Raw genomic sequence first — 42,051 nt, 5'->3', positions numbered from 1 at the left:
GATCAATCAGTAAAAATCCACACAAGTTGTTCTTCATAATCTCTTAATGATCTTTCTAACATCTCATCAATGCTAGAAGCTGGACTTCGATAAACTTAACAAACTCAACGCTTCGCGTTTCGTTCGTTTCCGTCCATCTCGTCGGTATGGTGCTCATTATAGGGCAATTTCTTACACGTGCAAGTGCTTTTCACTCACAAAGAATACGAGTGTTTTATTTTTATGCACCATTATGGTTCAAAAAACACACTTTATTCACATAAATACATGATATTTATTACAAATATCATGTAAAATATTTTTTCCTATTTTGTGTGCTTAGTTTTTCACAGGTGCTGCTTTAATCACCACACTCTGTATAACCACTGGGTTTACAGGGACATTCTGGTGCATTCCATAGTTCGTAGTTGGAACTTTTACGATTTTATCGACGATATCCATACCTTTAGTGACCTTACCAAAAACAGCATATCCCGCATTCATTGCACTTTTATTGAGGAAGTCATTGTCTGCAACATTAATAAAGAACTGACTACTTGCTGAATCAGGATGATTCATCCGTGCCATTGCCAATGTGCCACGCTTATTGCTCAAGCCATTACTTGATTCATTCTTAATCGCCGCTTTTGTTGGCTTCTCCTGCATCTTGACATCCATGCCCCCACCCTGAACCATAAATCCAGGTATCACGCGATGAAAGATCGTACCGTTATAAAATTTTTCTTTTGCATAGCTTTCAAAGTTTTTAGCTGAGATAGGTGCCTTGTCATTAAATAGCTCAATTTCAATATTGCCCTGAGAGGTTTTCATTTCGACAATAGTATTGGCAGCAAAACTGCTTAAGCTCACACAGCCAAGTGCTGCGGTAAATAAAATCTGTTTTAACATTTGCTAACTCTTCTGGTTGATCTCGTACTTGTTATTGACTGTATATTAGTCTTTGATGATTAAAAAGTAATTATTCTGCCATTATTAAAACGAGAACAATGATGACGCAAATAATACCGTCGGACACTGCATTGACACATTTACCGCCTTGGCAACTACGTGGCGATGCTTTTATTTTGAATTATTGGATCTCTCCGAGTTTTATCCAACAAGCGCAGATGTTCCGTTTAGCGACATCAGCTTTGGGTCGTGTGGTTCAGGTGTTATTGGTCCGATACCATAATTCGCCTGTGGGTCCTTATGACGAATTGCTGATTTTAGATCACCCTTTATGGAGTAAGAAAAGGTTAAGTTCGATACCTAAGATTTATGTTTCGACAGATATCTCTGTCATTCATGGCCAAAAACTCTGGGGTATTCCTAAAGAGTTGGCAAAGTTTGAATGGCAACAACATGACAATGAAGTGGTCTGTACTATAGAAGTTGAACAACAAAAGATGCAGATCCGTTTAAAAAAATCACGTTTACAGCGTTCTTTCTATATTAATAGTCATCATATCCCAGCAGCGATGTTGCAAATCAGACAAGCGTGGGAAGGTAAGCGTTATCAATTTTCACCGAAGTTTCGTGGACGGCTCTCTAAACTGAAACAGGTAGAATGGCACAATACGCAGGAGATTTTTCCAAATTTTGCCGAAGCACGATTATTGCAAAGCTTTTATGTCCCCGAATTTAGCCTCGTATTTCCTGCTGCAAAAATTCAAGATAAATAACCCAATAAATAAAAACCCAGTGTTTCACGTGAAACACTGGGTTTACTTTATATAAAGGAATGATTAGCTACGTTTATCCCAAAATTTACGGAACTTCGTACTGATCTCGATCACGTATTTTTTAGCTCGGTGCGAAACCGGGGTTAAGTTAATAAAGCCATGGGTTTGATCGGTATATTCTTGATAAAACACTTTTACCCCTTGCTGACGGAGTTTATGCGAATAAATTTCACCTTCGTCATGTAAAACGTCATGCCCTGCCGTCACGATATACGCGGGTGCGATACCTGCCAATTTTCCATAGGTTGGTGAAATTAATGGATCATCTAAGGCCACTGCATGTTGTTCCGCATATAAAGCCGTTACGACATCAATATCTTTTTCAGTCAGAACTAGACCATCTTTATAAGCATAGAAAGATGGGTGGCGACTCTTGAAATCCACTACTGGGTAAATTAATAGTTGAGCTTGCGGGGCAAAAACTTTTTGAGCACTGCGCTGTGCAACCGCAGTAGCAATATTGCCGCCTGCACTATCCCCTGCCACCGCAATTCGATTTTTTAGAATTTTAAACTGACGACTATTTTGATAAGTCCAAGCCAAGGCATCTTCACAACTTTGCATTAATTGAGCTGGGCTGGCCTCTGGCGTGAGTGGATAATCAATACTTAAAACTTGTGCTTTGGCATGCACGGCCAATAAACGACAAACTTCATCATGCGTGTCTAGACCACCCACCACAAAACCACCACCGTGATAGAACACGATCATCGGTAATTTTTTATTTGGAGCAGGATGATAATGACGCGCAAACAGCGTAGCACTTTGTAAAGGTAGACGTATATCTTGCACTTGTTTCACAAAGGTCGGCTTGGTCTTGATCGACTCCATCTGTAAATCAAATAATTTACGAGACTTCACATAGTCTTCGGTCACAAAGCCTGACTTACCTTGCTTGAGTTGAGCCGCCATCATGCATTTCACCAGCGGATCTAATTCTGGAAAAATAAACGGATAATCGAGACGTTTTGCGAGGCTTTCTTTGGCAAAGTTAGGAAGACGATCAAGTAACCGAGCAGCCGTACCTTGGCCTTTATCTTTCATATTTTTAAGTGATTCATTCAATGCAAACATGCTCTATCCTTCGAATTATGCTCTTCATACTTTCTACATGATCTAGGTCAAATGTGACCATATTCACATATAAGTCTCAACATCGACATACATAGTACAGACCTAGTTAAGCTAATCTTCTTTTATAGAGTTGTCATTGACAATTTACCCAAGTTTTATGGGTTGATTATGCTAACCCATTCTCGATAAAGGATACTCACCATGGCTAAAAAGATCATCCTTCTGTCTTTTGCGACTGCTTTTTTGGCTGTAGGCTGCGTAGCATTCCCTGAAGATGGTTACTACGATGGACGTTATGATCAACGTTATGACCGCCGTTATGATCATAATGATCGACGCTATGACAATCGTTATGATCGCCGTTACGACAGTCGTTATGAACAAGACCGCCGTACATGGGAACGTCAGCAACAACAACGTAATCGTTTAGAGCTCGAACGTAGAAAGCAGCAACTTGACCAGCGTAACTGGGAACAAAATCGTAAAAATCAACAAGAGTGGGATCGTCGTAAAAACGAACTCGAACGTCAACGTCTAGAACAACAGCGTAAATACTCTGAAGCTGAACGTCGTAAACGTGCTGAACAAGATCGTCAAAAAGTCAGCAAAGAGCGTCAGCGCTTAGAAGAACAGCGCCGTAAAGCCAGTCAAGATCGTAGAAAACAAATTGAGCAAGAGCGCAAAAAAATTTTCAAGATTTAAGAAAGGCATCAGATCAACAACGTAAAGCGGCTGAAGAACGTCGTCGCGCGTGGGAAAATCGCCGTTAATTGTTGTTTTTGCAGATCGGTTAAAAGTAAAAAGCTCATCTACATGATGGGCTTTTTTTTCGTTCACTAAAAATAGAATAGGTAAAAAAAGCAATAGAAAAAAATAGACAGAAGAGGCATCCTATCTTCTGTCTATTCTTGACTGCCTGTTGTTACAGGTCAGAGAGCATTAAACAATCTTATTGCTGAACTGTAGGTTGTGGTGCAGGCGCAGATTGAACTTCAGTACCTTGAGCTGATGGATCTGCTTGAACCACAGCACCCGATTGCTCTGTTGTTACAGATGCTTCAGTTGCAGACGTTACTTGTGCGGTTTCCGGAGATTCTACAGTTTCTTGAGAAGTACAACCCACCGCAGCTAAACCAAAACCTAAAACTGCGACAGCGAATAAACCAATTTTTTTCATCTTCATTATTTCCTTCATTGAATCATTAAAAGCAAAGCTCAACTTTGCCCGAGTCATAATGGAAAAAAATTCTGTGAAGTTCCCACCTTCTGAGTTGTACTTTGTACGAGGCACGGTACAGCTTATGAAATGTTTTATTAATTAGGCGGTTTTCTTTCATTTTAAGGCTTTACATCATTTTTTTAACTCAAGTGCTTTGTTTTTTATTAATAAAATAAATATACATGGTTTTAAATAAAGCGTGATCTCAGCTTTTGAATACAACAAAGTCCAACAAAACTTGCAACTCAGTTACTTAAGTGGCTGTTTTTATAAATTTCATGCAAAAAAAAAGCCTGCTTATGAGAGAAGCAGGCCATGAAAAACACATTTGAAATAAATTAAGAAACTACAGCGATAGAATCTGAAACAAAGAATACTGTGCTGATCATTTTTTGTGAAATATTTAATAAAACTGATACTAAGAGTTTTTATGTATAAATATTAACCACTATTTTTTGAGGAAAAAAAAAATGCTGATTCTTGGGAAATCAGCATGGAAAAGTGTTTCTAAAATCTAGAGGTAGTCACCATATCCCTCTCTCCAGTGGATATGGTCACTTCCGATAGATAAATTATGAAAATTTTCAGGCACAAAGAGAAACCGTTAAAATTTATGATGAAAATCTGTAAATCCGATCAAAAAATGATTATACATTCAAATCAATAATTTATATTTTCATAGAATTTAATTTTGCAGTCGATATTTTGCTGAAAAACCATTTATTTGAATAAAAAACTGCATTTAATCGCTGACTTCGCTTGAATTTTTATCCCCTGCCCCGATTTCTTTTATTAATCATGAATTCAAAACGCATGGCAGTTACGCATCGATGTCGTTTGAACGCACAGCTATAAGGACTGAACATGTTTAAGAACCCATTTAAACGGAGTAAATCAATGGCGACTGAGCAAAACCAAGACGCTCAAGATCTTCAACAAGAGCAAGCAGAACAGCAAACTCAAGCTGAAAACGAGCAAGCTGAAGTTTCAGTTGAAGATTTACAAGCACAAATCACCAATTTAGAAGAAAGCTTAAAACTTGAAAAAGCACGTACTGCAAATGCCGTATATGAAGCGCAAAAAAGTGTAGAACGCATTCAACGCGAATCTGAAAAGCATAAAGATACTGTGCTGGAAAAATTTGCAAAACAATTGCTTGAGTCAGTTGATAACCTTGAACGCGCGATTGCTGCGGCAGGTGATGAAAAATCAGGTTTATCTGAAGGTGTAGAACTTACACTGAAATCATTGCTCAGCACTTTAGAGAAATTTGGTGTGGTTGCTGTGGATACTGCAAATGGTTTCAATGCAGATCTTCACCAAGCTGTGGGCATCGATCCAAATGCCAAATCGAATGAAATCGGAACAGTATTGCAAAAAGGCTATAGTTTAAACGGTCGCCTATTACGCCCTGCTATGGTTATGGTTGGTGCATAAAGACAAATTTTCTGAGACGAATTAAAAATTTTAACCAATATTACTTGAAAATTTTTGATTGGCTCTCATATCGGATAACAAGCGAAAACATCGTAAAAGAATTTTAGAGGAAACATCCAAATGGCGAAAATCATTGGTATTGACTTAGGTACTACAAACTCTTGCGTAGCAGTACTTGAAGGCGACAAAGTAAAAGTAATCGACAACGCTGAAGGCGCTCGTACAACCCCATCTATTATTGCGTATAAAGATGGCGAGATCCTTGTCGGTCAATCTGCTAAGCGTCAAGCAGTGACTAACCCTAAAAACACATTATTTGCAATCAAACGTTTGATCGGTCGTAAGTACCAAGACCAAGCTGTGCAAAAAGATATCGGCCTTGTACCTTACAAAATCATCAAAGCTGACAATGGCGATGCTTGGGTTGATGTAAACGACAAGAAACTTGCACCACAACAAATCTCTGCTGAAATCTTGAAAAAGATGAAAAAAACAGCTGAAGACTACCTTGGTGAAACAGTAACTGAAGCGGTAATTACTGTTCCTGCGTACTTTAACGATGCTCAACGTCAAGCGACTAAAGATGCAGGTAAAATTGCTGGTTTAGATGTTAAACGTATCATCAACGAACCAACAGCTGCTGCACTTGCGTTCGGTATGGACAAAAAAGAAGGCGACCGTAAAGTTGCGGTTTACGACTTAGGTGGTGGTACTTTCGACGTATCAATCATTGAAATCGCTGACCTTGATGGCGACCAACAAATCGAAGTATTGTCTACAAACGGTGATACATTCCTTGGTGGTGAAGACTTCGATAATGCATTAATTGAATACTTGGTTGAAGAGTTCAAGAAAGAACAAAGCGTAAACTTGAAACAAGATCCGCTTGCACTTCAACGTTTAAAAGAAGCTGCTGAAAAAGCAAAAATCGAGCTTTCTTCTTCGAATGCAACAGAAATCAACCTTCCATACATCACAGCAGATGCGACTGGTCCTAAACACTTAGTGATCAACGTGACTCGCTCTAAACTTGAAGGTTTAGTTGCTGAATTGGTTGCTCGTACGATTGAGCCATGTAAGATTGCACTTAAAGATGCAGGTCTTTCAACCTCTGACATCTCTGATGTAATCTTGGTGGGTGGTCAGTCTCGTATGCCACTTGTACAACAAAAAGTACAAGAGTTCTTCGGCCGTGAGCCACGTAAAGACGTGAACCCAGATGAAGCTGTAGCGATGGGTGCTGCGATTCAAGGTGCAGTACTTTCAGGTGATAAAACTGACGTACTTCTTCTTGACGTAACTCCGCTTACACTTGGTATTGAAACAATGGGTGGCGTGTTAACAGCGATCATTGAGAAAAACACGACGATTCCTGCGAAGAAATCTCAAGTGTTCTCAACTGCTGCAGACAACCAACCAGCTGTAGACATTTCAGTTTACCAAGGTGAACGTAAAATGGCTCAACAAAACAAATTGTTGGGTAACTTCCAATTGGGCGATATTCCACCTGCTCCACGTGGTGTACCACAAATTGAAGTATCATTTGACATCAACGCTGATGGTATCTTGAAAGTATCTGCAAAAGATAAGAGCACAGGTAAAGAGCAATCAATTCAAATTAAAGCTAACTCTGGTTTGAGCGATGCTGAAATTGAAGCGATGATCAAAGATGCTGAAGCGAATGCTGAAGAAGATCGTAAATTTGAAGAATTAGCGAAAGCACGTAACGAAGCTGATGCACTTGTTTCTTCTGCTCAAAAAGCAGTAAAAGATCTTGGTGAACAGGTAACTGCTGATGAGAAATCTGCAATCGATGCTGCTGTAGCTGAGCTCGAAGCAGCGACTAAAGAAAACGATGTAGATGCAATCAAAGCGAAAACTGAAGCACTTCAAAACATCATTATGCCGATCACTCAACGTGCTTATGAAGCTGCACAAGGTCAAGGCGGTGCTGAAGGTTTTGATCCTAACGCTTTCCAAGGCGCTGAAGGTCAAGCTCAAAAAGCAGATGACGGCGTTGTAGATGCTGAGTTCACTGAAGTGAAAGATGACAAAAAATAATTTGTCGCTTTAACTGAGTCTTTCAAAGCTCAAAAAGACCGCGCGAAAGCGCGGTTTTTTTTGTGGATGATTTTATCTGCATCAGGCAATATTCAAATAACACGCTAAAGTTCAAACAGCGACATTCTTCTCGACTGCCAATCTGTCTATACTTAGATTTGCATAGCGCTAAATTTCAGTTAAATTAATGCAAAATAATCAAGTTTTGCGACGCTATGCGTTTGATTTTAATTATTGTTGTCATCGTTTTGAGTACTTGGTGGATCTATCAAACCAAGCAGCATCCTCAACTGAAATTTAATTCAATTTCAGATCGACTTTTACACCCTCTCGATACCCGACTGCGTTATCGGGTTGCTGATGTCGATCCGCGTTTTGGATTAAGCCAGCAACAAGTCATTCAACTTAGCCAAGAAGCCGCAGAGATATGGCATAAAGGGACACTCAAACCGTTATTTATCTATGACCCAAATGCACAACTGGCGATCCATCTAATTTATGATGATCGCCAAGAGCAATACAATGCCTATAAGCAAGTCCAAAAGACCTTAGCCGCAGATAAAGCCCGTAATGATTTATATGCCGAGAACTTAGCAAATTCGAGAAAAGGTCTGGAGATGAATGAGCAACAGCTCCGATCAAAACAAGCCATGATCCGTGCGGAAATCGCACAGCTGTCGCAAGAACGTATGAATTGGAGCCGAATAGAGCATGCACAAAACCCCAATATGCAACGCGTTGAAAGAGAACTTGAGCAAGTTAAAGCACAAGCGATGCAATTAGACCAAGAAATAGATCGATTTAATCAGCAAAATGATCAATTTAACCAACAAGTCTTAAGCTATAACCAGCAAATCGATCAATATAATGCAGGCGTGATACAAGCCAGTCAGCGCTTTCCTGCTCGAGAGTTTCATAAAGGCGTTTTTATGGGGGATCAGATTCAGATTTATCAATTTGATGCCGAAGATGATTTACGCCTTACCCTTGCCCACGAACTCGGACATGCTCTCGGCTTATCTCACCATAATGACCCTGCTGCATTAATGTACCCAATCTTAGGCGCGCAACAATTAGAAAACTTTAAACTGATGCCAGCAGACCAAGGCTTACTATATTATCGTTAGAACACCCTGAGCAAAAAAAACCATACAATCTATAAGGATATTATAGGATTCACCAACAATAATTAGCATTTCATGTTATTGTTGATTTGCAATAATTCCCTTATATCAATGACATCTTACGTGGAGAGCAATGTGAGTTACTACCATATCTTAATTGAAGTGAATGACCACATCAGCACGATTGAACAAACCCGTGATATTGAGATTTTTGATATTACAGACATTCAACCTTATCTCCATGCGGTACTTTTACCCTTTTTTAATGAGCAATTAATTGAGCTCGAAGACGAAAATCTTGAGTTTAAAGATGTCTTGCATTTACAGGTCAAACAAACCCTATTGCCGATCCGTGACCTCATCGAAGAAGAACAACGCCTGCTTCCGAGTGATACCGATGTCACCATTACGGCATATGAAATTTTTAATAATTATCAATTGACTCAAGACGTGACTACCGTAATTTTAGATCTATTAGAAGCACTAAAATTTGAAGCCTAATATCGATTTTAAACATTAAAAAAGCCCTCTAAATGAGGGCTTTTTTATGGCTCAATTCATCATCGCGATTAGATCGAGAATGAAGATCCACATCCACACGTGGTTGTCGCATTCGGGTTTTGAACCACAAATCGAGAACCTTCAAGACCTTCAATATAGTCGACTGTTGAACCAACTAAATATTGATAGCTCAGTGAATCAACCAACATCTTCACATCACCATTGATAAATTCAGCATCATCTTCGTTTTGGCTTTCAGCAAAATTAAACCCATATGAGAAACCTGAACAACCACCACCAGTCACATATACACGTAACATAAGGTCTTGATTACCTTCACTCTCACGCAATTGGCGTACTTTATTGGCAGCATTGTCAGTCAGCACAAGTGCTTGAGCATTCATGATGGATTCCTCTGAGTCATTGGGGTGTCTTTAAAAAGAAAAGACCATATTTCAAGTATAACATACTCAATATATGGTCAGTCTTCACAGTTTAAAGTTAAATCAGAGTATTTTTCTCAAGATTCATTTAAAAGTTATTTATAGTTTTCTTCCTGTAATGCGCATTCGAAGTTTTTAGGGTCTTGTTTACAGCGGAATTGCCATAATAGTTTCATCATTCGCTTGTCGTAGATACCACGTTTAGTCAAATCGATACGCGCTTCACGCATCATTTTTTGATAACCAGCTTTGTCTGCTGTTGGAACATCCATCCAATATTTGGCTGGAATTTCTGACTTCATTTTGCCTAATATCGTGAATGCACGAGGTAATTGTGTTTTGACCCAATCACGTGATTTTTGCCCATACCCCGCTGGGAATTTATCTGGGCGAATAATAATATTTCCCGTCACTTGTAAAATTGGATAATTGACAATTGCGCCTTTGCTGCCTAAACCTTTATGTAATTCTAATGGTTTGAACACAGCTGCAGGAGCACCAATAATATCCACCTGACCATTGTTAAATTTAGCGCCAAAATTGGTTACATCGGCACTGACCGCTTGAGCCCCGACCTGCTGCACCATAATTTTCTGTGCTTCATCGTAGTCAAGCACCGCAATTTTTTTACCTGCGGCTTTAGCGACAGTATTGATACTACGATCATTCACCAACAGGTAGGCATCACCAACAGGTATCACACCTGCCACTTCATATTTACTATTGACCATGCTCTTAGCAAATGTTGGACTTGCAAGACCTTGCATAACTTTTACGGCCAATTTCAAATCTGGAATCGCACCAATGGCATCTAAAGAACCGGTAAAATTATTGAATTGGCGACCACGCATACCAGTAACACTGATCCCATCACATTTACCAGCTTTAAAATCTTCTGCAATCACCGCTTCATTTTGACCGACGCGGAGCTCAATGTCTGCGCCCCAGTTTTTTGCCGCCAATTGATAATCTTTCATCAGGGTAAAAACATCACCATTTTTACCAACCAAATCAAATACACATACCACTTGCTTCGCTTGAGCTACGCCATTTACCGCCATTAATGCAGCAGCAACGCTCAATGCCTTTGTCCATTGTTTCATACTGACTTTCCTTGTTTTTTTACTGTTTTTGTTTTTTAACCATTTTTTGAATTTTGGGTCATGCTGAGTTCGATTCAATTGACTCACAGCCCTCGATTTGAATTTAGATTACCTGAATATTTTGCTCACTCAATGGCGAGAATGACCTGTAAATTTGCAAAAAAAAGCCTGGATAAATCCAGACTTTTTTTCTTTAAATATCAGCTTATTCGCCGCCAAGTGAACATTCAAAATTGGCTTTATCGACAGAACAACGTGCCTTTTTCAAAACAGACATCATGCCTGCATCATAAATGCCACGCTTCGTCATATCCATACGACCTTCACGCAGTAATTTTTGATATTTGGTTTTATCTTCTGCACTTAGGTTAAGTTTATATTTCGCAGGAATACCCGCTTCTAGACGGTTAATCATCGCGATACTCTTCGGTAAGTGTTTCACAAACCAATCACGTGATTTTTGACCAAAGCCTGCAGGGAACTGATCAGGACGAATAATAAAGTCCGCAGTCACTTGTAAAACTGGGAAGTTAAACATCGCACCATTGGTACCTAAACCTTTATAGATCTCTAATGGTTTGTAGGCATATGCAGGCGCACCCACCATATCTACCTGACCATTATTAAACTTCGCCACAAAGTTAGATACATCTGAAATCACAGCTTGAGCGCCGACACGTTGCACCATGATTTTTTGTGCTTCGTCATAGCCTAAAACTGCAAACTTTTTACCTGCTGCTTTTTCAATTGAGTCAATTTTTTTGTCTTTGACAAAGATGAACGCTGAACCTAGTGGGGCAATACCCGCCACTTCATATTTCTTACCACCTAGATTGCTGACCATTTTTGCAGCATTACGTTGGTCTAATGCAAAGGTAATCGCACGTTGTGCAATCGCATTGCTTGGTGCGCCACCCAGCGCATCAATAGAGCCTGCAAATTTATTGTACTGACGGGCACGCATCGCCGTCATAAATACGCCGTCACATTTACCTGCTTTAAAGTCATTGTCGGCTACTGCTTCGTCTTGACGCGGAATTAAGTTAATTTCAGCACCCCAGCCTTTTGCTGCAAGCGCCCATTCCTGAGCCATTTGATATGACTCGCCTGACTTACCCAGTAAGTCAAATACACAGATATCTACTTTTGCTGCCTGAGCTGAACCAGCAAAGCCAATTGCAGCAAACGTAGCCAATGATAGGAGCGTTTTTTTCATTCTATTTTCCTTTCAAATCTTTTTATGGTTCAGAGGTGTCCTTACACAAGCCCGATATTAAGCAAGTTAATTTAAAAAAAATAGAGCATTTACTCCATTTATTTATGTCATTTTGGCATATTCTGTTTTTCTGTGATGTATATCACTTTTTATATGAAGTAAAATTATAAATATAATCATCATCTTATATTTGTAAAAATGGATTTTAGCATTTACAGCGATTGCATCAAAATTTACAAAGAAATACAGAAAAAAGCTTATTCACCCGCCACTGAACACTCAAAATTGGTTCGCTCAATCGTACAACGGGCTTTTTTTAGTACCGTCATCATGGTGGAGTCATAGATCCCTTGTTTGGTTAAATCCATCCGTCCTTCACGCAATATTTTCTGATACTTCAACTGATCATCTTTGCTGAGATTCATCTTATATTTGGCAGGAATTTCAGCTTCCATACGTTTCACCATGGCAAAACTTTTTGGTAATTGCTTAACAAACCATTGCCGAGAAGGTTCAGCAAAACCTTCTGGGAATTTATTATTACGAATAATCAGGTCTGCCGTGACATTCACCACAGGAAAATTTACCATCGCCCCGGTAGTGCCTAAGCCTTTTGAAATTTCGAGTGGCTTAAAGGCATAAGCTGGCGCAGCCACAATTTCAACTTCGGCCTGATTAAACTTGCGAATAAAATTAGAAATTTCTGACATCACTGGCACAGCGCCAACACGGTCTACCATCACTTTTTGCGCATAATCATAATGCAAAATGGCAAATTTTTTACCTTCAGCTTTTTCTAAATTATTGATATTGCGATCACGGACAAAAATGTAGGCTGAACCAATTTGCCCGATCCCTGCCACTTCATAACTATCTTTCCCTAGATTGCTAATCAGTCGTTTACTGTTCCGTTTATCTAAGACATAGGTAATGGCTTTTTGCGCGATGGTATTATTCGGTACACCGCCAATGGCATCAATCGAACCGGCAAATTTGTTATACGCACGTGCCCGCATCGAGGTCATATAAAACGCGTCACATTTCCCTTCTTTAAAATCTTTATCGACTTTGGATTCATCTTGATATGAAATCAGTTGAACTTGTGCTCCCCATGCCTTACTGGCCAGAGACCACTCTTCCATCAGCTTATAAGATTCCCCCGCTTTTCCAAGTAAATCGAACACACAAACCTTCTGATTGGCATAGCTTTGTGCAGACATCACACCTGAAAGAAGCGATAAAATTAAAATTCCTTTTCTCATTTCTTATATTCCCAATATGTTTTATTAATCCATTTAAAACAACAACTTGAAATATTTTTTTAATACTATAGCCCGTTCAATATACCTAAATACGTGGAATCTGTCACATTTTTTCAGATGGTTGCGATGCTTTGTTTTTTTTTTGCCAAGCCATCCATTAGAATAGCCCCACATTCTTCTTGTTTAGTTAGTTCCATGATTCAGTTAGACCAACTTTCCATTCGTCGCGGTGGGCGTGTTTTATTTCAAAAAGCATCTATGCAATTGCATCCAGGCTGGAAAATCGGCTTAACAGGTGTAAATGGTGCGGGTAAATCCACTCTTTTTTCTGCGCTTTTAGGTGGAATGGAATCTGATGGCGGCTCATTGACTCGTCCTGCGGTATGGACCGTCGCTCATATGGCACAAGAAATCAAAGCACTCGATATGAAAGCGATTGATTTCGTTCTTTCAGGCGATGAGGAATATTGGGATATACAACATAAACTTGAACATCCAGAACAATTAGACAATGAAGCGTTGGCACACTTATATGGCCGATTTGATGAAATCCATGGCTATACAGCACCATCCAAAGCCTCACAACTGATGGCCGGCCTGGGATTCTTTGAACATCAGTCCCAGCTCAATGTTTCAAGCTTTTCAGGTGGTTGGCGTATGCGTTTAAACCTTGCGCGTACCCTAATGAGCCGCTCTGACCTTTTATTACTCGATGAACCAACCAACCACTTAGACTTAGATGCGATTTTGTGGTTAGAAGATTGGTTAAAAGCTTATGAAGGCACACTGATCTTGATTTCACATGACCGTGATTTCTTAGATGCGGTGACTGATCATATTTTACACATCGAAAATCAAGAGCTGACGCTTTACACCGGTAACTATTCAACCTTTGAACGCACCCGTTCTGAGCGCTTGGCACAACAACAACAAGCCTATGAAAAACAACTTGAAACTCGTGCGCATCTCCAAAAATTTATTGACCGTTTTAAAGCCAAAGCGACTAAAGCTAAGCAGGCTCAAAGCCGTATTAAACAATTAGAACGCATGCAGGAACTTTCTGCTGCGCATATCGATACACCATTTACCTTTAGTTTCCGTGAACCGACCAAAATGAGTTCACCGCTGCTGCAAATAGAACACGCAGATATTGGCTATGGCGACAAACTGATCGTGACCAATGTAAACCTGCAAATTACCCCAACCAGCCGAATTGGTTTACTCGGGATGAATGGTGCGGGTAAATCAACCTTAATTAAATCCTTAGTTGGTGATCTTCCTTTATTACAAGGGACGCGCAAAGCTTCTGAACTGTTGAATATTGGCTATTTTGCGCAGCATCAAATGGATGCTTTAGATGGCAATGCCAGCCCGATGTTGCAATTATCTCGAATTGCTGACAAAAAAATCAGTGAAGCGGCATTACGTTCATTCTTAGGTAGCTTTGGTTTTAGTGGCGAACGCATGGATACGCCAAGTGAAGGCTTTTCAGGCGGTGAACGAGCACGATTGGCTTTGGCTTTGATTGTTTGGCAGCGCCCCAATGTTTTAATTCTAGATGAACCGACCAACCATTTAGACCTTGATATGCGTCATGCCCTGACTATGGCGCTGCAAGATTTTGAAGGTGCTGTGGTTTTGGTTTCGCATGAACGTCAATTGATTGCCAGCGTTTGTGACGAATTATTGTTGGTACATCATGGGAAATGTCGCGAATTTGATGGTGACCTCGTGGCTTATGCCGATTGGCTGCGTCAAGCGCGAATCGACATGATGAAAAATAGCCAACAAGCCCCTATTCCCATCAAATCTCAAGTTGAAACTAAACCGACGATTTCCAAAGTCGATAAAGAAGCGCAGCGTAAAGAAGCTGCACGTCAGCGTGAATTGACCCGCCCGATTCGTAAAAACATTGAAAAAAATGAAGCGCAAATCAGCAAAATTCAGCCACGCTTAAACGAAATCGAGGAATTATTAGCAGACAGTGCTTTATATGAAGCCAGTCGTAAAGATGACTTACTCAAACTTATGAATGAGCAAACAGAATTAAAAGCCAAACTTGAATCTGTCGAAGAGCAAATGCTTGAATTAATGATGGAATTAGAAGAAATGGAAAGTAGTTTTGAGGCTTAATTTAAAAAGCAAAACCATAGATTTGCATTATTAAGAAAACCTAACTTAAACTCAAAAAATCAATCGCCGTGAAATTTAAATGTTCCACGGCGATTTTTTATTTATACTTCACAATAATAATCACATTATAAATCTAAAAAATATTTAAAAAAAATCGAATGTTCATATCCAACTGGTTATTGCATCGTTAAGGCATTTCTATTCGTAAAGAATTTAAAAATTCAGCGATAGCTTTTACCCTAATTTTGTAAATGAATTCAAAAAATATACTTCACATCAAACTCATTGCCGCAGTTATCCACAAAAGCCATTTTTAAATTCAAATCTTAGTTTTAAATTCATTTTTATTTTTATTTTTTAAATTCAAAATATCGAACCACCTTTTTGTGGATAAATATTTTTAAATAATATTATCCACAATTATAAATAACTTTGATGTTGAACACTATTAAATGTGAAAATTCACAAAACTTATCCACATTTGCAAGATGGATGCATTTTATCTCCACTGACTACATTAATTTAAACTTTTTATTGTTTAAGATAAGGCAGAAGGATGGGCTTTTTTTGCCTTTAAAAAACGTAATTCTTGTATTTTCCAGGTCTGATCAAAATGCCAGATTTCCTGTATTTTCTGCTGTGTTTCGGCTAAACCAATTAAAATTTTGCACTCAGTTTGGTCACGATTAAACTCATAATCTTCAAATTCTACGTCTGGTTTTTGTGGTTTCCAAACCCCATTTTTTACTGCATGTGCAATACGTTCATAGCGGACATAATTACTTTCGACACGCCCGTCTTGCTCATAAACCACCTTAAAGTGCTCATCTTCGTATTCGGCTAAAACAGTATAATTTCCGGTAAAAAATGCATTTACCCAGATATCACGAATGTGTTCAAGTTGATTGTCCATCATATATAGACCTCTTATTTTTAGCTGCTAAGTTCAATTTGATTTGAGCTTAGCATCAGAATAAGTCAATTTTATAAAACACAAATTGGCGATTTAATATTCAATTTTATTTAAGATAGCACAAAAAAAAGCACTCCGAAGAGTGCTTTTTTGAATGATTCTGTAATCAGAATTTAGGCATCAATATCCGCATTTAACGCATTTTCTTCAATGAAAGCACGACGTGGTTCCACATCATCACCCATCAAACAAGAGAACATACGATCAGCTTCAATGGCATCCTGTACCGTTACTTGCAGCATGTTACGGTTCTCAGGATCCATTGTAGTTTCCCAAAGCTGTTCAGCATTCATCTCACCCAAACCTTTATAGCGCTGAATCATCATGCCACGGCGTGAGTCTTGTAGGATGTTTTGCCAAACCTGATGGAAGCTGCTCACTGGAATTTTGCGCTCGCCTTTTTGTAGGTAAGCACCCTCTTCCAATAATGTGAACCAACTCTTCGAATTTTTGAGTAAACGCGCATATTCACCTGAACCCAATAGACCTGAATCTAACAAGTATTGGTGCGGTAAATTATGAACATAGATGGTAATACGCGGGAAATAGGTCGCTGACTTATTGCCTTCAGTATCTTCATGCTCAAAAGTTTCTAAGCTTAATTCAGGACGTAGGCTAGGTTGAGTTTTCTCAATATTGGCACGTAGTTGCTCACCCCAAGTCTGTACATAGTCTTGGTTATTTGCTTGATCTAACTTAAAGCCTTCTACTGCCAATAAGCCATCCAACACACTTGCAGGATAACGTACAGTCAGACGATGCAAGCTCTTTTGAGAGGTTTGATAATCCGCAATCACACCCGCTAAAGCCTCACCACGAATGGCTGGCGCTTCTGCACTGATGTGTAATTCAAGCTCATCAATTGCATTTGAAATCAGGTAAGTCTCAAGCGCATCATTATCTTTGATGTACTGTTCTTGCTTGCCTTTTTTCAGCTTATACAACGGTGGCTGTGCAATATAAATATAACCACGTTCCACAAGTTCTGGCATTTGACGGAAGAAGAAGGTCAACAGTAACGTACGAATGTGCGAACCATCGACGTCGGCATCGGTCATAATGATGATTTTGTGATAACGCAGTTTATCTGGGTTATATTCCTCACGGCCAATGCCACAGCCTAAAGCGGTAATCAATGTTCCCACTTCTTGAGAAGAAATCATCTTGTCAAAACGTGCACGTTCCACGTTGAGGATTTTACCTTTAAGTGGCAAAATCGCTTGCATCTTACGGTTACGGCCCTGTTTTGCAGAACCGCCCGCAGAGTCACCTTCGACTAAGTAAAGTTCAGACAAGGCAGGATCTTTTTCCTGACAATCTGCCAATTTACCGGGCAAGCCCGCAATATCAAGCGCACTCTTACGACGAGTCATTTCACGTGCTTTACGCGCTGCATCACGCGCACGTGCTGCATCAATAATTTTGCCTGCAATCGATTTAGCAGCTTGTGGATTCTCTAAAAGATATTCAGAGAACGATTTATTCATGGCTTGTTCAACCGCAGTTTTCACTTCGCTCGACACCAATTTTTCTTTGGTTTGCGAAGAGAATTTTGGATCAGGCACTTTCACCGAAACAATTGCAGTTAAGCCTTCACGCGCATCATCACCAGAAACCGCCACTTTCTCTTTTTTGAGTAAGTTTTCGCTTTCCATGTAGCTGTTTAAGCCACGGGTTAATGCAGCACGGAAACCCGCTAAATGCGTACCGCCATCTTTTTGTGGAATGTTATTGGTAAAGCAACGAACATTTTCCTGATAAGAATCGTTCCACTGCAATGCAACTTCTACACCAATGCCATTATCGGCTTGAGTAGTGAAGTGGAAGATATCATTCAGATGGGTTTTGCCTTGGTTAATATATTTTACAAACTCAGACAAACCACCTTCATAGTCATAAACGTGTTCTAAATTGATACGTTCGTCACGTAGTACTATTCGCACACCTGCATTCAGGAAAGATAATTCACGTAAACGACGCGCCAAAATATCGACATTAAAAATCGTTTGACTGAAGGTTTCAGCACTTGGCCAGAAACGTATACGTGTACCTGTACGATCTGTCTCACCCACCACTTTTAATGGATACACGGAATCACCGTGTTTATATTCTTGCTGGTGGATTTGACCCGCACGATGAATAGTTAATTCGAGCTTGCTTGAAAGCGCATTCACCACGGATACACCTACACCATGTAGACCGCCGGAAACTTTATAGCTGTTATCATCAAATTTACCGCCCGCATGCAGAATCGTCAAAATCACTTCTGCTGCAGAAACACCTTCTTCCGGGTGAATGTCGGTAGGAATACCACGGCCGTTATCCGATACGCTTACAGATTCATCTTCATGAATGGTGACTTGAATTTCGTCACAATGACCTGCCAATGCTTCATCAATTGAGTTATCGACAACTTCAAACACCATGTGGTGTAGGCCAGTACCATCGTCAGTATCACCAATATACATGCCCGGACGCTTACGTACAGCGTCTAGACCACGTAATACTTTGATGCTAGAGGAATCATAAGCTTTTTCTATGGTTTGTTCTGTTTGAGAAGCAGCTTGATCTTCTGAACTCATGGTTTCTCCCTAGTGAAAAATAGGTCTATCCAAAGGTGGTATTTCATTGCACAACAGCCTGCACCGTACCATTTTCAACTTTGAATAATTGATAAGAAATAGATAAATCATGTAAGTGTTTTTGCACTGAATCATGGTCTAAAGTGGTAATAAAAACTTGACTACCAAGATGGCTTAAACGCTCAATTAAACGCTGTTGTGCGGTTAAATCTAATTCTGCTGTCAGATCATCTAATAATACCACAGTTTCCTTATTACAAGCATGTAGCATTGCAATCTGTGACAGTTTTAACGCCATGATCAATAACTTTTTTTGCCCACGAGAGAGCACAACATCAGCATCCCCCATAGCGGTTTTTAACCTTAAATCTGCACGGTGCGGACCATACTCGGTATAGCCACGCTCGCAGTCTTTAAAATGCTGATTGGTCAGATCATTCAACAGCCCTGTTTCGGCATGAAAGCCTGCATTGTATTCCAGTGTCACTGTTAAATCAGGCAATAAGGCTTCTAGATCTTGTTGAAAATATCGAATCCACTGTTCCACCACATTACTGCGCAGACTATGCAAGATCTCACCATAGTCACTGAGCATTTTGTTCCACGGTTCTAAGTCAGACAAACTCAAATGACGTCGTGATTTCAGCAAACTATTCCGCTGTTTTAATGCCCGTGCATAATATTGCCATGTATGGTAAAACTCCGGTTCCACGTGGAACATCAACCAATCTAAAAGTTGACGTCGTGGCTTCGCACCATGATCAATAATATCGGTACTTTGTGGGTCGATGAGTTGTAGCGGTAAAATCTTAGCCAACTGCCCTTGTGTCCCCACTAGGTCGCCATTGACTTTAATCACTTGCTCGCCCGACTGCATTTTTTGCATACCAATGCGGTCTGTTGCAGACTGCGCAAAGACAACAGCGTCAGGGCTATTATTTTGAATATAGTTTTTCGGAATATGGGTTCGAAAAGAACGTCCAGTTGCCAGCAAATGTACTGCTTCTAATACAGACGTTTTACCTGAACCATTTTGCCCATAAAAGACATTAAACGGCTGCAACCCTGAGAGTGCAACCGTCTTTAAATTTCGAACACGTTCTACATGTAAACGCGTGATATGCATAATAATTGAGACGTCAGTCCGAATTAAACACGCATTGGCATCACAACATAGGTTTGATCTTGTTGCTGTGGATCTTGTACCAATACCGACTGGTTCGCTTCTGTCATGGTCATTGCAACATCATCACCATCCAATACATTCAGAACTTCCAATAAGTACTGTGCATTAAACGACATTTCCATCGGTGCATCTGCATATTGAATCGCAAGATCTTCGATTGCTTCATCTTGCTCAGGGTTATTGGCACGAAGTTGTAAAGTGTCCGCATCAAACTTCAAGAATACGCCGCGCAATTTTTCATTACTTAAAATCGCTACACGTTGCAGTGATTGTTTAAATACATCATGTGCAATGAGCACGTTTTTATCGCCACCACGTGGAATCACACGGCGGTAGTCTGGGAATTTACCATCGATCAATTTTGTGGTGAAACGTACGGTAATATCACCCTGCTCTTTATCACGGCTGGCAATGGTAATTGTTACATTTAATAATTCACGACCAATTAACAACGATAATTGCTCGTCTTCAACACTCAATAGACGCTGCAATTCACCTACGGCTTTACGTGGAACAATCGCTTGCATTGCTTGTGTCGCATTCGAGCTTGCCGCTGTTTCACACATCGCCAAACGGTGACCATCGGTCGTTACTGCACGCAATTGATTTTCATCAATTTCAAGCAAAGTACCCGTCAAATAAAAACGCACATCTTGAACCGCCATGGCAAAAGATGTTTTCTCGAATAAACGCTTTAACTCACGTTGAGTCACACCAACTTGAGTGCCTTGAGTATTTTCAGTGGTTAATAATGGATAGTCTTCTGCAGGCAAAGTACCCAATACAAAACGACTGTTTCCAGATTTTAAAATACAACGTTGATCTTCAGTAATTTGCAAATCAATCAATGCCGCTGAAGGTAATGATTTACAGATATCCATCAATTTACGTGCAGGAACAGTCGTCACCCCTGCTTGTAAACATGCACCTTCAGTAAGTGGTGTGCTGGCAACCAGTTCCACTTCAAGATCCGAACCGGTAATGGTCAAAGCTTGCTCTGTTACCTGCACTTTTACATTGGATAAAATATTTAAGGTATGGCGACGTTCAACCGCTCCTACGACATGTGATAGAACATTCAGTAAGCTTTCTTTCGCGATTTTTAAACGCACGATACATTCCTCTAAAAACTGAAGACAGACAAAATAAATTAATTTTTTAGCAGTGTACTATGCGGCAGAATATACCGCATTGCAAGAACAGAATTTGAACAAAAAGACTTAACTTTGCAGCAGACGTTGCAAGTTTTTATAGTCCTCATTGAAGATTGGATCTTCTTCACGCAGGCTTTGTACTTTTTCACAGGCATGCATCACAGTACTGTGGTCACGGTTACCAAAAGCCATACCAATTTCAGGGAAACTATCCCCTGTCAGCTCACGTGCTAGCCCCATAGCCAACTGACGTGGACGTGCATAAATACGTGTACGTTTTGGGCCAACCAATTCTTTGAGTGGAATACGGAAATATTCACTCACCACACGCTGAATATTTTCAGTACTAATAGTACGTGCACGAATCGCCAACACATCTTTTAATGATTCACGCACCACATCTAGATCGATTGGGGTACCTTTAAAACGAGAAATGGCTACAACTTTATTCAGCGCACCTTCTAGTTCACGAACATTGGCAACCACTTGTTGAGCAATAAACAGCGCACAATTACGTGGAAGTTCCACGCCATTGCTTTCCGCTTTTTTCAGTAAAATTTCAATACGAGTTTCGATATCTGGTGGTTCAACACCCACCGATAAGCCCCACGAAAAACGTGAAACCAAACGTGGATCCAACTCAGTCAGTTCTTTTGGATAACGATCTGAGGTTAAAATGATTTGCTTAGATTCATCTAATAACGCGTTGAAGGTATAGAAAAACTCAACCAAGCTGGCCTCTTTACCCGCTAACAAATGAATATCATCCACCAATAACAAATCTAACGAACGACAGTTTTTCTTAAATTCTTCGACCTTACCTTGCTGTAACGAGCTCACAAAGTCTTGTACAAAACTTTCAGCCGTCATGTACATCACACGTGCATTCGGCTTCGCTTGCAATAATGCATTACCCACTGCTTGCATTAAGTGGGTTTTACCTAAACCTGTCGGCCCATACAAAAATAAGGGATTATGTTGTGAAGCACCGGGTTGTGTAAGTACTTTACGACAGGTTTCTGCCGCCATCTGATTGGAACGGCCTTCAACAAACAAGGAAAAGGTAAATAATGGGTTAAGCTGACGCTTACGGTTATTTTTTGAAGACGTCTCTTCTTTTTCTTTTTTAGGACGATTCGGTGCAGACACTTGCGGCGTTGACTCTAATGCTGCGGTGGTTGTTGCAGGTTGTTCAGCTGCAGATAAAATTGCACCAGGCCGTGAATCAACCAAAATCTCGACTTTACGTACCCGACCTTCAGACAACTGTTCCGCTAAAATAGAGATCAGTTCTAAATGGTGCTCTTGAATATAGCGTGTCCAATACGGATTCGGTGCATAGAGTTTTAGACTATCACCTGCATCTTCTGCCACTAGTGGGCGTATCCACATTGTATAGACATTTCCTGAAAGCTCTTGTCGCAAGCGAGTTAAGCAGTCTGTCCAAAGCATGTGAAACCCCTATTTCAGTCCATTGTACGAAAAAAATAACTCAACCCCGCCTTAGCGGGCAGCCATTCTAACCATCTTATCCACATCTGTCATGAACAAATCAGTCGAAATCGATCAAAAAAACGCAAATTGAGTTTAAATTTAAATTTAAATCACGTGTGGATAAGTTTATCCGCAAGCTGTGGATAAATTGTAGCACAAAGTTATCCACAAACTATCAAAATTATAAAAACATCGTTATCCACAATGTAATTATTTGTTTTTTAAATCTAAAAATGCGTTTTCCACAGAAAATATCAACACTAATAGTAATAAATTTAAATTTTAAAATTTGAATTTATTTATAAGATCGACCCATTCTGGGGATAACTTGATGGTTAGTTTAAATTCAAATTTAAATTCATAAAAACCAATTGACAAATTTGAGATTGTGGATAAATCTGTGAGTAAACTTGAAGATAACTTAAATAATTAATATATACAATGATTTAGTTTGTGGGTATTTTAATTTAAAACTTTCTGACTGATTTCTAATCCTTATACTATCTTGATATATCACAGCCTAGATTTTGAAAGAAAGCGTGTTTTTCATTGACAGCTCAAGCAATGAGCACTAAAATCGCGAACCTTTACTGAAAGATCATTTTTGGAGTTTCGATATGAAACGTACTTTCCAACCTTCTGAGTTGAAACGTAAACGCGTTCATGGTTTCCGTGCTCGCATGGCTACTAAAGCTGGCCGTCAAGTATTAGCGCGTCGTCGTGCAAAAGGTCGTCACAGCTTAACTGTTTAATTTCAGTTAAGACTGTCAAGACTTGGGTGTTATGACAACACTTTACGGCTTTAGCACAGATGTGCGAATACACTGTGCTGCCGATTATAAAAGTGTGTTCGATGGTGCGCTTTTTAAAGTGCATCAACCCCATTTCTTATTTCTAGCAAAAATCTCCGAACAGCCGAATAGCCGTTTGGGTATTGTTGTTGCTAAGAAAAAAGTGCGCCGCGCACATGAAAGAAATCGAGTAAAACGACTTGCACGCGAAAGTTTTCGCCTGCATCAACAGCAGTCTAATGTATTAGATATTGTCGTTATGCCAAAAATGGGCATAGAGGCGGTACCGAATGCAGAGTTGCATCAGCAATTACAATTTGCTTGGCAAAAATTGCAGCGCCTTGCAAATAAGCATAAAAAAATAGCTACCTCCCCACAAGCGTAGAGATGACCAATGGTTCGTTTACTGCATTGGCTCATTCGTTTCTATCAGATTGCGATTAGTCCTTTATTGGGACCACGCTGTCGTTATATTCCAACATGTTCTCAATATTCTTTGGAAGCAGTCCATCAACATGGTGCTGTACGTGGAGTGTGTCTAGCTGTTCAGCGTATTTGCCGTTGTCATCCTTGGGGCGGTTCAGGCTATGATCCTGTTCCATCAAAAGCAATTCGTTTTATTTCATTTCAGCAAATAGATTCTCAAACGCGTCACGTTGCTGTACCCTTTCGTGAACGTTTATTGAACCAAAATCACTCTAACCACTTGGGGTAATACCTATGCAACAATGGGCCAGGATTGCAATTCTAGGGGCCATGTTTGTTGTCGCATATTTGCTCATTTTGGCTTGGCAGAAAGATTATGGACATGCGGAACAAAAACCTCAGCAAAATGCTGCGGTGGTAACGCATGAAGTATCTGCCGATTTGCCAAATGGCCAGACAGCTACGGCTGCTACTGATGTGCCGCAAGCAAATAATGCTGCTACACAACAAACAACAGATGCCACTGCACCTGTTAGTCAACAGTTAATTTCAGTACAAACTGACCTTTACCATCTTTGGATTAATCCAAAGGGTGGCGATATTGTTCGTATTGAATTACTCAATCATGACAAAAATAAAGACAGCGACGAACCATTTGTAATGCTTGAAAGCGATGCAAAACGGACTTATGTTGCTCAGTCTGGCTTAATTGGTCTTAATGGCCCTGATAGTAATCCGAAAGGACGTCCAACCTATGAGATTGAAAAATCTTCATATACGTTAAATGACGCAAAAGCTGTGAAGGGTAAAGATGGCCAAACAGCAAAAGTTTTGTCAGTACCAATGGTTTATAAAACAGCAGATGGAGTAGAGGTTATTAAAACCTTTAACTTCACTGAAGGTGAATACCCTGTTGTCGTGAATCATAAAATCGTGAACCGCAGTGCTCAGAACTGGCAAGGTCAGATGTTTGGTCAGCTTAAACGCGACAACTCTGAAGATCCGGGTAAATCTGATCAAGGTATTTTCACTTTAGGTACATTCCTTGGTGGTGCATGGGGTTCGCCTGAAGAACATTACAACAAGCTTAAATTTGCTAACTTTAATGAAGAAAAATTGAATGTTGAAGCAACTGGCGGTTGGGTTGCAATGGTTCAGCATTACTTCGTGAGCGCGTGGATTCCTGGACAGATCAAATTAACGCAAGCCAATGGTCAACCGTATGCTGCGAAACTTGAGTCACGTAAATCTACTGATGATATGAACATCATTCAGTTCACATCACCTGCAATTAATGTTCCTGCAGGAACAGTGGCAGAAGTAGATGCAACGTTCTATTCAGGTCCAAAAATCCAATCTGAATTAAAAGAATTGGCAGTTGGTTTAAACCAAACTGTAGACTACGGTTGGTTATGGCCTATTGCGAAATTATTGTTTGTCGGTCTTGAGTTTTTCCACGGTTTAGTGGGTAACTGGGGTTGGTCAATTATTCTATTGACCATTCTGGTGAAACTGATCTTATGGCCATTGTCGTCGAAGAGCTACCGCTCTATGGCGAAAATGCGTGTGATTGCACCTGAAATGCAACGCATGAAAGAAGAGTTCGGTGAAGACCGTATGCGCTTCTCGCAAGAAATGATGGCATTGTATAAACGTGAGCAAGTGAACCCACTATCAGGTTGCTTGCCGTTATTGCTCCAAATGCCGATCTTCCTTGCTTTGTACTGGGTATTGATGGAGTCTGTTGAACTTCGTCATGCGCCATGGTTAGGTTGGATTCAAGATTTATCTGCGATGGATCCGTGGTTTATTTTGCCGCTATTAATGGGCTTAACCATGTTTATTCAGCAAAGTTTGAACCCACAACCGGCTGATCCAATGCAGGCGAAAGTCTTCAAAATCATGCCAGTGATCTTTACGGTATTTATGTTGTTCTTCCCTGCGGGCCTTGTGCTTTACTGGATCTGTAACAACAGTATTACTATTCTTCAACAAGGTTTGATTAACAAATCTGTTGAAAAAGAACGTTTAAAACGTGAAGCAGCTGACTCAGCAAACTAAGCATTGCTGATGGGCTGAATAAATCCGCTTAAGATGGTAATCTTAGGCGGATTTTTCTTTATCTGTCGTTTGAAAATTTTTAGGTAAATTTTATGTTAAACCGAACCACCATCGCAGCAATTGCCACACCGCCGGGTCGTGGTGGTGTCGGCGTGATTCGCCTGTCTGGTCCCAAATCTTATGCCATTGCAGAAGCATTAACGCAGCAATCCTTACCAGAAGCACGTTTTGCTGGTTTCCGTAAGTTTTATGATGCATCGAATGAAATCATGGATGAAGGTTTGGTGATTTGCTTTCCAAATCCGCACTCTTTTACGGGTGAAGATGTGGTGGAGCTTCAAGGTCATGGCGGCCCCGTTATTCAAAATGCATTATTGGCACGGTTACTTGAATTGGGTGCTATTGCTGCAAAAGCGGGCGAATTTTCAATGCGAGCCTTTGAAAATGGCAAAATGGACTTGGTGCAAGCCGAGGCGATTGCCGACCTGATTGATGCCACCTCACAAGCTGCTGCGCGTTCTGCGGTACGTTCATTACAAGGTGCTTTTTCGAGCAAGGTCAATACGGTGCTAGAAAAACTTATCCATTTGCGTTTGCATGTGGAAGCAGCGATTGATTTTCCTGAAGAAGAAATCGACTTTTTGGCGGATGGTAAGATTTTGGGCTTATTGGATGAAGTGGCAAGCTCGGTCCATGCTGTACAGCAGTCTGCTCGTCAAGGTCAGTTACTACGTGAAGGTTTACAAGTGGTGATTGCAGGTAAACCCAATGCAGGTAAGTCATCACTACTCAATGCTTTAGCGGGTGTTGAACGTGCGATTGTGACGGATATTGCGGGTACAACACGTGATGTTTTACATGAAAAAATCAGCCTCAATGGTTTGCCGATTACTTTGACCGATACCGCAGGTTTACGTGAAACTGGTGATATCGTCGAAAAAGAAGGGATTCGTCGCGCAATTAAAGAAATTGAGCAAGCTGACTTGTTACTTTTGGTCTATGACTTAAGTCAGGGCGAAGATCCACTACAATTGGCTCAAGCGTACTTTGCCGATCATATTGAACCGAAGCGTTTGATGTTAATTGGTAATAAATGCGATTTGACGGGATCTACCGCGGAAATGACCGATTTAAACGGTTTTCGACATATTCGCGTTTCGGCTAAACAAGAAACTGGCGTTCAAGCGCTTATTGATGCGATTACAGCGCATGCAGGCTTTCAACCAGAGGAAGATACCTTTATTGCTCGAACACGCCATTTAGACGCAATGAAGCGCACTCAGCGCTATCTTGCAGAAGCACGTGAGCAGTTGGTGGTTTATCATGCGGGTGAGTTGGTGGCTGAATCTCTACGTTTGGCGCAAAATGCCTTAGGTGAAATTACGGGCGATTTCAGTGCGGATGATTTACTCGGCAAGATCTTCGGATCGTTTTGTATTGGTAAATAAATGCGCTAAAAATATGAAAAAATCATGATTTGTTTTGCATGGATGCTTGCCGCTTGTTCTCAGGAGGAAGCGGCTTTAACTTCTGTTGATGATGTTGCAACATCAACACAGATACAAACTCAGCATCAAATGGATATAGATCCTAATCTTGCTAACGCTACTAAAGATACAAATTCTGAATTAAAAGCATATTTTATTCATGTCAAAATTTTATCTTTAGATGGCAACCATGATCCACAAACATCTGATGGTGGTGTGGTTTATTTTCATGTAACAACCAAACAGAATCCCAAAGAATCCTTTTTAAAACAATGGGAAGAAGATCCTGAAATGCAGGTTGACTATAAAAAAATGACCGCAATATCAAAAACTAAAAATTTGATTTTTACATTCAGGATCAAATAGATGAAATTCCTCCTGAACAGGCATGGATGTATAGAGAAGAAAATTAATCGTATCTAAGGGTTTCATACTGTAAATTTCTTCATCGATAAATTTTGATACAGTAAATATAAACACAGCAAGCCGACACCAATACAAAAGCCCAGTACCCCTGTGATTAAACCAAAATGATCAGATAAATAGCCGGCTGCAATAATTGGAATAATGGTGCCTAGATATCCAATAAATAAATAGGTCGAGATCACCGCAGCACGGTTTTGATTGTTGGTCATTTGATGAACTAAGCCAAATGCGCCTAAAAGCCCCAGGCCATGCCCTACACCGACTAGAATATCGCTAATAAAAAACAATGCACTCCAGTGTTGGGTCATACATAGCGCAAGGAGCGCATAGCTCAGTATTAATACCATTAAGCCGGTATTTACACATTTTGCAGAAGGAATCGATTTCGCCATAAATTGCACGACAGCGGAAACCAGCAAGATACTTGCAATGGCACTACCACTGACCAAAGGGCCATGCCATGGGATTGCATCTTTAACGAAAGAGGGTGCGAGTGATGCAAATAAGCTGAAGGAGCCAAATGCACAAAAGGCAGTCAGTCCGGCGATATAAAATCGTGAATGATCACGCTTTTCAGGCAATTCCAAATGTGGTGCCACTGAAAAAGGCTGTGGCTCAAAATTCGGTGTGCGAATAAAAAATAACCCTATTAAACACGCCGAACCACCAAAGATCACAGGGATATAAGGGGTGACTAAAGGTTGTTCCGAAAATTGGGCAATCACCCCACCAATAAATGGGCCAAGACCAAAACCAATCACGGTAATGATTGAACTCAGCTGCGGTGCATTATTTTTATGCTGTTCAGGAATGGTATAGACCAAGCCCAGCATGGCTGAAGTACTAATTAAACCCGAGGCAATCCCGATAATAAAGCGCCCGATAGATAACCACAGCGCATTACTGGCAAACACCGACAAGCTTAAACCTAAGATGATGCACGCCATACCGATTTGCAGGGTTCTTAAAAAACCAAAACTATTACTGGTACGACCTAAAAACAGCAAGGTCGCTAGGCAACCAAACATGTAGGCAACAAAGATATAGGTGATATGACTCGGCAGCAGTCCCCAAAGTTGCTGATAAATGGGATACAGAGGACTAGCTAGCGCTGTACCAATAGTGCCCATACAGAGTGCAAGGCTCACCATGATGAACGGTCGCCAAGAGGGAGATGTGGTCATTTTAAAGTCGCAGAGGTACAGCCAATAGGGTCAATATTGTGCTGCATGAGAAAGAAGGAAATATGGGCTCAGTTTAATGCCGATTGTTTTCCATGGTCAAATCACAGATGTAACTTTATCCATAGCGTTTAAGCAGTTTTACAAATTCTTCCAGTTCTACTTCATTGATTTCAACATCTTGAGGCAATACATGATGGCGTAAATGTGCTTCGATGAGTTCATTCATTAATCCATTTACAGCACCTTTGATGGCTGCAACCTGTTGTAAAACCTCGATACACCCTGCTTTGGGTTGCTGTAAAGCCAGTTCGACCGCATTGACCTGACCTTGTAGACGTTTAACCCGATTTAAAATCTTTTTGTCCTGATGTAAATGACTCAACACTTTCTCCCGAAAATAAATATACTATGGGGGAGTATATTTAAGCATAGAACCTAATGAAAACTTCCCCATCCATCCGAATTCATCATCATCAATTTGATGAAGGTAATCCACTCGCACAAAAACGGATCTTAATTGCCACCATTTTAACGGCAGTCATGATGTTGTTAGAAGTCATTGGCGGATGGATTTTTAATTCGATGGCATTATTGGCAGATGGCTGGCATATGAGTTCACATATGTTGGCATTAGGCTTGGCTTATTTTGCCTATCGTGCGGCACGCCACTATGCCCAAGACGCTCGTTTTAGCTTTGGGACTTGGAAAATTGAAATTTTAGCGGGCTATAGCAGCGCGATATTATTGATGGTCGTTGCTGCATTTATGGCCTTTCATTCGGTGGAACGCTTATTCAACCCGGTCCAAATTCATTATAACGAAGCAATCCCTATTGCGATTTTAGGTCTAATGGTGAACTTGATCTGTGCTTGGTTATTGCATGATGACCATCACCATCACCATCACCATCACCATCACCATCACCATCACCATCACCATCACCATCACCATCACCATCACCATCACCATCACCATCAAAGCCATGAGGAGCAGCATGATCATCATCACGATCTCAATCAGAAAGCAGCCTTCATGCATGTAGTTGCTGATGCGGTGACTTCAGTGTTGGCCATTGTGGCTTTATTTGCTGGAAAATGGATGGGCTGGGGATTTTTAGATGCGCTATTGGGGATTGCTGGTGCGGTACTTGTTGGTAAGTGGGCCATTGGGCTGATGAAAGAAACTGGACAAACATTACTGGATGCGGAAATGGATCACCCTGTCGTTGATGAGATTCGAGAGGTTTTAATGCAATTACCTGTCGACGTCGATGTAACTGATTTACATGTATGGAAAGTGGGTAAAGGTCAGTTTTCATGTATTGTGGCTTTAGAAACAAGTCAGGCATTGAGTGCAGATGAAGTGCGTCAAGCGCTGTCGATTCATGAAGAAATTGTACATGTGTCTGTTGAAATTAATTCACCTGATGCAGCTTAATATGTTCCACGTGAAACGGCATGTAGCTATTGCGTAATGAACTGAAAAAAGCCCAAGACTTTCAAGTGTTAAGGCTTAGAATGCTGAATCAATTAAATGTTGAAGTTGTTCGGTCTATGTTGAAAAAAATATGTGCGTTGGCGTTGAGTACCACCCTTTCGACTTTTGCTTTGGCAGATGCAGCACACGTTCAAAAGCTCTTGGCAGAAAAGCACCCCAGTTTAAAAATTGAAAATATTCAAAGTACCGAAATGCCGGGCATATATAGCGGTTTTATTGAAGATCAAGTTTTGTATTTGAGTGAAAATGCGGATTATGTGATTGCAGGATCTATGATCCGTTTAAAAGATCAAAAAAATCTGACCAAACAATTGATCCTCAGTCAGAAAAAAACTGAGTGGAATAAACTCCCATTAAAAGATGCGATTAAAACAGTCAGGGGAAATGGAAAGGGCCAAATCGCGATCTTTTCTGACCCAAATTGCCCATATTGTAAGAAGCTTGAAGTAGAACTGGCAAAACTCAATGATGTGACCATTTATACTTTTGTCACAGCGATAAAACCGCAGTCGTTGGCGCCATCGAAGCAGATTTTTTGTGAGTCAAACCCTGCTATGGCCTGGGATAATTTAATCAATAAGGGAATTCAACCGAAGTCAGCGAAAAGTTGTGCAAACCCGATTGATCGAAATTTAATATTAGCTAAAAGCTTAAAACTAGGTGGTACACCGGGAATCGTTTTTGCCAACGGTTCGATCTTAACTGGTGCTTACCCTGCTGCTGAATTAGAATCGATGTTAAAAGAGATCAAATAATTTCAGCTGTACGGCATGAATAAAATATAAAAAAAATACCCGTCTATAGGCGGGTATTTTAATGGTGCTATAAAAATTAGACGCGGGTTTTTTTCGTTACAAGGTTATAGATAAACAACACGATGATCGCACCAATGACGGAAGCGATAAATCCTGCAGCAGAATTTTCTCCATACAGACCTAATAAACGTCCGCCATAGGTCGCAAGTAAGGAACCTGCTATCCCGAGAATGGTGGTCATGATGAAACCGGCTTTGTCATCTCCAGGATGGATCGCACGTGCAATTAAACCCGCAATAAAACCAACAACAATCGCAACAATGAGTGACCACATAGTAACTCTCCTTTTGTTATCATGTATTTGTTTTTTACGACATGTTCAATCTTTATCTTTAATCAAAACTGCGCTGAGCTATAGCCTAAACATGCAAAAAACTGTTGTTTTTTTGTTCAAAATAGCCAAAAAAATAAAAAAAAAGTGGCCTTCGGCCACTCTTAAGTATGTGATCTTACTTAGAGACCAATTTCGCCAATAAATGGAATATGACGATATTTTTGATCATAGTCCAGACCATAACCCACGATAAATTTATCTTCGACTTCAAAACCTAAAAATTTCACTTCGAGTTCAATCTCACGACGTGAAGGCTTGCTAACCAAAGTACAAAGCTCGATTGAATTTGGATTGCGCGTCTGTAAAATTTCTAAAACTTTGCTTAAGGTATTTCCTGAATCGATAATATCTTCAACCACCAAGACATCTTTATCTTTAATGTCGCCGTCTAAATCTTTTAAGATTTTAACATCACGAGTAGATACGGTCCCACCGCCATAACTTGAAACGGTCATGAAGTCGAGTTCATGCGGTTTTGAAATTGCGCGGCAAAGGTCAGCCATAAAAATAACAGAACCGCGTAAAAGACCGATTAACACCAACTCTTTGTCGCTGTTAGCATAGTGTGCATCAATTTTTGCGCCAAGCTCTTTCACTTTAGCTTGAATTTCTTCAGTGGAAATCAGTACGCTCATTTGAACAGACATGGGTAGATACCTAAAAAAGCAAATCAAAAAAATAAAAAAGGTGTTGACTTGCAACACCTCTAAAGATGAACCAATTTTAATACATCTGGCTCGCAGATGCATCTTTTTTGCCGTTGAAAATGTAATCAGTTTTTCTTGGAAGTGCTGTCACGCTTGAGTAAGCACAAACAAGCGACGGCAATCAGTCCAATTTTCAACGCTGTTTTTCGTCTCGGTCGAGCCGTTTTATGCTTTGACATACGCACATTGTCCAAACACATAGGTGGCATGGATATTACGATCATCACCCATCAGCATGAGGGCAAATAAAGCATCTTCCAGATTTTTGGCACGTTGTTGACGTAAGGCTTGTAAAGCCGTGGCATTTAAATCGAGCACCACAAAATCTGCTTCTTTGCCCAAATCAAAGTTTCCAAGTTTGTCCTCTAGATCTAAGGCTTTTGCTCCCCCTAAAGTGGCATGGTACAGTGCTTCAAATGCGGACAGTTTATCGCCTTGAAGTTGTTGAACTTTGTAGGCTTCATTGATGGTTTGTAGTTGGTTAAATGAGGTGCCTGCGCCAATGTCTGTGCCTAAGCCGACTTTCACCTGTTTTTCCCATGTTTTCTTTAATGGAAATAAACCACTGCCTAGGAACAAGTTCGAGGTTGGACAAAACGCGATTGCAGAGTTGGTCTGATGCATACACTCCCACTCGGCATCTTCCAAATGCACGCAGTGCGCAAACACGGAACGTGATCCGGTCAGACCATAATGATGATAAACGTCCAAATAGCCGTTTTGCTCAGGGAATAATGATTTGACCCACGCGATTTCATTTTTATTTTCACTCAAATGCGTATGCACATAAACATCAGGATACTCGGCTTTTAGCTCCCCTGCCCGTGCCAATTGTTCAGGCGTTGAGGTTGGGGCAAAGCGAGGCGTGATGGCATACAGGTTACGGCCCTTGCCATGCCACTTTTCGATGAGTGCTTTGGAGTCGTTATAGCCACTCTCCGCGGTGTCACATAATGCTTCAGGGGCATGTCGATCCATCATGACCTTACCGGCAATTAAGCGCATCTGATGCTGTTCTGCAGCTTTAAATAAAGCATCGACCGATTGTGGATGAACGGTACAAAAAACAAGAGCTGTTGTGGTTCCGTTTTTGAGTAACTCGTTTACAAAGAACTGTGCAATTTGCTCTGCATAAGCCGGATCTTCAAATTGGATTTCAGTTGGAAAGGTATAGGTATCGAGCCATTCCAGTAGCTGTTCACCATAAGCCCCCATCATTTCCGTTTGTGGATAATGAATATGGGTATCGATGAAACCCGGAACAATCAATTGATCGGAATAATGCTGTACTTCAACCTGATCTGGGAGATGGTGTTGGCCCTCAGACCATGGACCGAACCATTGAATTTTTCCGGCTTGCGTAATTAGCAAACCATCTTCGAAATAGCGCACTTGGTCGTGAATTTCACGTGCTTGGGCAACTGTATTCTGAATATCTAGAAAGCGACCACGGATCGCTGTAGATGCGATAACAGAAGACATGACATACCTGCAGTTTAGAATTTTTTCGGTTGATTGTAGCCCAATTTGGTTCAAAATACCGTTAGAGTAATTGTGAAAATGTGTTCTAAAAAATAGAACAGTTGTTTATAAGTGATTCTGTTTTTTTGTTCATTGTATTTGATTTGAATAATACAAAAGCATTGAGCCGTGTACACTGCATCGATGAATGAATAAAGACTAACAGGTGCAGCGCTTGCTATATTGATCTCAAGAGCGCCCTTTAAAAAACGATAATGAACCCTTTAGTGAACATGAGCTATTCAGACCAATTAAAGCATAACCTGCTTCAGCATCAAGGTATCATGTAGATTTTACATACCCTGTATGCCATAGATACACAGGCTTATTTGGCTGCAGGTGTGGTTCGTAATTTGATTTGGTCACAGCGACATCAACAACACTATGCACTGGAAGGCACAGAAGTGGATGTGATTTATTATGCGGAACATGATGATGGAACACAGGGTCAAAGGATTCAACAGCAGATGCAGTTGGATTTTCCTCACATTCATTGGGATGTTACCAACAAGCGACAGTACACCAGTGGTATCGCTTGGAAAATGGCGAGCAAATACAGGCGCTCAAGTCGATTGAGCATGCCCTATCGTTGTGGCCAGAAACTGCCACTGCCATCGCTGTTAAATTGGATGATCAACAGCAAATACAGCTGATTGCTCCTTTGGGCTTAGATGATTTATTTGAATTAAATGTCCGCTGGAACCCACGTTTAGTCAGTCAGGCGACTTTTTTGCAGCGTGTGCAGCAAAAACAATTTTTACACCGCTGGCCGAAACTCAAACTCTTGATGATGCCTGAAGCTTAGTCCAAATTTTCGTTGCAGAATAAAAAAGCCTTCTCGAAAGAAGGCTTTTATTCATCTAAGTGTTTTATAACGTGGTTTCGTGGTACTTCTTGCTGTGTCGGATCGATAACCACGCAGTGATGGTTAAGGTCACCACAATAAAGCCGAGTGAAATCCAAATTGGCATGTGGAACACATCGAGCAACAGCATCTTAGCGCCAATAAACACTAGGATAATGCCTAGACCATACGGTAAGTAATGCATTTTCGATGCAGCACCAGACAAGAGGAAGAACATGGCACGTAGACCCAAAATCGCCATCAAGTTTGCCGTCAGTACAATGAATGGGTCAGAGGTAACCGCAAAGATTGCTGGGATTGAGTCAACCGCAAAAATCACGTCCGATGCTTCAACCAAGATCAACACTAAAAAGAGCGGCGTTGCCCACAAGACACCATTTTGACGAACGAAGAATTTATCTTCATGCATTTGAGGAGTAATACGCATGTGTTTACGTAGCCACTTCAAAATCGCCATATCTTCGATATCTTTGTCGTCTTCGTCTGAACCCTTAAGGAATTTAAAGCCGGTATACACCAAGAACGCACCGAAGAAGTACAGTACCCAAGAGAATTCTTGAACGAACCATGCCCCAATAAAAATAAAGATGGTACGCAGCACAATTGCACCAAGGACACCGTAGAGTAACAGTTTACGCTGCAAAGCAGGTGGAATGGCAAAGGCAGCAAAGATCATGAGCCAGACAAAAACGTTATCAATTGCGAGTGATTTCTCGAGCAGATAACCAGCGAAATATTCCATGACTTTGGTGTTTGCAACAGCGACACCAGCGGTTTGCTGTAAATAGAGCCACAATGCACCACCGAATAAGGTAGCCACAGAGACCCATGCAATACTCCAATAGGCAGCGGTTTTGACTTTGATTTCTTGGCCTTTGTTATTTTTAAAGCCTAAAAAGTCGATGAGTAGCATGATGGTGACTAAACCGAAAAATGCCAGATATAGCCATAAAGAGCCAATCGTTTCCATGTGTATTCTCCACATCTAACAACCAGCCATAAAAAAACCTCGACCAGTTGCCAGACGAAATAAAACGCCTGAGACAACATGATCAAGGTCTTGCCTACATCGTACTGTAATGATTTTCAGCAGCGATGCTCAGATACCGACTTTTTGCAAAGTGTAATGACGATATTCTGACACGTAAAACAAGGTTTACGTTTGGAGGAGGCTACTCCCCTTGTTCAAATTTTGTTTTGGACACTGTCCAAATATGCGGCAAAGCATGACAGTTTTTAGTACAAAGTGCAATCGGCAATTTGCGAATTCATTTAATGTGCCACACGAGGGTTAAAATCACCACGGTGTACTAACGCTAAGGCTAAAAGTGTGCCGATCACGGCGATGATTCCTCCGATCACACCAATATAACTCAAACCGAAATGAACGCTGACGATACCGCCCAAGAGTGCACCACCGCCAATCCCGACATTATAAAGTCCTGAATAGATAGCCATGGCGACATCGGTGGCGTCGGATGCGAGATGTAGTGTCTTTGACTGTAATGCGAGACTAAATCCAATGATACTCATGCCCCACAATAAGCACACTGCACTTACACCTGCAAAACTCAAAGAAACAGGAAGCAACAGCAGCATCGATAAAGCTAGTGTGGCTGTACTCAAAGGAATCGCAACTTTGGGATATTTCCCACCAAATTTCCCAAAGAGATAAGATCCCAGAAAGCCTGCTGCACCAAAGATTAATAACAAGGCTGTGGTTTGCATGGAGCTGAACGCAGCAATGTTAAGTGAAAACGGCTCGATATAGCTATATGCAGTAAATTGCGCACTAATCACGATAATGGTTAATACAAACACCATCATTAAGCTTGGACGACGAATAAACTGTTTTAGGCTGCTCAGCGAGCCAGAGTTCAAACTCGGCAGTATTGGCAGCGTTTTGGCTAAAATCAGGCAAACGATACTGGCGCCAATGCCAATCAGAGCAAAGGTATTTCGCCAACCATAGGCTTCTCCAACCATCCGCCCAAACGGAATACCGAGAACCATTGCCAAAGCTGTGCCTGTGGCTAAAAGACCCAAGGCCTGAAATTCTTTGCCTTTCGGCGCAACACGAACTGCCAGTGATGCGGTAATTGACCAAAAAAGTGCATGTGAGAAGGCAATGCCGATTCGACTGAGCAATAAGGTATTAAAGCTCCATGCGAAATACGACAGAACATGGCTGATAATAAACACTATAAATAAACAAATCAGGAGCGAGCGACGTTCAATATTTTTGGTCAATAACATGATCGGCAAAGAAATCGGCGCAACCACCCATGCATACAGCGTAATCATGATACCGACATCGGTTGCGGCTAAGCTAAAGGTTTTGCCAATATCGCTGAGCAACGCGACAGGTACAAATTCAGTGGTATTAAAAATAAATGCTGCGAAAGCCAAAGCAATCACAGCCGTCCAAGAGCCAGAAAAAGCCGTTTCGGAGGGAGAGGCAGACATGAGTGTCTTCAAATAAAAAAAAGTGGCATATTTTACTATGCTGTATACACAAGCAGGAACCGATTTAAGCCCTGTACATGCGGTTTAAATTAATACAAAAACAACAGAGTTGACCTGCATTACATGCCAATTTATAAAAAAATGGAGGAAATTTAAGATGTTTGTACAACAAGATGATGATCAAAAAAAAGGAGCTTTATTTGTTGAGCAAGATGGGGAGCGTTTGGCAGAGATGACTTACTCATGGGCAGGCGATGATAAATTTATTATTGATCATACCGATGTCAGTGATAGCTTGCGAGGACAAGGTGTTGGACGACATCTCCTCGATGCAGCAGTGAATTTTGCTCGGGAAAAGAACGTGAAAATTATTCCACTCTGCCCTTTGCAAAATCTGTATTTGATAAAGATGAATCGATTCGTGATGTTCTACGCTAAATTGTACAGCGTGATGTAGATTAATCATTTGGATAAATAAAAACAGCCTGATCGTATTGCGATCAGGCTGTTCTTTTATTTGAAATCTAATTGTGAAATTGAATTAAGATCGTGATTTATACAGCGATACAACCAAGCATGCTGCAGCAATGAGTAATACAAAGATGGCGACAAGATAAAGGTCCATAATAAAAATATCCGGCAAGTGTGATTTAATTGTTTTTTAATTAATGTGAAAGGTGTACGGATTTATTATCACCTACAGTTGAATATAGGTCGTTTAAGTTCTGTACCGATCACTTTCTCGTTTGTTACACGGTGTATTTTTTCATAAAAAGGAAGAAAAAACAGTGACTATGCAACATCAAGATAACGGTCAAAAAGGTGAATTTTTTCAGTTAAATGCTGAGGGTATACGCCTCGCAGAAATGAGTTACTTATGGCGTGATGAACACACTATTGTGGCAAATCACACGTGGGTAGATGATTCCTTACGTGGGCAAGGGGTTGCTCGTGTGTTATTGGATCATTTGGTGGAATTTGCTCGTGACAAACACTTAAAAATTATCCCAACCTGTTCTTATGTAGAGGTGATGTTTCGCCGAGACAAGACATTAGCCGATATTCAAGCCTAAAAAAGCCCGCGATGCGGGCGTTTTATCAGTATGAAAATTTAAAAACTGCGTTGTGCTCAATTGAGCTTGAGTTTCAACAGCGTTGATGGTGTTTTGACGATATGTGGCCACAATTGGAACAAAATTGAGCAGATCAATATTCCTAAAACCAAGCTTAAACACATGATATTTAATAAAGCAAAATCATTCAGCACAAAATAAATACTGCCAATGGTCATCATCATCAGTAAATAAATAAGATAGTGAGGAATCACGGTGCGCAGTGTTATTCCTAAGATAAGCGAGCAAATCACGACATTTAAAAAATCTGAAATGCCAAAATTATTCAGGATGATTAAGGCAGCAAAATATACACAAGTGATCGATAAAAATATGAATAAATTTTTGAGCATGGGAGACCTCTATATTCATCCTCAAAGAGGAATCGTTTCATTGTTTTAATATGTATAAGTTTAAAAAAATGAAGGTGATATCGGTATACGTGATCTTGGTTTTGTGTTGTAAGTTAAAAAGCACATTTGATTAAAAAATATACAAATATTTACTCATCCTGTAGCGCTTTCTACGTTAAAATCGTGCAAATACTTTAAGAATAAACACAATGATACAACTCTGTTATGCCAGTACACGTGTAGAACAACAATTTGATTTAATACAAGATTTAAGTGATATTTTGGTAAGAGCCCGCAGCTTCAATAACGAACAGCGTATTTTTGGCGTGCTGTACTATGCCGAAGGCCGGTTCTTCCAATGCCTGCAAGGTGAGCAAGCGGCTCTCGAACAGCTTTTTCAGCATATTACGAAAGATACTCGCCATAGGGATATTGTGCGTTATCCTGATCAAAATATTGATCAAATCGATTTTTCAAAATGGTCGATGAAATATGTCAACCGACATAGTGAAATTGCTAGTTTGTTTCAGCGCTTTGGATATTCAAGCTTTCAACCCGACGTGCTCAATCTAGAACAAATTCAGGCGTTTTTAACGACATTGTTAAGATTAGAGAATGTTGAACAGCCGGTTAAGCTGGATTTAGGCTATAAAAACCGAGGCTATCAGCATTATTTTTAAGCTGAGTGTGAATAAAAAAAAAGCCCGCGCAGCGGGCTTTTTTTTATTTTATCTAGTGGGTTTAGGCTTTTAATGCACTGATCAACTTCTGATGTAAACCACCAAAACCGCCATTCGACATAATCACCACAGCATCGCCCTCGCCTGCCTCGCTTACGATGGTTTGGATGATGTCATCCAGTGAACGTGCCACGACAGCTTTATTCGCAGCAGCTTCAATCACGGGTTGTAGATCCCAATCCAAACCTTCAGGTTGATACCAAATCACTTCATCCGCTAAGCGTGCAGAATGTGCAAGGCCATCTTTATGGCTACCCATGCGCATGGTATTAGAACGTGGCTCGATCACCGCCCAAAGCTTACGTTGACCCAGACGCTTACGCGCACCTTCTAACGTGGTATCAATCGCCGTTGGGTGATGTGCAAAGTCGTCATAAACTTCAATGCCACGGACTGTGCCCAAAAGCTCCATACGACGTTTGACACCGCCAAAGTTTGAAAGCGCTTCACACGCCATTTCAATCGAAACACCGACATGTTCAGCCGCAGCAATGGTTGCCAAAGCATTGGCTACACTGTGTTGCCCAGTCATATTCCATTTGACTTCGCCTTTCACAACACCATGCTGTAGCACTTTGAAATGTGAACCGTCAGCAGACAATTGTTCTGCATACAATTCAGATTTGTCATTGGCATCTAAAGATGTACGCACGACAGGTGTCCAGCAGCCCATTTCCAAGACTTCATCAATATTTGTTTCAGTGATGGGCGCAATGATACGGCCTTCACTTGGAATAGTACGAACCAGATGATGGAATTGCTTTTGAATCGCCGCCAAGTCATCGAAGATATCGGCATGGTCAAATTCAAGGTTATTTAAAATTGCTGTTTTAGGATGGTAATGCACAAACTTAGAACGTTTATCGAAGAATGCGGAATCGTATTCATCGGCTTCTACACAGAAATATTGACCACCGCCTAAACGTGCACTTTCACTAAAGCCTAAAGGTACGCCGCCAATCAAGAAGCCTGGATTTAAACCTGCTTGATCGAGCACCCACGCCAGCATGGTTGTGGTTGTGGTTTTACCATGTGTGCCTGCAACACCTAACACATGTTTGCCTTGTAGGACGTGGTCTGCAAGGAACTGTGGGCCAGAAATATAAGGCAGGCCTTCGTTCAACATGTATTCCACAGCATCAATACCACGTTTCATAGCATTGCCGACAATCACGAGATCTGGATGTGGTTGAAGATGGCTACGGTCATAGCCTTGCATTAAGGTAATGCCTGCATTTTCCAATTGGGTAGACATTGGTGGGTAAACGTTTTGGTCTGAACCCGTGACCTTATGTCCTAAATCGCGCGCCAAGAGCGCCAATGAACCCATAAAGGTGCCACAAATACCCAAGATATGCAGATGCATTCGTTCTAACTCCACTGCTTTTATCGACACATCACTTTGTTATTGTGGTGTTGTCATTATAGATTTGGTTGAAAAAGTTAATTTCATTTGAGAGCAACCATAGCAAGGGTCTTAGGGAAAAGATAGATTTTTTTGTATGAGATCGTGCAAAAAGATTGAGCTCGTAACTGATCAAATGTACGCAATTTTCTTGAGGATAAAACACGGAAAATAGGCGCGAAATCGTGATGAAAAACGTACAATATGCGCAATTTTTTGCGATCTTGATTGCTTATGTCACTTGCCCTGTTTTTATTGATTATTTCCAACTGTTTTATGACTTTGGCCTGGTATGGGCATTTGAAGTTTTTACATGATGCACCGCTTTGGCAAGCGATTTTATTTGGATGGGCGATCGCGTTACTCGAATATAGTTTTATGATTCCAGCAACGCGACTGTTGGCCAAACATGGGTGGTCATTGGGTCAAATGAAAATCACACAAGAAGTCGTGACGCTATTGGTCTTCGTTCCATTTATGATTTTCCTTTTTAAACAACCCTTTAAGTTGGACTATTTGTGGGCAGGTTTATGCCTTTTTGGATGTGTCTATTTCGTGTTTCGCAGTGCTTAACTGATCCAATGCTGCATGGCTCTGATCATTTAAGTGAGGCGTGTTTGCAGGCATTTTTGAGGACTTTACTAAACTCACGGTCTCGTGGAGTGGGATCTTCATAGTCAAAGGCATAATCACTCTCATTGGTTAGTACAGTCTTTGACCGTCTGCTTCAAAGTCCATGAGTGCAAAACCAAAGCTTTGGTCATCACAATACACACGATATTCTGAAATTGAATACATGTTATCACGGCCATCATCTGCTTTGTAATAGCCTGTCATCTTGAACGACTCACGTTCATCAATGATCGATTTGCCAGTGACTAAAAATTTTTCGTGGATGTAGCCATTACTCTTAATCTGGCTGTTATAGCCTTTTTGTTTCTGTAAGAGGTTAAATTCTATTTCAAATTGGCTGGTATTGAGTTGAACCAGTTGGGCAAAACTCTGAGAGCTTAAGGCTAAAGTGAGCAGGATGAAGATCTGTTTCATCTTTAAAGTGTCTTATAAATATTGATTTAATAAAAGTTTTTATAAAATTGAAAAAAATAAAAAGAATTTTATAAAAATATTATGGAGTTTTCTCTTTAAAGACAACCGTTAAATTTTATCAAATGGAGCTT

The 42,051-nt window shown here is 40.5% G+C and carries 40 protein-coding genes and 2 pseudogenes; 21 read left to right on the top strand and 21 right to left on the bottom strand.

Annotation, left to right across the window (positions count from 1 at the left end):
• Window positions 1-318: 318 nt before the first annotated feature.
• Complete coding sequence (locus AVJ20_RS14535) at window positions 319-888, bottom strand: peptidylprolyl isomerase (RefSeq protein WP_111885719.1); 570 nt, start codon at window positions 886-888, stop codon at window positions 319-321.
• 101 nt (window positions 889-989) lie between these two features.
• Here AVJ20_RS14535 and AVJ20_RS14530 point away from each other — a divergent pair, with 101 nt between their 5' ends.
• Entirely contained in the window at window positions 990-1,661 is a 672-nt protein-coding gene (locus AVJ20_RS14530; RefSeq protein WP_111885724.1) for an acetoacetate decarboxylase family protein, read from the top strand.
• Between the two features lie 63 nt (window positions 1,662-1,724).
• Here AVJ20_RS14530 and AVJ20_RS14525 read toward each other — a convergent pair whose 3' ends face one another.
• On the bottom strand, window positions 1,725-2,795 hold the full coding sequence (locus tag AVJ20_RS14525) for an alpha/beta hydrolase (RefSeq protein ID WP_078194436.1): 1,071 nt from the start codon (window positions 2,793-2,795) through the stop codon (window positions 1,725-1,727).
• A gap of 201 nt (window positions 2,796-2,996) precedes the next feature.
• Here AVJ20_RS14525 and AVJ20_RS14520 point away from each other — a divergent pair, with 201 nt between their 5' ends.
• Entirely contained in the window at window positions 2,997-3,497 is a 501-nt protein-coding gene (locus tag AVJ20_RS14520) for a hypothetical protein (RefSeq protein WP_111885718.1), read from the top strand.
• Between the two features lie 247 nt (window positions 3,498-3,744).
• Here AVJ20_RS14520 and AVJ20_RS14515 read toward each other — a convergent pair whose 3' ends face one another.
• Window positions 3,745-3,972 (bottom strand): hypothetical protein, encoded by a 228-nt coding sequence (locus AVJ20_RS14515; protein ID WP_228157222.1) that lies wholly within the window; start codon window positions 3,970-3,972, stop codon window positions 3,745-3,747.
• Between the two features lie 939 nt (window positions 3,973-4,911).
• Between AVJ20_RS14515 and grpE the strand changes: the two genes are divergently transcribed.
• From grpE to AVJ20_RS14495, 4 genes are all read left to right on the top strand, one after another.
• Complete coding sequence (gene grpE / locus AVJ20_RS14510) at window positions 4,912-5,451, top strand: nucleotide exchange factor GrpE (RefSeq protein WP_111885723.1); 540 nt, start codon at window positions 4,912-4,914, stop codon at window positions 5,449-5,451.
• A 120-nt stretch (window positions 5,452-5,571) separates the two neighbouring features.
• A complete protein-coding gene (gene dnaK / locus AVJ20_RS14505) occupies window positions 5,572-7,512 on the top strand; it encodes a molecular chaperone DnaK (RefSeq protein WP_078194438.1) in 1,941 nt (646 codons plus the stop codon).
• Window positions 7,513-7,727: 215 nt separating this feature from the next.
• The gene (locus AVJ20_RS14500; protein ID WP_111885716.1) at window positions 7,728-8,639 is read left to right on the top strand and encodes a matrixin family metalloprotease; all 912 of its coding nucleotides are present in this window, start codon (window positions 7,728-7,730) and stop codon (window positions 8,637-8,639) included.
• A 120-nt stretch (window positions 8,640-8,759) separates the two neighbouring features.
• Window positions 8,760-9,137, top strand: coding sequence for a hypothetical protein (locus AVJ20_RS14495; protein ID WP_171263823.1), 378 nt, complete (start codon window positions 8,760-8,762; stop codon window positions 9,135-9,137).
• Window positions 9,138-9,205: 68 nt separating this feature from the next.
• Here AVJ20_RS14495 and erpA read toward each other — a convergent pair whose 3' ends face one another.
• The 4 genes from erpA to AVJ20_RS14475 form a co-directional block, all read right to left on the bottom strand.
• Window positions 9,206-9,541, bottom strand: coding sequence for an iron-sulfur cluster insertion protein ErpA (erpA, locus tag AVJ20_RS14490; protein WP_078194440.1), 336 nt, complete (start codon window positions 9,539-9,541; stop codon window positions 9,206-9,208).
• A 134-nt stretch (window positions 9,542-9,675) separates the two neighbouring features.
• Window positions 9,676-10,683 carry a putative solute-binding protein gene (locus AVJ20_RS14485; RefSeq protein WP_111885715.1) on the bottom strand — a complete coding sequence of 336 codons (1,008 nt, stop codon included), beginning with the start codon at window positions 10,681-10,683 and terminating at the stop codon, window positions 9,676-9,678.
• 205 nt (window positions 10,684-10,888) lie between these two features.
• The gene (locus tag AVJ20_RS14480; RefSeq protein WP_078194442.1) at window positions 10,889-11,899 is read right to left on the bottom strand and encodes a putative solute-binding protein; all 1,011 of its coding nucleotides are present in this window, start codon (window positions 11,897-11,899) and stop codon (window positions 10,889-10,891) included.
• Window positions 11,900-12,156: 257 nt separating this feature from the next.
• Window positions 12,157-13,161, bottom strand: a complete 1,005-nt coding sequence (locus tag AVJ20_RS14475) for a putative solute-binding protein (protein ID WP_078194443.1) — start codon at window positions 13,159-13,161, stop codon at window positions 12,157-12,159.
• Between the two features lie 195 nt (window positions 13,162-13,356).
• Here AVJ20_RS14475 and AVJ20_RS14470 point away from each other — a divergent pair, with 195 nt between their 5' ends.
• Window positions 13,357-15,294, top strand: coding sequence for an ATP-binding cassette domain-containing protein (locus AVJ20_RS14470; RefSeq protein WP_111885714.1), 1,938 nt, complete (start codon window positions 13,357-13,359; stop codon window positions 15,292-15,294).
• A 538-nt stretch (window positions 15,295-15,832) separates the two neighbouring features.
• On the opposite strand, the gene AVJ20_RS14465 is transcribed toward AVJ20_RS14470, so the two are convergent.
• From AVJ20_RS14465 to dnaA, 5 genes are all read right to left on the bottom strand, one after another.
• Entirely contained in the window at window positions 15,833-16,210 is a 378-nt protein-coding gene (locus tag AVJ20_RS14465) for a hypothetical protein (RefSeq protein WP_111885713.1), read from the bottom strand.
• Window positions 16,211-16,380: 170 nt separating this feature from the next.
• On the bottom strand, window positions 16,381-18,849 hold the full coding sequence (gene gyrB, locus AVJ20_RS14460; RefSeq protein WP_078194446.1) for a DNA topoisomerase (ATP-hydrolyzing) subunit B: 2,469 nt from the start codon (window positions 18,847-18,849) through the stop codon (window positions 16,381-16,383).
• Window positions 18,850-18,892: 43 nt separating this feature from the next.
• Window positions 18,893-19,975 (bottom strand): DNA replication/repair protein RecF, encoded by a 1,083-nt coding sequence (gene recF / locus AVJ20_RS14455; RefSeq protein WP_078194447.1) that lies wholly within the window; start codon window positions 19,973-19,975, stop codon window positions 18,893-18,895.
• A 23-nt stretch (window positions 19,976-19,998) separates the two neighbouring features.
• Window positions 19,999-21,147, bottom strand: a complete 1,149-nt coding sequence (gene dnaN, locus AVJ20_RS14450; protein WP_111885712.1) for a DNA polymerase III subunit beta — start codon at window positions 21,145-21,147, stop codon at window positions 19,999-20,001.
• A gap of 108 nt (window positions 21,148-21,255) precedes the next feature.
• Window positions 21,256-22,641 carry a chromosomal replication initiator protein DnaA gene (gene dnaA / locus AVJ20_RS14445; protein ID WP_111885711.1) on the bottom strand — a complete coding sequence of 462 codons (1,386 nt, stop codon included), beginning with the start codon at window positions 22,639-22,641 and terminating at the stop codon, window positions 21,256-21,258.
• A gap of 659 nt (window positions 22,642-23,300) precedes the next feature.
• Between dnaA and rpmH the strand changes: the two genes are divergently transcribed.
• From rpmH to AVJ20_RS14415, 6 genes are all read left to right on the top strand, one after another.
• Window positions 23,301-23,435 carry a 50S ribosomal protein L34 gene (rpmH, locus tag AVJ20_RS14440; protein WP_000831329.1) on the top strand — a complete coding sequence of 45 codons (135 nt, stop codon included), beginning with the start codon at window positions 23,301-23,303 and terminating at the stop codon, window positions 23,433-23,435.
• Window positions 23,436-23,466: 31 nt separating this feature from the next.
• Window positions 23,467-23,859 carry a ribonuclease P protein component gene (rnpA, locus tag AVJ20_RS14435; protein WP_078189509.1) on the top strand — a complete coding sequence of 131 codons (393 nt, stop codon included), beginning with the start codon at window positions 23,467-23,469 and terminating at the stop codon, window positions 23,857-23,859.
• A gap of 9 nt (window positions 23,860-23,868) precedes the next feature.
• The gene (gene yidD / locus AVJ20_RS14430) at window positions 23,869-24,189 is read left to right on the top strand and encodes a membrane protein insertion efficiency factor YidD (protein WP_111885710.1); all 321 of its coding nucleotides are present in this window, start codon (window positions 23,869-23,871) and stop codon (window positions 24,187-24,189) included.
• Between the two features lie 5 nt (window positions 24,190-24,194).
• Window positions 24,195-25,961, top strand: coding sequence for a membrane protein insertase YidC (yidC, locus tag AVJ20_RS14425; RefSeq protein ID WP_078194451.1), 1,767 nt, complete (start codon window positions 24,195-24,197; stop codon window positions 25,959-25,961).
• A 92-nt stretch (window positions 25,962-26,053) separates the two neighbouring features.
• Window positions 26,054-27,409 carry a tRNA uridine-5-carboxymethylaminomethyl(34) synthesis GTPase MnmE gene (gene mnmE / locus AVJ20_RS14420; RefSeq protein WP_111885709.1) on the top strand — a complete coding sequence of 452 codons (1,356 nt, stop codon included), beginning with the start codon at window positions 26,054-26,056 and terminating at the stop codon, window positions 27,407-27,409.
• A 24-nt stretch (window positions 27,410-27,433) separates the two neighbouring features.
• On the top strand, window positions 27,434-27,814 hold the full coding sequence (locus AVJ20_RS14415) for a hypothetical protein (RefSeq protein WP_111885708.1): 381 nt from the start codon (window positions 27,434-27,436) through the stop codon (window positions 27,812-27,814).
• 62 nt (window positions 27,815-27,876) lie between these two features.
• Here the strand turns inward: AVJ20_RS14415 and AVJ20_RS14410 are convergent, their stop codons facing one another.
• Both AVJ20_RS14410 and AVJ20_RS14405 read right to left on the bottom strand, forming a co-directional pair.
• The gene (locus AVJ20_RS14410) at window positions 27,877-29,058 is read right to left on the bottom strand and encodes an MFS transporter (protein ID WP_228157221.1); all 1,182 of its coding nucleotides are present in this window, start codon (window positions 29,056-29,058) and stop codon (window positions 27,877-27,879) included.
• Between the two features lie 115 nt (window positions 29,059-29,173).
• Complete coding sequence (locus AVJ20_RS14405) at window positions 29,174-29,440, bottom strand: metal/formaldehyde-sensitive transcriptional repressor (protein WP_111885722.1); 267 nt, start codon at window positions 29,438-29,440, stop codon at window positions 29,174-29,176.
• A 56-nt stretch (window positions 29,441-29,496) separates the two neighbouring features.
• Between AVJ20_RS14405 and dmeF the strand changes: the two genes are divergently transcribed.
• Complete coding sequence (gene dmeF / locus AVJ20_RS14400) at window positions 29,497-30,495, top strand: CDF family Co(II)/Ni(II) efflux transporter DmeF (protein WP_111885706.1); 999 nt, start codon at window positions 29,497-29,499, stop codon at window positions 30,493-30,495.
• Window positions 30,496-30,611: 116 nt separating this feature from the next.
• Window positions 30,612-31,310 (top strand): DsbC family protein, encoded by a 699-nt coding sequence (locus AVJ20_RS14395; protein WP_111885721.1) that lies wholly within the window; start codon window positions 30,612-30,614, stop codon window positions 31,308-31,310.
• Window positions 31,311-31,386: 76 nt separating this feature from the next.
• Here the strand turns inward: AVJ20_RS14395 and AVJ20_RS14390 are convergent, their stop codons facing one another.
• The 3 genes from AVJ20_RS14390 to guaD form a co-directional block, all read right to left on the bottom strand.
• Window positions 31,387-31,644 (bottom strand): GlsB/YeaQ/YmgE family stress response membrane protein, encoded by a 258-nt coding sequence (locus tag AVJ20_RS14390; protein WP_078189516.1) that lies wholly within the window; start codon window positions 31,642-31,644, stop codon window positions 31,387-31,389.
• Window positions 31,645-31,823: 179 nt separating this feature from the next.
• Window positions 31,824-32,351, bottom strand: a complete 528-nt coding sequence (hpt, locus tag AVJ20_RS14385) for a hypoxanthine phosphoribosyltransferase (RefSeq protein WP_078194457.1) — start codon at window positions 32,349-32,351, stop codon at window positions 31,824-31,826.
• 225 nt (window positions 32,352-32,576) lie between these two features.
• Window positions 32,577-33,893 carry a guanine deaminase gene (guaD, locus tag AVJ20_RS14380; RefSeq protein WP_111885705.1) on the bottom strand — a complete coding sequence of 439 codons (1,317 nt, stop codon included), beginning with the start codon at window positions 33,891-33,893 and terminating at the stop codon, window positions 32,577-32,579.
• Window positions 33,894-34,273: 380 nt separating this feature from the next.
• On the opposite strand from guaD, the pseudogene AVJ20_RS14375 reads away from it, so the two are divergent.
• Window positions 34,274-34,737, top strand: a pseudogene (locus AVJ20_RS14375) (nucleotidyltransferase family protein).
• Between the two features lie 64 nt (window positions 34,738-34,801).
• Here AVJ20_RS14375 and AVJ20_RS14370 read toward each other — a convergent pair.
• Together AVJ20_RS14370 and AVJ20_RS14365 are read right to left on the bottom strand one after the other, a co-directional pair.
• Window positions 34,802-35,767 (bottom strand): TerC family protein, encoded by a 966-nt coding sequence (locus tag AVJ20_RS14370; protein ID WP_078189519.1) that lies wholly within the window; start codon window positions 35,765-35,767, stop codon window positions 34,802-34,804.
• A 302-nt stretch (window positions 35,768-36,069) separates the two neighbouring features.
• Window positions 36,070-37,263, bottom strand: coding sequence for a sugar transporter (locus tag AVJ20_RS14365; RefSeq protein WP_111885704.1), 1,194 nt, complete (start codon window positions 37,261-37,263; stop codon window positions 36,070-36,072).
• Window positions 37,264-37,420: 157 nt separating this feature from the next.
• Here AVJ20_RS14365 and AVJ20_RS14360 point away from each other — a divergent pair.
• The 4 genes and pseudogenes from AVJ20_RS14360 (at window position 37,421) to AVJ20_RS14345 (ending at window position 39,408) form a co-directional block, all read left to right on the top strand.
• A pseudogene (locus tag AVJ20_RS14360) lies at window positions 37,421-37,701 on the top strand (GNAT family N-acetyltransferase).
• Between the two features lie 350 nt (window positions 37,702-38,051).
• Entirely contained in the window at window positions 38,052-38,336 is a 285-nt protein-coding gene (locus AVJ20_RS14355) for a GNAT family N-acetyltransferase (protein WP_111885720.1), read from the top strand.
• A 255-nt stretch (window positions 38,337-38,591) separates the two neighbouring features.
• The gene (locus AVJ20_RS18385) at window positions 38,592-38,777 is read left to right on the top strand and encodes a hypothetical protein (protein ID WP_162689776.1); all 186 of its coding nucleotides are present in this window, start codon (window positions 38,592-38,594) and stop codon (window positions 38,775-38,777) included.
• A 160-nt stretch (window positions 38,778-38,937) separates the two neighbouring features.
• On the top strand, window positions 38,938-39,408 hold the full coding sequence (locus AVJ20_RS14345) for a BLUF domain-containing protein (protein WP_111885702.1): 471 nt from the start codon (window positions 38,938-38,940) through the stop codon (window positions 39,406-39,408).
• A gap of 61 nt (window positions 39,409-39,469) precedes the next feature.
• Here the strand turns inward: AVJ20_RS14345 and mpl are convergent, their stop codons facing one another.
• Entirely contained in the window at window positions 39,470-40,834 is a 1,365-nt protein-coding gene (gene mpl, locus AVJ20_RS14340; RefSeq protein WP_111885701.1) for a UDP-N-acetylmuramate:L-alanyl-gamma-D-glutamyl-meso-diaminopimelate ligase, read from the bottom strand.
• A gap of 273 nt (window positions 40,835-41,107) precedes the next feature.
• Here mpl and AVJ20_RS14335 point away from each other — a divergent pair, with 273 nt between their 5' ends.
• Window positions 41,108-41,446, top strand: coding sequence for a DMT family protein (locus tag AVJ20_RS14335; RefSeq protein ID WP_078189529.1), 339 nt, complete (start codon window positions 41,108-41,110; stop codon window positions 41,444-41,446).
• Between the two features lie 129 nt (window positions 41,447-41,575).
• Here the strand turns inward: AVJ20_RS14335 and AVJ20_RS14330 are convergent, their stop codons facing one another.
• The gene (locus AVJ20_RS14330) at window positions 41,576-41,920 is read right to left on the bottom strand and encodes a hypothetical protein (protein WP_228157220.1); all 345 of its coding nucleotides are present in this window, start codon (window positions 41,918-41,920) and stop codon (window positions 41,576-41,578) included.
• Window positions 41,921-42,051: the final 131 nt, after the last annotated feature.

Source organism: Acinetobacter sp. CFCC 11171 (assembly GCF_003268405.1).
Classification (GTDB): domain Bacteria; phylum Pseudomonadota; class Gammaproteobacteria; order Pseudomonadales; family Moraxellaceae; genus Acinetobacter; species Acinetobacter amyesii.
This window is presented reverse-complemented; position numbering and strand designations above follow the sequence as displayed.

Excerpts from the sequence above, each read along its gene's own strand:
- hpt (WP_078194457.1), bottom strand. The coding sequence starts at position 32,351 with ATGTCTGTTCAAATGAGCGTACTGATTTCCACTGAAGAAATTCAAGCT.
- yidD (WP_111885710.1), top strand. The coding sequence starts at position 23,869 with ATGGTTCGTTTACTGCATTGGCTCATTCGTTTCTATCAGATTGCGATT.
- AVJ20_RS14365 (WP_111885704.1), bottom strand. The coding sequence starts at position 37,263 with ATGTCTGCCTCTCCCTCCGAAACGGCTTTTTCTGGCTCTTGGACGGCT.
- grpE (WP_111885723.1), top strand. The coding sequence starts at position 4,912 with ATGGCGACTGAGCAAAACCAAGACGCTCAAGATCTTCAACAAGAGCAA.
- AVJ20_RS14395 (WP_111885721.1), top strand. The coding sequence starts at position 30,612 with ATGTTGAAAAAAATATGTGCGTTGGCGTTGAGTACCACCCTTTCGACT.
- AVJ20_RS14525 (WP_078194436.1), bottom strand. The coding sequence starts at position 2,795 with ATGTTTGCATTGAATGAATCACTTAAAAATATGAAAGATAAAGGCCAA.
- AVJ20_RS14475 (WP_078194443.1), bottom strand. The coding sequence starts at position 13,161 with ATGAGAAAAGGAATTTTAATTTTATCGCTTCTTTCAGGTGTGATGTCT.
- AVJ20_RS14415 (WP_111885708.1), top strand. The coding sequence starts at position 27,434 with ATGATTTGTTTTGCATGGATGCTTGCCGCTTGTTCTCAGGAGGAAGCG.
- AVJ20_RS14515 (WP_228157222.1), bottom strand. The coding sequence starts at position 3,972 with ATGAAAAAAATTGGTTTATTCGCTGTCGCAGTTTTAGGTTTTGGTTTA.
- AVJ20_RS14470 (WP_111885714.1), top strand. The coding sequence starts at position 13,357 with ATGATTCAGTTAGACCAACTTTCCATTCGTCGCGGTGGGCGTGTTTTA.
- AVJ20_RS14330 (WP_228157220.1), bottom strand. The coding sequence starts at position 41,920 with ATGAAACAGATCTTCATCCTGCTCACTTTAGCCTTAAGCTCTCAGAGT.
- AVJ20_RS14345 (WP_111885702.1), top strand. The coding sequence starts at position 38,938 with ATGATACAACTCTGTTATGCCAGTACACGTGTAGAACAACAATTTGAT.
- AVJ20_RS14390 (WP_078189516.1), bottom strand. The coding sequence starts at position 31,644 with ATGTGGTCACTCATTGTTGCGATTGTTGTTGGTTTTATTGCGGGTTTA.
- AVJ20_RS14520 (WP_111885718.1), top strand. The coding sequence starts at position 2,997 with ATGGCTAAAAAGATCATCCTTCTGTCTTTTGCGACTGCTTTTTTGGCT.
- recF (WP_078194447.1), bottom strand. The coding sequence starts at position 19,975 with ATGCATATCACGCGTTTACATGTAGAACGTGTTCGAAATTTAAAGACG.
- AVJ20_RS14500 (WP_111885716.1), top strand. The coding sequence starts at position 7,728 with ATGCGTTTGATTTTAATTATTGTTGTCATCGTTTTGAGTACTTGGTGG.
- mpl (WP_111885701.1), bottom strand. The coding sequence starts at position 40,834 with ATGCATCTGCATATCTTGGGTATTTGTGGCACCTTTATGGGTTCATTG.
- dnaK (WP_078194438.1), top strand. The coding sequence starts at position 5,572 with ATGGCGAAAATCATTGGTATTGACTTAGGTACTACAAACTCTTGCGTA.
- dnaA (WP_111885711.1), bottom strand. The coding sequence starts at position 22,641 with ATGCTTTGGACAGACTGCTTAACTCGCTTGCGACAAGAGCTTTCAGGA.
- mnmE (WP_111885709.1), top strand. The coding sequence starts at position 26,054 with ATGTTAAACCGAACCACCATCGCAGCAATTGCCACACCGCCGGGTCGT.
- rnpA (WP_078189509.1), top strand. The coding sequence starts at position 23,467 with ATGACAACACTTTACGGCTTTAGCACAGATGTGCGAATACACTGTGCT.
- AVJ20_RS14465 (WP_111885713.1), bottom strand. The coding sequence starts at position 16,210 with ATGATGGACAATCAACTTGAACACATTCGTGATATCTGGGTAAATGCA.
- AVJ20_RS14530 (WP_111885724.1), top strand. The coding sequence starts at position 990 with ATGACGCAAATAATACCGTCGGACACTGCATTGACACATTTACCGCCT.
- rpmH (WP_000831329.1), top strand. The coding sequence starts at position 23,301 with ATGAAACGTACTTTCCAACCTTCTGAGTTGAAACGTAAACGCGTTCAT.
- erpA (WP_078194440.1), bottom strand. The coding sequence starts at position 9,541 with ATGAATGCTCAAGCACTTGTGCTGACTGACAATGCTGCCAATAAAGTA.
- AVJ20_RS14335 (WP_078189529.1), top strand. The coding sequence starts at position 41,108 with ATGTCACTTGCCCTGTTTTTATTGATTATTTCCAACTGTTTTATGACT.
- AVJ20_RS14370 (WP_078189519.1), bottom strand. The coding sequence starts at position 35,767 with ATGGAAACGATTGGCTCTTTATGGCTATATCTGGCATTTTTCGGTTTA.
- AVJ20_RS14480 (WP_078194442.1), bottom strand. The coding sequence starts at position 11,899 with ATGAAAAAAACGCTCCTATCATTGGCTACGTTTGCTGCAATTGGCTTT.
- AVJ20_RS14485 (WP_111885715.1), bottom strand. The coding sequence starts at position 10,683 with ATGAAACAATGGACAAAGGCATTGAGCGTTGCTGCTGCATTAATGGCG.
- dmeF (WP_111885706.1), top strand. The coding sequence starts at position 29,497 with ATGAAAACTTCCCCATCCATCCGAATTCATCATCATCAATTTGATGAA.
- yidC (WP_078194451.1), top strand. The coding sequence starts at position 24,195 with ATGCAACAATGGGCCAGGATTGCAATTCTAGGGGCCATGTTTGTTGTC.
- gyrB (WP_078194446.1), bottom strand. The coding sequence starts at position 18,849 with ATGAGTTCAGAAGATCAAGCTGCTTCTCAAACAGAACAAACCATAGAA.
- guaD (WP_111885705.1), bottom strand. The coding sequence starts at position 33,893 with ATGTCTTCTGTTATCGCATCTACAGCGATCCGTGGTCGCTTTCTAGAT.
- AVJ20_RS14410 (WP_228157221.1), bottom strand. The coding sequence starts at position 29,058 with ATGACCACATCTCCCTCTTGGCGACCGTTCATCATGGTGAGCCTTGCA.
- AVJ20_RS14535 (WP_111885719.1), bottom strand. The coding sequence starts at position 888 with ATGTTAAAACAGATTTTATTTACCGCAGCACTTGGCTGTGTGAGCTTA.